The sequence below is a fragment of the Formosimonas limnophila genome (genome assembly GCF_014652675.1).
Taxonomy (GTDB): domain Bacteria; phylum Pseudomonadota; class Gammaproteobacteria; order Burkholderiales; family Burkholderiaceae; genus Hydromonas; species Hydromonas limnophila.
On sequence record NZ_BMZG01000001.1, the window covers coordinates 115,082 to 172,752 of the forward strand.

General features: G+C 48.5%; 51 protein-coding genes and 1 pseudogene (2 of these 52 running past the window's edge). 38 read left to right on the forward strand and 14 right to left on the reverse strand.

Annotation, left to right across the window (positions count from 1 at the left end):
- The 5 genes from IE082_RS00550 to IE082_RS00570 all read left to right on the forward strand — a co-directional run.
- Positions 1–1,363 carry the 3' end of a translocation/assembly module TamB domain-containing protein gene (locus IE082_RS00550; RefSeq protein ID WP_189490261.1) on the forward strand. Its footprint begins 2,897 nt before the window's first position, so only the last 1,363 of its 4,260 coding nucleotides appear in the window; its start codon lies off the left edge, out of view; the stop codon is at positions 1,361–1,363.
- Between the two features lie 377 nt (positions 1,364–1,740).
- Positions 1,741–3,102 (forward strand): DNA repair protein RadA, encoded by a 1,362-nt coding sequence (radA, locus tag IE082_RS00555; protein ID WP_189490263.1) that lies wholly within the window; start codon positions 1,741–1,743, stop codon positions 3,100–3,102.
- Between the two features lie 96 nt (positions 3,103–3,198).
- Positions 3,199–4,068 (forward strand): ATP-binding cassette domain-containing protein, encoded by an 870-nt coding sequence (locus IE082_RS00560; RefSeq protein WP_189490266.1) that lies wholly within the window; start codon positions 3,199–3,201, stop codon positions 4,066–4,068.
- Positions 4,065–4,898 carry a hypothetical protein gene (locus tag IE082_RS00565; RefSeq protein WP_189490268.1) on the forward strand — a complete coding sequence of 278 codons (834 nt, stop codon included), beginning with the start codon at positions 4,065–4,067 and terminating at the stop codon, positions 4,896–4,898. Before IE082_RS00560 ends, IE082_RS00565 begins: the two co-directional genes overlap by 4 nt.
- Positions 4,895–5,614, forward strand: coding sequence for a hypothetical protein (locus tag IE082_RS00570; protein WP_189490270.1), 720 nt, complete (start codon positions 4,895–4,897; stop codon positions 5,612–5,614). Before IE082_RS00565 ends, IE082_RS00570 begins: the two co-directional genes overlap by 4 nt.
- Before the next feature lie 79 nt (positions 5,615–5,693).
- On the opposite strand, the gene proC is transcribed toward IE082_RS00570, so the two are convergent.
- Together proC and IE082_RS00580 are read right to left on the reverse strand one after the other, a co-directional pair.
- The gene (gene proC, locus IE082_RS00575; protein WP_189490271.1) at positions 5,694–6,512 is read right to left on the reverse strand and encodes a pyrroline-5-carboxylate reductase; all 819 of its coding nucleotides are present in this window, start codon (positions 6,510–6,512) and stop codon (positions 5,694–5,696) included.
- Between the two features lie 64 nt (positions 6,513–6,576).
- Positions 6,577–7,320, reverse strand: coding sequence for a YggS family pyridoxal phosphate-dependent enzyme (locus IE082_RS00580; protein ID WP_189490273.1), 744 nt, complete (start codon positions 7,318–7,320; stop codon positions 6,577–6,579).
- 116 nt (positions 7,321–7,436) lie between these two features.
- Between IE082_RS00580 and IE082_RS00585 the strand changes: the two genes are divergently transcribed.
- The 4 genes from IE082_RS00585 (at position 7,437) to IE082_RS00600 (ending at position 12,123) form a co-directional block, all read left to right on the forward strand.
- Positions 7,437–8,471: a type IV pilus twitching motility protein PilT gene (locus tag IE082_RS00585; RefSeq protein WP_189490275.1), complete on the forward strand. Its 1,035-nt coding sequence runs from the start codon at positions 7,437–7,439 to the stop codon at positions 8,469–8,471.
- A 27-nt stretch (positions 8,472–8,498) separates the two neighbouring features.
- Positions 8,499–8,996, forward strand: a complete 498-nt coding sequence (locus tag IE082_RS00590) for a glutathione peroxidase (protein ID WP_189490278.1) — start codon at positions 8,499–8,501, stop codon at positions 8,994–8,996.
- 68 nt (positions 8,997–9,064) lie between these two features.
- Positions 9,065–10,945 carry a potassium transporter Kup gene (locus tag IE082_RS00595; RefSeq protein ID WP_189490280.1) on the forward strand — a complete coding sequence of 627 codons (1,881 nt, stop codon included), beginning with the start codon at positions 9,065–9,067 and terminating at the stop codon, positions 10,943–10,945.
- Between the two features lie 119 nt (positions 10,946–11,064).
- Positions 11,065–12,123, forward strand: coding sequence for a Gfo/Idh/MocA family protein (locus tag IE082_RS00600; protein WP_189490282.1), 1,059 nt, complete (start codon positions 11,065–11,067; stop codon positions 12,121–12,123).
- A gap of 60 nt (positions 12,124–12,183) precedes the next feature.
- On the opposite strand, the gene IE082_RS00605 is transcribed toward IE082_RS00600, so the two are convergent.
- The 4 genes from IE082_RS00605 to IE082_RS00620 all read right to left on the reverse strand — a co-directional run bounded on the left by IE082_RS00605 (position 12,184) and on the right by IE082_RS00620 (position 17,318).
- Positions 12,184–13,443 carry a hexokinase family protein gene (locus IE082_RS00605; RefSeq protein ID WP_189490284.1) on the reverse strand — a complete coding sequence of 420 codons (1,260 nt, stop codon included), beginning with the start codon at positions 13,441–13,443 and terminating at the stop codon, positions 12,184–12,186.
- A gap of 188 nt (positions 13,444–13,631) precedes the next feature.
- A complete protein-coding gene (locus tag IE082_RS00610; protein WP_189490286.1) occupies positions 13,632–15,152 on the reverse strand; it encodes a fumarate hydratase in 1,521 nt (506 codons plus the stop codon).
- A gap of 55 nt (positions 15,153–15,207) precedes the next feature.
- Complete coding sequence (locus IE082_RS00615) at positions 15,208–16,941, reverse strand: glycosyltransferase family protein (RefSeq protein WP_189490288.1); 1,734 nt, start codon at positions 16,939–16,941, stop codon at positions 15,208–15,210.
- Positions 16,942–17,051: 110 nt separating this feature from the next.
- The gene (locus IE082_RS00620; RefSeq protein WP_189490290.1) at positions 17,052–17,318 is read right to left on the reverse strand and encodes a type B 50S ribosomal protein L31; all 267 of its coding nucleotides are present in this window, start codon (positions 17,316–17,318) and stop codon (positions 17,052–17,054) included.
- Between the two features lie 217 nt (positions 17,319–17,535).
- Here IE082_RS00620 and greB point away from each other — a divergent pair, with 217 nt between their 5' ends.
- The 7 genes from greB (at position 17,536) to IE082_RS00655 (ending at position 27,741) form a co-directional block, all read left to right on the forward strand.
- A complete protein-coding gene (gene greB / locus IE082_RS00625) occupies positions 17,536–18,051 on the forward strand; it encodes a transcription elongation factor GreB (RefSeq protein ID WP_189490292.1) in 516 nt (171 codons plus the stop codon).
- 415 nt (positions 18,052–18,466) lie between these two features.
- Positions 18,467–19,564, forward strand: coding sequence for a serine hydrolase (locus IE082_RS00630; RefSeq protein ID WP_189490294.1), 1,098 nt, complete (start codon positions 18,467–18,469; stop codon positions 19,562–19,564).
- Positions 19,565–19,688: 124 nt separating this feature from the next.
- Positions 19,689–23,621: an ATP-dependent RNA helicase HrpA gene (gene hrpA / locus IE082_RS00635; protein WP_189490296.1), complete on the forward strand. Its 3,933-nt coding sequence runs from the start codon at positions 19,689–19,691 to the stop codon at positions 23,619–23,621.
- Positions 23,622–23,645: 24 nt separating this feature from the next.
- Complete coding sequence (locus IE082_RS00640; protein ID WP_189490298.1) at positions 23,646–24,446, forward strand: AzlC family ABC transporter permease; 801 nt, start codon at positions 23,646–23,648, stop codon at positions 24,444–24,446.
- A complete protein-coding gene (locus IE082_RS00645; protein WP_189490300.1) occupies positions 24,443–24,781 on the forward strand; it encodes an AzlD domain-containing protein in 339 nt (112 codons plus the stop codon). The genes IE082_RS00640 and IE082_RS00645 overlap by 4 nt, the downstream gene beginning before the upstream one ends.
- 118 nt (positions 24,782–24,899) lie before the next feature.
- The gene (aptA, locus tag IE082_RS00650) at positions 24,900–26,213 is read left to right on the forward strand and encodes an omega-aminotransferase AptA (RefSeq protein WP_189490302.1); all 1,314 of its coding nucleotides are present in this window, start codon (positions 24,900–24,902) and stop codon (positions 26,211–26,213) included.
- Between the two features lie 31 nt (positions 26,214–26,244).
- Positions 26,245–27,741: a CoA-acylating methylmalonate-semialdehyde dehydrogenase gene (locus IE082_RS00655; RefSeq protein WP_189490304.1), complete on the forward strand. Its 1,497-nt coding sequence runs from the start codon at positions 26,245–26,247 to the stop codon at positions 27,739–27,741.
- A gap of 65 nt (positions 27,742–27,806) precedes the next feature.
- On the opposite strand, the gene upp is transcribed toward IE082_RS00655, so the two are convergent.
- A complete protein-coding gene (upp, locus tag IE082_RS00660) occupies positions 27,807–28,457 on the reverse strand; it encodes a uracil phosphoribosyltransferase (protein WP_189490306.1) in 651 nt (216 codons plus the stop codon).
- A 341-nt stretch (positions 28,458–28,798) separates the two neighbouring features.
- Between upp and IE082_RS00665 the strand changes: the two genes are divergently transcribed.
- The 6 genes and pseudogenes from IE082_RS00665 (at position 28,799) to IE082_RS00690 (ending at position 35,576) form a co-directional block, all read left to right on the forward strand.
- Positions 28,799–30,112 (forward strand): solute carrier family 23 protein, encoded by a 1,314-nt coding sequence (locus IE082_RS00665; RefSeq protein ID WP_189490308.1) that lies wholly within the window; start codon positions 28,799–28,801, stop codon positions 30,110–30,112.
- Positions 30,113–30,403: 291 nt separating this feature from the next.
- On the forward strand, positions 30,404–31,816 hold the full coding sequence (gene glnA, locus IE082_RS00670; RefSeq protein WP_189490310.1) for a type I glutamate--ammonia ligase: 1,413 nt from the start codon (positions 30,404–30,406) through the stop codon (positions 31,814–31,816).
- Positions 31,817–31,995: 179 nt separating this feature from the next.
- On the forward strand, positions 31,996–32,481 hold the full coding sequence (locus IE082_RS00675; protein ID WP_189490312.1) for a DUF4124 domain-containing protein: 486 nt from the start codon (positions 31,996–31,998) through the stop codon (positions 32,479–32,481).
- Positions 32,481–33,575, forward strand: a complete 1,095-nt coding sequence (gene glnL / locus IE082_RS00680) for a nitrogen regulation protein NR(II) (RefSeq protein ID WP_189490314.1) — start codon at positions 32,481–32,483, stop codon at positions 33,573–33,575. The genes IE082_RS00675 and glnL overlap by 1 nt, the downstream gene beginning before the upstream one ends.
- Positions 33,576–33,676: 101 nt before the next feature.
- Positions 33,677–35,170: a nitrogen regulation protein NR(I) gene (ntrC, locus tag IE082_RS00685; RefSeq protein WP_189490316.1), complete on the forward strand. Its 1,494-nt coding sequence runs from the start codon at positions 33,677–33,679 to the stop codon at positions 35,168–35,170.
- 107 nt (positions 35,171–35,277) lie between these two features.
- Positions 35,278–35,576 (forward strand): annotated as a pseudogene (locus IE082_RS00690) (sensor histidine kinase).
- 169 nt (positions 35,577–35,745) lie between these two features.
- On the opposite strand, the gene IE082_RS00695 reads toward IE082_RS00690, so the two are convergent.
- Together IE082_RS00695 and IE082_RS00700 are read right to left on the reverse strand one after the other, a co-directional pair.
- Entirely contained in the window at positions 35,746–37,170 is a 1,425-nt protein-coding gene (locus IE082_RS00695; protein ID WP_373295034.1) for a dihydrolipoyl dehydrogenase, read from the reverse strand.
- A gap of 241 nt (positions 37,171–37,411) precedes the next feature.
- Positions 37,412–38,152: a glutathione peroxidase gene (locus tag IE082_RS00700; RefSeq protein WP_189490321.1), complete on the reverse strand. Its 741-nt coding sequence runs from the start codon at positions 38,150–38,152 to the stop codon at positions 37,412–37,414.
- A gap of 442 nt (positions 38,153–38,594) precedes the next feature.
- Here IE082_RS00700 and IE082_RS00705 point away from each other — a divergent pair, with 442 nt between their 5' ends.
- The 4 genes from IE082_RS00705 (at position 38,595) to IE082_RS00720 (ending at position 43,061) form a co-directional block, all read left to right on the forward strand.
- A complete protein-coding gene (locus IE082_RS00705; protein ID WP_189490323.1) occupies positions 38,595–40,544 on the forward strand; it encodes an amylosucrase in 1,950 nt (649 codons plus the stop codon).
- Positions 40,545–40,661: 117 nt separating this feature from the next.
- On the forward strand, positions 40,662–42,491 hold the full coding sequence (locus tag IE082_RS00710; RefSeq protein WP_189490325.1) for an ABC transporter ATP-binding protein: 1,830 nt from the start codon (positions 40,662–40,664) through the stop codon (positions 42,489–42,491).
- 95 nt (positions 42,492–42,586) lie between these two features.
- Positions 42,587–42,829 (forward strand): transposase, encoded by a 243-nt coding sequence (locus IE082_RS11410; RefSeq protein ID WP_373295035.1) that lies wholly within the window; start codon positions 42,587–42,589, stop codon positions 42,827–42,829.
- Positions 42,780–43,061, forward strand: a complete 282-nt coding sequence (locus IE082_RS00720) for a transposase (RefSeq protein WP_189490329.1) — start codon at positions 42,780–42,782, stop codon at positions 43,059–43,061. The genes IE082_RS11410 and IE082_RS00720 overlap by 50 nt, the downstream gene beginning before the upstream one ends.
- A gap of 16 nt (positions 43,062–43,077) precedes the next feature.
- On the opposite strand, the gene IE082_RS00725 is transcribed toward IE082_RS00720, so the two are convergent.
- A complete protein-coding gene (locus tag IE082_RS00725) occupies positions 43,078–43,689 on the reverse strand; it encodes a GNAT family N-acetyltransferase (protein WP_189490331.1) in 612 nt (203 codons plus the stop codon).
- Positions 43,690–43,743: 54 nt separating this feature from the next.
- Positions 43,744–44,937: a cystathionine beta-lyase gene (gene metC, locus IE082_RS00730; protein WP_189490334.1), complete on the reverse strand. Its 1,194-nt coding sequence runs from the start codon at positions 44,935–44,937 to the stop codon at positions 43,744–43,746.
- Between the two features lie 120 nt (positions 44,938–45,057).
- Between metC and iscR the strand changes: the two genes are divergently transcribed.
- From iscR to fdx, 10 genes are all read left to right on the forward strand, one after another.
- Positions 45,058–45,507, forward strand: coding sequence for a Fe-S cluster assembly transcriptional regulator IscR (gene iscR / locus IE082_RS00735; protein WP_189490336.1), 450 nt, complete (start codon positions 45,058–45,060; stop codon positions 45,505–45,507).
- Positions 45,508–45,588: 81 nt separating this feature from the next.
- On the forward strand, positions 45,589–46,803 hold the full coding sequence (locus tag IE082_RS00740) for an IscS subfamily cysteine desulfurase (RefSeq protein WP_189490338.1): 1,215 nt from the start codon (positions 45,589–45,591) through the stop codon (positions 46,801–46,803).
- A 19-nt stretch (positions 46,804–46,822) separates the two neighbouring features.
- Positions 46,823–47,215, forward strand: a complete 393-nt coding sequence (locus tag IE082_RS00745; protein ID WP_189490340.1) for a hypothetical protein — start codon at positions 46,823–46,825, stop codon at positions 47,213–47,215.
- The gene (gene iscU / locus IE082_RS00750; protein ID WP_189490342.1) at positions 47,199–47,582 is read left to right on the forward strand and encodes a Fe-S cluster assembly scaffold IscU; all 384 of its coding nucleotides are present in this window, start codon (positions 47,199–47,201) and stop codon (positions 47,580–47,582) included. The genes IE082_RS00745 and iscU overlap by 17 nt, the downstream gene beginning before the upstream one ends.
- A gap of 147 nt (positions 47,583–47,729) precedes the next feature.
- On the forward strand, positions 47,730–48,053 hold the full coding sequence (gene iscA, locus IE082_RS00755) for an iron-sulfur cluster assembly protein IscA (RefSeq protein WP_189490343.1): 324 nt from the start codon (positions 47,730–47,732) through the stop codon (positions 48,051–48,053).
- A gap of 5 nt (positions 48,054–48,058) precedes the next feature.
- A complete protein-coding gene (locus IE082_RS00760) occupies positions 48,059–48,499 on the forward strand; it encodes a methyltransferase family protein (protein WP_189490345.1) in 441 nt (146 codons plus the stop codon).
- A gap of 73 nt (positions 48,500–48,572) precedes the next feature.
- Complete coding sequence (gene hscB / locus IE082_RS00765; protein ID WP_189490347.1) at positions 48,573–49,061, forward strand: Fe-S protein assembly co-chaperone HscB; 489 nt, start codon at positions 48,573–48,575, stop codon at positions 49,059–49,061.
- Between the two features lie 11 nt (positions 49,062–49,072).
- Complete coding sequence (locus IE082_RS00770) at positions 49,073–50,062, forward strand: AbiH family protein (RefSeq protein ID WP_189490350.1); 990 nt, start codon at positions 49,073–49,075, stop codon at positions 50,060–50,062.
- A gap of 12 nt (positions 50,063–50,074) precedes the next feature.
- Positions 50,075–51,967, forward strand: a complete 1,893-nt coding sequence (hscA, locus tag IE082_RS00775; RefSeq protein WP_189490351.1) for a Fe-S protein assembly chaperone HscA — start codon at positions 50,075–50,077, stop codon at positions 51,965–51,967.
- A gap of 27 nt (positions 51,968–51,994) precedes the next feature.
- Positions 51,995–52,333: an ISC system 2Fe-2S type ferredoxin gene (gene fdx / locus IE082_RS00780; RefSeq protein WP_189490353.1), complete on the forward strand. Its 339-nt coding sequence runs from the start codon at positions 51,995–51,997 to the stop codon at positions 52,331–52,333.
- 19 nt (positions 52,334–52,352) lie between these two features.
- On the opposite strand, the gene IE082_RS00785 is transcribed toward fdx, so the two are convergent.
- Positions 52,353–52,979 carry a trimeric intracellular cation channel family protein gene (locus IE082_RS00785; RefSeq protein ID WP_189490355.1) on the reverse strand — a complete coding sequence of 209 codons (627 nt, stop codon included), beginning with the start codon at positions 52,977–52,979 and terminating at the stop codon, positions 52,353–52,355.
- A 184-nt stretch (positions 52,980–53,163) separates the two neighbouring features.
- Between IE082_RS00785 and rpsO the strand changes: the two genes are divergently transcribed.
- Together rpsO and pnp are read left to right on the forward strand one after the other, a co-directional pair.
- Positions 53,164–53,433, forward strand: a complete 270-nt coding sequence (gene rpsO, locus IE082_RS00790; RefSeq protein ID WP_189490357.1) for a 30S ribosomal protein S15 — start codon at positions 53,164–53,166, stop codon at positions 53,431–53,433.
- Between the two features lie 190 nt (positions 53,434–53,623).
- Positions 53,624–55,723, forward strand: a complete 2,100-nt coding sequence (gene pnp / locus IE082_RS00795; protein ID WP_189490622.1) for a polyribonucleotide nucleotidyltransferase — start codon at positions 53,624–53,626, stop codon at positions 55,721–55,723.
- A 159-nt stretch (positions 55,724–55,882) separates the two neighbouring features.
- On the opposite strand, the gene IE082_RS00800 is transcribed toward pnp, so the two are convergent.
- Both IE082_RS00800 and lplT read right to left on the reverse strand, forming a co-directional pair.
- Positions 55,883–56,404, reverse strand: coding sequence for an adenine phosphoribosyltransferase (locus IE082_RS00800; protein WP_189490359.1), 522 nt, complete (start codon positions 56,402–56,404; stop codon positions 55,883–55,885).
- Positions 56,405–56,439: 35 nt separating this feature from the next.
- Positions 56,440–57,671 carry the 3' portion of a lysophospholipid transporter LplT gene (gene lplT / locus IE082_RS00805; protein WP_189490361.1) on the reverse strand. The gene runs 43 nt beyond the window's last position, so 1,232 of the gene's 1,275 nt are visible here — the last part of the coding sequence; the start codon falls outside the window, past its right edge; it ends in the stop codon at positions 56,440–56,442.

A 57,671-nucleotide genomic window follows, 5' to 3' on the forward strand; every position in this document is an offset into this window, starting at 1 on the left:
TCGTCTGAAAGATGGCGTGATTCGTCTGAAACTCACCGAGTCACTTGTTGACTTTGAGCAATTTGATTTTAGTGGTGTTGAGGGGAAATTTTCTGTTCGTGGTCAAGTCTCTTATGGGGCCTCAGGTAATAAATTGTCAGCCCGAGTCACCATGGATAAACTGCGCCCGTTCGTGCGTGTTGATCGTCTGCTCACCATTAGTGGTAATGCTGAGCTCGGTTATGATGGTGCTAATCAACTCACGATTACGGGCAGACTTCGCGCAGATAAGGCGTTGATCGACTTGCCGCCGACATTGCCTCCGAGCTTGAGCGACGATGTGTTGGTTTGCCGAACGATCAAATCTGTTGATACCATGGCAATTGATGAGAATGTGACCAAAGTGGTCATAGCCAAACCGATGATGGCTGCAGAGTCAGAGACCAAAACCACGGTTTTTGACACAGACATTGTGGTTGTTCGCACCAAAAAAACAGAACCACAAGCCAGCAAAGATTTGAATAAGACGGTGATGAACTACACACAAACAAGTCCAAAACCAGTCAAGCAAAGTGACAAAGTTTGCAGCAAAGGGATTGGAAAACCTATTGTCAGTGATGATGACAAATTAAACATCATTCCGCAAATTGACGTTACGCTGGATTTGGGTAACGATTTTCGTTTCAAAGGGCAAGGTGCAGACGTCAAGCTCGTTGGTGAAGTGCGCCTAAAAACCGAAGACAGAGATGAAAAAGACACCCAAAGTGCTTTGCGTGCGACAGGCTTGGTGCGTGTTGAAGAAGGTTTTTATCGGTTCTATGGACAACGTTTGACCGTTGAGCGTGGTCAAATTTCTTTTCAAGGCCCCATTGAGGATCCTGGTTTAAATATGCGAGCCATACGAACAGTGGGATCTAATGAAGTGGGGGTTGAGTTGACTGGCACATTAACCAACCCACAGGCTCGACTCGTCTCAACCCCAGAAATGCCCGATGAGGAAAAGCTCTCATGGTTGTTGTTCGGCCGCTCGTCCAGTACGCTAAACACGTCTGATGGCAGCGCTATCGCAGGTGCTGCAGCTATTCTTTTGGGTAGTGATCAGGGGCGAAAAATTACCGAAAAACTGGGTATAGATAGTTTCAACTTCGGTTCTTCTGATAGTGGTTTAGATGGTACGGTGGTCGGTATTGGTAAACGTCTCACTGACAGATTCTCAGTGGCGTACGAGCAAAGCTTAGAGGATGTCGCTGGTGTGGTCAAAGTCACTTGGACACTGTCACGTCACTGGGAAATAGTGCTCCGAGGTGGCTCAATCGATGGTGTTGATATTCAATATAGTAAGCGATTTGATCGAGTTTTTGGCAATGACCCTGGCAAAAAATAATGCCTGAACGTTGAATAATATGCATTAAATTGGGGTTGTTGCGTCGTGAGTAAGGTCAGTTTTTAACGCGCCGCAACAGTCAGTTTTGAGTGACAAATAACACGAAACAACCGAAAATCATTTATTGTCTAAACGTGTTTTCAAATTTTGAGAGTGACTTAAAGACTTAAAAAATAGATTTCTGAATGATGGGTACGATAAAGCGGCTGATGCGATCTAAGCATAGCCGTTTTTTTGTGCATGTGTCCTTTGTTGGGTCATGCTTTGACGTAAAATGGTGCTTGGGTGACACAAAAAATGTCCAATTATTTATGATTGGTACTCTTTGATTTTTATTTTCCCGCATTTTTCTCCTTTTAAAAAGTTAAAGCACCAACATGGCCAAATCCAAGACCCAATACGTCTGTAACGAATGTGGTGGCGTGACCGCTAAATGGGCAGGGCAATGTCCTCACTGTCAAACGTGGAATTCACTGGTAGAAACCGCTGAACAAAAGCCCAGTGCTAATCGCTTCGCCTCGCTCGCACCCGCATCGTCTGTGCAAAGTTTATCTGATATCAATGCGGCGGATGTGCCGCGTTTTTCGAGTGAGGTTGCTGAGTTTGACAGAGTCCTCGGCGGTGGTTTGGTACCAGGTGCGGTGATTTTGATTGGCGGTGATCCCGGGATTGGTAAATCCACATTACTGTTGCAGTCGTTGGCAGCTTTGTCAAAAACACGTTCAGTCTTGTACACCAGTGGTGAGGAGTCAGGGGCACAGATTGCGTTGCGGGCGCAACGGCTCGGTTTGTCCAATGCGGCGATGCAGTTTCAGGCTGAGATTGGGCTTGAAGCGATTATGGCTACCTTGCAGACGCTTAAGCCTGAAGTGGCGGTGATTGACTCGATTCAGACGATTTATTCGGGTGAGCTGACCGCTGCACCTGGCTCGGTGTCTCAGGTGCGTGAATGTGCTGCACAACTGACCCGTGTTGCCAAAGCGACAGGTGTGACCTTGATTATGGTCGGGCATGTGACGAAGGAAGGCAGTTTGGCAGGCCCGCGAGTTTTGGAGCACATTGTGGACACGGTTTTGTACTTTGAGGGGGATACTCAGTCATCGTTTCGCCTGATTCGTGCATTCAAAAATCGTTTTGGCGCGGTCAATGAGCTTGGCGTTTTTGCCATGACTGAAAAAGGTCTCAAGGGTGTGACCAATCCATCGGCCATGTTCCTGTCGCAACACAATGCGGGGGTATCAGGGTCGTGTGTGATGGTGACGCAAGAGGGCACACGGCCTTTGCTGGTCGAGATTCAGGCATTGGTCGATGCGTCTCATGCCCCTGCTGCCCGTCGATTGTCGGTGGGCTTGGAGCAAAATCGTCTGGCGATGCTGCTTGCGGTGTTGCATCGTCATGCGGGTGTGGCTTGCTTTGACCAAGATGTCTTCATCAATGCGGTGGGCGGGGTCAAAATCACAGAACCTGCAGCGGATTTGGCGGTGCTGCTGGCGATTGTCTCGTCCTTGCGCAATAAGCCTTTGCCCGCTGGTTTGGTGGTGTTTGGCGAGATTGGACTGGCTGGTGAAATTCGTCCAGCACCGCGTGGACAAGAGCGGCTCAAGGAAGCCGCGAAACTGGGATTTACGCACGCTTTGATTCCGAAAGCGAATGCACCAAAACAGAAAATCGAAGGCTTGATTGTGATTGCCGTTGAGCGAATAGATGAAGCATTAGACCAAGTCCGAAAAATGGACTAAACGCATTGCTCGTACTTCACAAGCACCACACACAAAATCATTATGATGCCTGCACACATTCGAGCAATGTGTCGCAGGTTCTTAAAAGGAGAGTGCATGATTCAGATTAAAAAATTGTCGTTCGAATATGGGCAAAAAGTCGTGTACGACGACTTCTCACTGTCGATTCAGGATGCTGGGATTTATGGCTTGTTTGGCCGCAATGGCAGTGGCAAGTCAACCCTGCTCAAACTCATCTCTGGTTTGTTGTTTGCCCATGGCGGCACATTGTCGGTTTTGGGTCATGAGCCGAGTCGCCGTGCGCCTGACTTTTTGGCACTAGTGTACATCGTGCCCGAAGAGTTTCATTTGCCCAATATTACCTTGGCACAGTTGGCCGATTCACAGTCACCGTTTTATCCGAATTTTTCGAAAGCGCATTTTGAGGAATATGCAGGGATTTTCGAGATTCCGACCGACAAAGGTTTTGAATCGATGAGTCTGGGGCAGAAGAAAAAAGCGGTGATTTCATTTGCACTGGCGACGCATACCCCGATTTTGCTCATGGATGAGCCGACCAATGGCTTGGATATTTTGGGGCGCGCTCAGTTTAAAATCATTATGGCGCGTGCAGAGCATGCTTCGCGTGTCGTGCTCATTAGTACACATCAAGCGCATGATTTAGAAAGTCTCATGAGTCATGTGCTGTTTGTCGATGGGGGGAGTCTGGCTTTGGCGGCGGATATGATGACCTTGCAGAGTGCCTTGAGCATGGGTGTGACTGATGACATTGGCCAGCTATCTGATGTGATTTATCAAGAGCATTTAGGGCAGCAGGTGGCTTATGTGGCAGCCAATCATAGTGGTCAGGCATTACCGATTCATCTTGAGTTGCTTTATAAAGCACTGAGTTTGCAAAAAGAAGGCGTGCTCAAAGCGTTAAACAACTTTGCTGGTACGACTTCAACAAAGGGAGGAACAGCATGAGTGCAGTTTTTGATACAGCGCGGTTTGGCCGACTGTGGCGTGCGCATTGGGCTGAGCGTTCGAAATCGTATCTGTGGTTTTTTGGCGTCTGCATCATTGTGTATTTGATGATGGCATTAATGGCTTTTGCAACCGTGGGTGAGGATACGTTCAGGCACGAGGGGCAGATGATTTGCTTTTACATGGGGTTATTTGTGACGGGTGCAATCTTTGCGGCGCGGCATTTTGAGGCGTTGTCGCGTCAGGAGTCGGTTTTGTTGATCTTGATGCGGCCTGCTTCGGTGTTTGAAAAAATCTTGCTGGCTTTTGTCATGGCGGTATTGTTTTATCCGCTGATGTACACTGTGATTTATACGATGTGCAATTACCCCATGGTGAAAATCGCACAAGCCATCCGTTTGGCTGATGTGCAAGCCAATCCTAGCGAATACAACGTATATGAGCCAGAGGATTTTGCATTGTTCATACCTTTTTTCTCTTTAGGCGATGCGGCTGCGAAAGATGCGTTTTATATTCGTATTACTCAGGGATTACTGGCTTTGGGCTTTATCAGCGTACAGGCGTTTTGTGTGGGAGGGAGTCTCTTTTTTAAACGCTTACCGATGCTTAAAACGGTATTGGCAGCATTTTTATTGTTTGTTGGCTTTGTATTACTCATTGCGATTACAGGCGCATCACCTGAGCTATTGTTTGGACTTTGGTATGAGCGTCAAGAACGCCAGTTGCTTGACTGGTGGCAAATGGCAGCTGTATTCATGTTTTGGATCGGTACGCCCATTATGTTGTGGGTGACGGCATTTTTTCACCTAAAAGAACGTGAGGTGGCATGATGGCGCACACAGTCAAAAAAGGTTGGGTGGTGTTCGCAGCGACAGTGGCGATGGTTTTTTGTACCATGCTGATTTCGGGGTCGTGGCGGAATCATCAACAATATGCCGCGAATTCAGAAATTGTTAATGAGTCTTTCGACGTTTACGGTGTGCGTGTTGTGGAAATCAATGTTGAAAGTGGATTGAATATCGAGTTTTCAGATGCTGCTGTCGGTAGAGCCACGCTTAAAACAGAAAGAGGTTCAGAGGGTTCAACTTATACAGGGCGAATCAACAACGGCGTTTTGCAAATCAACGGTTCAGGTTATGCTTTCGATAATGTTTTGACTTTACCAAGCTCGGTGAAAGAGATTCGCATTGCTACGACCAAAGACGGGCAGCCAGACTTGAGAGTACACTCAGTTGATGGGATGAGTGTGCCTGAGCTCACTATTAAGGCTAATCAGCCTGCCAATTTATCATTAACCAACATGAATATTAAGTATTTACTGATCAATTTACCGTACACCACAGAAGAGAATGCCGCTCAGCAACTGGCACTTCACAATACAAAAATTGGCGATTTTGAGGTGAGTATGAACTTTGGTGATTTGGTTCGTTCTGGTGATACCCGCTTCGAAAAAGCGCAGTTCAAATTGGGAGATTCGGTGAATCTATCAGGTTGGTCTGCTCGACTGGTACAAAAAATGGTGATTTCATCGTTTAAGTCACCCTAAATCGCCAAATAACTATTCATAAGTCAGACAAAACACGCGGTTTAACAACCGCGTGTTTTGTCTTGAGTCCCTTCAATATTTATTTAGCCAGTTCAACAGCTAACTCTTTCGCACGTTCACAAGCTGCTTGTGTGCCGTGGTGAAGTGCTTTATCCATGCCATCGCTTGAGAATGCATTAAGTGCAGCGGCGGTTGTGCCGCCTTTTGATGTGACCTTTTCACGCAGAGTGGTTAAGCTGTCTTCGCTGGTATTGGCCAAAGCCACAGCGCCTGCAAAGGTTTGTTTGACCAACAAATCCGCCGTCGCTGAATCAAAGCCAAGCTCGACCGCAGCGGCGGCTAAATGCTCCATCATGTAAAACACATAAGCAGGGCCGCTGCCTGAGATAGCGGTGATACTGTCTATTTGTGACTCAGTATCGAGCCAGACGGTGCTGCCGATGGTTTTAAATATGTTGTCCAGAGCGATTTGCTCATCAGTGCTAAACACACTGGTGGGTGCGAAAATACCAGTCACGCCTTGACTAACCATGGCAGGCGTGTTTGGCATGGTGCGGGCGATTTTGCTGTGATTGCCCGACCATGAAGACAGGGTGGCGGTGGTGAGACCTGCGGCGATGCTCACGAGCATTTGTTTGGTGTGCAGTAGTGGCGTGAGGTCTGTGAGCGCGTCCCGCATGTTTTGTGGTTTGACGGCGAGCACCCAAATGTCAACGTTTTGTACTGTGCTGACTGACTCGTGGCAGCTGATGTGAAATTGCTCTGTGAGTTTGTCTCGTGTGTTTGCGTTATGCTCAACAACGCTGAGAAGGGAAGGGTTAAAGCCTTGTTTAATCATGCCGCCGATGATGGCGTTGGCCATGTTGCCGCCGCCTAAAAATGCGATATGTGGATTCATGGGAGCCTCCTTTTGAGTGATTGGAAATACGGAAGAATGAGCCAGTTGTTGGTTCTGTCTTCCTTTAAGTGCGTTCGCCAAATAATGCGCTGCCAATACGCACCATGGTCGAACCTGCGGCAATGGCATGCTGATAGTCGGCAGACATGCCCATGGACAGCGTGTCAAAGTGGGCTTGTGTATTGTTTGGTAATGTGGATTTGATTTGGTTAAACAGTGTGTGCATCGCGAGAAATGGTGCTTGCTGCTCCTGCTCGCTGGCTGATTCAGCTAAGGGGGCTGGAATTGCCATTAAGCCACGTAGACGCAAATGAGGCATTTGGCTGACTGCGAGAGCGAGCATTAGAGCTTCTGACGGCGTACAGCCTCTTTTGCTTGGTTCGTGGCTGATGTTCACTTGTAGGCAAATATTCAAAGCAGGCTGATTTTCTGGGCGTTGCTCGGATAAACGCTGCGCGATTTTAAGACGGTCAACACTGTGTACCCAGTCAAAGTGCTCGGCAATCAGACGGGTTTTGTTGCTCTGAATCGGACCGATAAAATGCCAGTGTGCTGAGTGATTGGGTAAAAGTTGTTGCAAAGCAACAATTTTATCCACGCCTTCTTGTACGTAGTTTTCCCCAAAATCACGCATTCCTGCTTCAAAAGCCGCCTGAATCACAGGCACAGCATGCGTTTTGGTCGCCGCCATCAGGCAAACACTGGCAGGCACTCGATGGTGAGCCTGACACGCCGATGAAATCTGGCTTTTTACTTGCTCTAATCGCTCAATATAAGTGGTAACAAGGCAGGGGTTGGCGTTTGACATAATCAAAATATAAGAGAATAATGGACGGATTGTGACAATACAGGGCAGTGCAGAGTGTTTGCATTTCGCTAAAAGCAGTGATGCCAAGCATAACACGGACTGACCTTACAAGACTCATGGACTTAACCGCTATTTTACATGCTGCGCAGCAGCAATTTGCCAGTGATGTGCACATGGATGCCGCATCATCGTCGGTCTATGTGCGTAGCGCAGGGCGACTGGTGCTGCTCAACGGTTTTCAGTCATCGCCTCAGGCTTTACACGACTGGCTGTGGCAACGCTTGAACGAAGCGCAACGCATCGTCCTTGGGATGCAGCGACAGCTGGATTTCTCTTATTTCGACGTTAATCTGGCTTTACGTACCCGCATCACTGCTTATTTTAGCTTGCATGGATTGTCTTTGGCGATTCGCTTACTGCCCTCGCAAGTACCCACCTTAGCTGAGTTGGGAGCACCTGCATTTTTGAGTCAATTATCTCCGTTCTCGCATGGTTTGGTGCTGATTACAGGTCCGACAGGTAGCGGCAAATCAACCACATTGGCCAGCACGTTGGCGCACATGAATCATAACTACGCTGCCCATGTCGTGACACTGGAAGACCCGATCGAGTTCGTGCACGAACAGGGTAAAAGCTTGTTTCATCAATCTCAAAAATCGCAACATTTCGATCACTATGCCGATGCTTTGAATGACTGTTTGCGTCATGACCCTGATGTGATTGTGGTGGGGGAGTTGCGTGATTTGGCGAGTATTGAGATGGCTTTGAGGGCAGCGGAAACGGGTCATTTGGTTTTGGCAACGCTGCACAGTGCGAGTGCGACAAATGCAACGACACGTTTGATTGATGTGTTTGATGAGTCCAATAAATCCTTTATTCGGCATGTACTGGCTTCTGTACTCATTGGTGTGGTGGCGCAAAGATTGGTGGCGAGTGCGCCCAACGCTTCAGAGCAGGGGCGCGTGGCCATTTTTGAGACGCTGATTGCCAACCCCGCCGTGCGCAACCTCATTAAAGAAAATAAAGAAACACAGTTATCCAATTTGATGCAAACTCAAGCGCAGCAGGGCATGTTTACCTTTGCCCAACATTACCAAAAGCTTTTGGATGCAGGGCGGGTGATTGAGCCGATGCCCAATTGGCTGTCATAACTGCAACGGAATAACCCAAGGATAAGTATGCCTAAAATCACTGACTTTACGGTCAAAAACCTGATTGATGAGCCTGAATCGCTGTCGCAATACGAGGGACGTGTGGTATTGTTTGTCAACACAGCCAGTGCATGTCGATTCACACCTCAGTATGCGCAATTGCAAAAACTTTACGAGCAGTACGCTGAGCGCGGCTTAAGCGTTTTGGCCTTTCCATGCAATCAGTTTGGGCGTCAAGAGAGCGGAAGTTCGGATGAAATCGGTGCGTTCTGTGACAAAAATTTCCAGGTGACCTTTCCTGTGATGGGGAAGGTGAGTGTCAACGGGAAACAAGCCGATCCTGTGTGGCAATGGCTAAAATCCCAAGCACCTGGCGTGCTTGGCACACAAAGCATTAAATGGAATTTCACTAAATTTTTGATTGGCAGAGATGGCCGTACAGTCAAGCGCTATGCACCATTGACAGAGCCTGTCAAAATGGTAGCAGACATCAAACAGTTACTGGTGCAGTCAATACAGTCATAAGCTATCCGCACGAAAAGCATGATTTACTTCTCGTGCGCTTCACGTATTTATAAGGATAAAGGTGATTCATGAGTCAAATTAACGATCCGCACAAACAAGCCTTGCATGCTTTGGCTCTCGGTGCGTTGGGTATTGTCTTTGGTGACATCGGTACGAGTCCTCTGTACGCCATGAAAGAGAGTCTGGGCGGGCATTACGGCCTAACCACTGATGCAGCCACCATCATGGGGGTCTTGTCATTGATGTTTTGGTCGGCGATTTTGGTGGTGTCCATCAAATACGTCACCTTCATCATGAAGGCTGATAACAAAGGTGAGGGTGGGATTCTCGCGCTGATGGCTTTGACGTTGCGTGGCAAGGAAGGTAATGCAAAGTATCGCTGGGTGTTGGTTCTGGGGATTTTAGGGGCATCCATGTTTTATGGTGACTCGGTGATTACGCCCGCTATTTCGATATTGTCTGCAGTCGAGGGGCTTGAGGTTGTCGCGCCCTCGCTGCATGAATACATTTTGCCGATTGCTTTGATTATCATCACGGGGTTATTTTTGATTCAAAAGCATGGCACAGGAGCAATTGGTGTGCTATTTGGGCCCGTTTGTGCGTTGTGGTTTTTGAGTTTGGGGGCTTTAGGGGTTTATCATATTATTCAAAACCCTGCGATCTTGGCTGCATTGAGTCCGCACCACGCGGTGAGTTTTTTTATGGATTATCAGGTAAAAGCCTTGATGGTCATGGGTTCAGTATTTCTTGTGGTCACTGGTGGCGAGGCGCTTTATGCTGACATGGGGCATTTTGGGCGTAAGCCGATTATCTTGGCGTGGTACGCTTTGGTGTTTCCCGCTTTGATGCTCAACTACTTTGGGCAGGGTGCGTTTATTTTGTCTGATGTCGCGGGGGCAAAAAATCCCTTTTTTATGATGGTGCCAAGCAGGGGTGTTTTACCGATGGTGATTTTGGCGACTTTGGCAACGATTATTGCTTCGCAGGCGGTTATTTCGGGAGCTTTTTCGCTTACCAGTGCGGCAATGAAGCTGGGGTATTGCCCACGATTAAAGATTGTTCATACCAATGAAAAAGAAAAAGGGCAGATTTATGTGCCATTTGTTAATTGGTTTTTGTGGGCATTGGTGGTGTTTGCGGTGTTGTACTTTAAAACATCGAGCAATCTGGCTGCGGCGTATGGCATTGCAGTGACCACGACGATGTTGATTGATGATGTTTTGCTTTTGGTGGTGATGTTGACTGTGTGGCGCTGGTCAAAACCTGTGGCTTGGCTGTTGTTTGCTGCTTTTGTCGTGGTTGATGGCATGTTCTTTGGTGCGAATGTGATTAAGTTCACCCATGGTGGTTGGTTCCCAGCGGTGTTGGGGGCGGCGATATTCATTGTGTTGATGACGTGGAAACGAGGCAAAGATTTGGTTCACGACCGCACGGAAGGCGTGAACTTACCGCTTGTTCCCTTCATGCAAAGCCTGCTTGAGCATCCACCAACACGGGTGGAAGGCACAGCAATGTTCATGCATGCTGATTTGAGTAATGTACCCAATTCTTTATTGCATAACCTGAAACACAACCGAGTATTGCATGAACGAATCGTGTTTTTGGGTATTCACACTGAGGATGTGCCTTATATTGCTGATGAGGCGAAAATCCACATTGATGAAATTGCAGATAATGTCTATGTGGTCAATGGTCACTATGGCTTTAAAGACGAGCCGATTATGGCCGAAATTATGGGTTTGTGCGCCCACCAAAACCTCAATCTGGAGATGATGGACACCTCGTTTTTCTTAAACCGCGAAACCGTGATTCCAAGCAAACTCAAAGGCATGGCCATTTGGCGTGAACGGATGTTTGCGCTCATGATGCGCAATTCGGTACGTGCAACGGATTACTTCCAAATCCCACCCAATCGGGTGGTGGAAATGGGGACACAGGTGGAGATTTAAGAAAGCTTGTTGGTCTGACATAAAAACCAGTGCGAATGGGCACTGGTTTTTTTATAGGTGATGTACGGGTATGAGTTGAGCGGTATGATTTTGTTATTGATAAAATTGAAGGAGTGGCAATGAAGGCGATTGTGGTGGGTTATGGTTTGTCGGGTAAGGTGTTTCATGTGCCTTTGCTCAAAGCGGCGAGTATTGAGGTGGCTGCGGTTGTGACGCGAGATGAGGAGCGCCGTGCTCAGGTGCGTGCGGATTGTCCTCAAGCTTTGCTATGTGATGATTTGAGTGCGGCGTTGAGTGCTGAACCTGATGCGGTGCTGGTGGTTGTGGCGAGTACCACCGCGAGTCATACGCCGTTAGCGATTGAGGCTTTGCAGGCTGGGCGGCATGTGGTGGTGGATAAGCCTGTGGCGTTGACGGCAGATGAGTTTCGACAGGTCGTTGATTTGGCTCAGGCATCTGGGCGGTGGGTGATTCCGTTTCAAAATCGGCGTTGGGATGCGGATTTTTTGACTTTGCGTGGGTTGTTGTCACAAAATGCTCTGGGCGAGGTGGTGCGTTATGAGGCGCGTTTTGACCGCTATAATCCTGTGGTCAAAGACCGCTGGCGCGAGCACAATGTCGCTGGAGCGGGGATGCTTTATGACTTGGGGCCGCATTTGATTGACCAAGCTTTGCAGTTGTTTGGTCGACCTGATTGGGTGTTTTGCACCTTGCTGCAACAGCGAGCAGGTGCGCAGATTGATGATGGATTCGAGCTGGTTTTGGGTAAAAACGACTCAAGTTATCCTTATGTGACTTTGGGCGCTTCGGTGTTCAGCAGCCTCGGCGATGCAGCCAGCGGGGCACCACGGTTTAAGGTATTTGGCCGACAAGGCACTTGGCTTAAGAGCGGCTTTGACCCTCAGGAAGTCCCACTTCGTGCGGGTGAGATTCCAATACAGATCGATTGGCAAACCGAATCAGAGTCGGCGCGTGGTCGTCTGCTCGACGGAGTGTTGCAGTCAGAAACACGAACTCAAGCTGGGGTGGGGCAATGGCCGTATTTTTATGTGCAAGTGGCTCGTGCTATATCTGGCAACGGCGAACCACCTGTGCTCGCCAGTGAAGCGGTGGTGACTTGCGAGGTGATTGATGCGGCGTTAGCGAGTCATCAACGTGGCATCAAGGTGCGCCTTTGACCAATGCCAGATAACAAAAAAACGCCCAATAACCATTGGGTGTTTTTTGGTGATGAAAACTCACATGCTCAATGCTGCCGTGGCTGCACCGATGAAGTTGGCATCAACGCCAGTGTCGTTTTGCATGATGCGCACGGTTACGTTGTCGGGAATCAATCGCGTGAGTGTTTCTTCGACACGTTGAGGGTAGCCGTTGGTCAACCAAAATAACGAACCTTCGGGCAAAATGCCGACAATTTGGGCTTTGTCTGTGGGTAGATCTTGTGCCTTGATGACGCCTGCGAGCGCGGCGGCGACGAGATCTGCGGAGCGATTAATGAGAGCAATGGCGACATGAGACATTGGGCCTTGATAGCGGCGTAACTGCGTCACGTGACCTGCATGGGTGTTTTCGTTGTCTTCTGGATCAAAATCCAAGCCGTCAGGCAATGCCATGCAGGCTTCGCGGCCCACGATCCGACCGTAGATTTTGGCCAAATAGCGGCCACTGACGGCTTTTTCTAAACGCTGGCGACCCGGCGAGTCGTTGGGGTTGTCTGCATCAAGCTCGTCGTCATAGTGTGATAGGCAAGCTGGGTGAAAGTTACCAAGCTCTAAATTCACGGCCATCAATTCATCTTGTCCCCACCGAGCGGCGATGTCGGGGGCGAGTTTGGTGATTTGAGTGGTGCGAAAAAATCCCGCTGCATTCATGCCCGTTCCTGCAATCAAACCCAAATATTGATCACAATCAGGCGACATCCATGCACCCGCAATCAGTGCTGTGACTGTGTCGTTTAAAACGGGGGTTTTCAGGGCTGTATGGCCTTGCGCTGTGATGGCTTGCGTGAGCAGGGCACGCGCAGATTGGCCTATCACGTCGTCAACGTTGATGTTTTTTGTCCAGTTGATGAGTGATGCATCACCGTCTGGTTTGTTTTCGCTGGGGTATGAGAAGCAGTAGCCCAAGTTGAATTCAGGTGGTGGTGAGAGCTTGTTTAATAAGCTCGCTTGTCGGTTAAAAAACTCATCAGCGGAAACATTGCCGGGAATCTGTGCATCAAACATCAGGGTTTTGTCAGCCAACGGGCCATTGATGAATTCGACGGTGTCGGCTGTCATCTTGATGTGTCCCGCGCGCACGTTTGTCCCGCCTGCATCCAAAATGAACGCTTCGCCAGATAAATTCTGTTTGGGCAATTTTAAATACGCAGGTAAAGACTTGATTTGTTGGCCTGCTTGACTCAAGCCTTTGTGAATGTTTGCAGCGAGTTCGTCACGTGCTTGTGTGAGTTGCTCATTGGTCAGCGTCAGCGCGGCGATGGCGTCGTCAAAGTTCATCGGATGTCCCCTCTAATCAGAGTTTTAGTTGTTTAAAAATACTTTTGAAAATTTACCCGCTTTTGCTTGATAGTTCAAGTTCTAATGAGAGCATGGTGCGTTTTATGGTTTTCGTTGCGCGATGGTTTCGGGTAAAGACAATTTTGAAAAAGCCGTGTTGTCATGAACACGGCTTTTTTGATTGGTGATTAAGCTTCAGATGTCTTGAGCTGCTCGATTTTGACTTTCCACTCTTTGGGGCCTGTCTCGTGCACGGATACCCCGTTTGAGTCAACGGCGACCGTGACGGGCATGTCCACGACATCAAACTCATAAATCGCTTCCATTCCCAGATCCGCAAAGCCGACGACCTTGGCTGCTTTAATGGCTTTTGAAACGAGATAAGCAGCACCGCCGACTGCCATGAGGTAGGCAGCTTTGTGCTTTTTGATGGCGTCAATACCCGCTGGGCCACGCTCAGATTTACCAATCATGACGGTCAAGCCCGTTTGAGCTAGCATCATTTCGGTGAATTTGTCCATGCGCGTCGCGGTAGTAGGGCCTGCTGGTCCAACGATTTCATCACGAACAGGGTCAACAGGGCCAACGTAGTAGATGGCACGATTGGTGAAATCCACGGGTAGAGCTTCGCCTTTGGCGAGCATGTCGGCGATGCGCTTGTGTGCCGCGTCGCGGCCAGTCAGCATTTTGCCATTGAGTAATAGTGTTTGACCGGGTTTCCAACTCGCAACTTGCTCTGGCGTGAGTGTGTTTAGGTCAACTCGTTGGCTTTTTTCGGTGTCTGGCGTCCAGTTGACGTTTGGCCATGTGTCGAGTGACGGTGGTGTGAGTACTGCAGGGCCGCTGCCATTGAGGGTGAAATGCGCGTGACGTGTGGCGGCACAGTTGGGCACCATACCGACAGGTAAAGATGCTGCATGAGTTGGATAATCTAAAATTTTCACATCCAAGACGGTGGTCAATCCACCCAATCCTTGTGCGCCAATGCCGAGTGCATTGACCTTTTCATAAAGCTCAATGCGTAATTCTTCGATGCGATTGGATGGGCCGCGCTCCAACAAATCAGACATATCAATTGGCGCCATGATCGATTCTTTGGCCAACAACATTGCTTTCTCAGGCGTGCCGCCAATACCCAAACCCAATATGCCCGGAGGACACCAACCCGCACCCATGGTGGGGACAGTTTTGAGCACCCAGTCCACGATGGAGTCGGACGGATTGAGCATCACCATTTTTGATTTGTTTTCTGAACCACCACCTTTGGCTGCGACGACGACATCCACTTCATCGCCAGCAACAAGTTCGATGTGGACGACAGCGGGTGTGTTGTCTTTGGTGTTGCGGCGTTTGCCTGCTGGATCTTCGAGAACTGAGGCACGCAAGACATTGTCAGGGTGTAAATAAGCACGGCGCACGCCTTCATTGACCATTTCTTGAACGGTCATTTTGCTGTCAAAACGCACATTCATACCGATTTTGAGAAATACAACGCAGATGCCTGTGTCTTGACAAATCGGGCGGCGACCTTCAGCGCTCATGCGGCTGTTGGTCAGGATCTGGGCAATTGCGTCCTTGGCCGCGGGAGCAGCTTCGCGCTCATAGGCTTTGGCCAAGGCTTTGATGTAGTCTTCTGGATGGTAGTACGAAATGTACTGAAATCCATCGGCGATGGAACTGATGAAGTCTTCTTGGGCGATGAGGGTCATGATGGTGTGCTCCGAGGTTTTGAAAAGAATTTTTTGAAAACAAAGTGGATGAACGTTAATTTTGACGAAGTAGTATTAGGGGGTTTTTGCGTTCGACAGGGCGCTCGCCAGACCAAACCTGAGACCATCGTCGACCATCAAGCTCAAAATTAGCCTGTTTGATGTCAATGTTCTTTGCGGCAAGGGCATTGGCTGTGCTCAAAATATATGGACAACGAACCTCTTTGAAAGCCTCTCGCATAGACACAAAAGGCACGTTGGCATAATAACGCATCGCCCCTCTGGTGTTCAATGACAAGTCATTGCCGTGGACACAAGTGGTTTGGACAGGCAGTTGTGCAGCCAGTGATTGGCCAGTGCTTTCGTAGCTGCGTGTTTCGTCAAGCCAAGGCATGGCAAGTGTAGCGAGCAATACCCACACCACGACCAAACCACTCGATGATAGAGCGACTGATTTCCAAATCGCGCGTGGTTGAAAATACAAACGCCAACGTAAGATGGTTAACCAAGCAATAGTCATCACAATGGCAATCAAAAATGGCCACCATTTGAATGCCATTTCAAAGTTTGGTGCCAGTTTATAAATGTTTTCAGAAAGTTGGGAAGGCGCACCAATCCACGCGGTCATCCAAAATAACCAAATGGTTAGAATCAGTGCAGAAAATGTCAGTAATGAAAACCAGTCAATGATGTTGGCTCGTCCACGATTGAGTGTGGCCAGACCAAAAGGAGCCAAAACCAAGAGTCCTGGTGTGAAAAACAACATGGATTCTTCGAATCTTTGTCCTGCGATGAGAAGGTGTAGGGCAGGGACGAGCAACAGTAGAATGCCCAGTGCCATCATGGGGCTTTGCCAGCGCATTTTCCATTGCCACAGACACCAAAGTGCCAAAGGCCAAATGGGCCAAGTGAATATAAAAATATTACGTCCAAAGAATGCCATGTCCTTTGACGAGAGCGGGGCGAAGTGTTGTTGGTCAAGCCATAATTGAAAAAACTCTCCGTCTTGTGCTGCACCAAGATACCAAGCAATCGGAAAGCCTAAACCAAATAGTAATACAACCGGCGACGTCTGCAGGCTCGTGTCGCGCCAATGAACAAAAAACAATACGCCCAGCGTCGCCACCACAAAAAACACAAACAAAGATAAAGGCAAAGTTAAGCCCAGAGCAGCTAATCCTGCCGCCCATGTCCAACGGCTGGTCAGTGGTCGAGTTAAGCTGGCCACTGCACCGTTGAGCCAAAGTAAAATAGCCATCAAAACGGTAGCGCCCTCACTGATATCATGGGTGTGCGCTGCGATACCGTAGGTCGCGATCATCAATAAAACAGCTGAGTCGGCTAACATGCGCGCATAGTCTTTTGCCATCGGTTCGCCGCCAAATGCCAAACGTTGTGGCTGGACCTCGTCACGGTTGCCCAGTCGATAGACCGCACTCCAAAGTAACGTCATACTGAAAAAATCTTGGCAGGCGATGGCAATCTGAGCAGAATGGAATGGACTAAAAATACCACTAAAAATCTTGATAAAAATCGCCCCAATCCAATAAGGCAAAGGACCGACGTCGGTGACAAGCATCCCTGCAACATTGGGCATTAACCAATCTGATAGCGCACCATCAGCCATGGTCAGCATGACCCCAAAACTACCCGCCTCTTGACGCCACAAGCCGCGCCAAGTTAAACCTGGAATGATATAAAGCAAAGCCATGAGCAACATAAAACGACGCGGCAAGAGGGCAGCATCCTGCTGATTCAGGCGCAATGGTGTAGGGATGTTAGGTGGCATGTGGTATTGAAAATTGACAAGCTAAAAGCAAAAAGGCAGCGTCAAGCTGCCTTTTTGTATGAGATTTATGGATGCACATAATGCTGCCCAATCTCATGGGTACGAAACGATTACTCAGCAGCTTTGGTAGCTGGCGTGCGCGAGCCGTATTTGCTGCGGAATTTCTCGACGCGACCAGCGGTGTCGATGATTTTTTGTGTGCCTGTGTAAAAAGGGTGAGATTCAGAAGAAGTCTCTAACTTAACCAGCGGATAAGTTTTGCCCTCAAACTCAATGGTTTCACGTGTGTTAACAGTTGAGCGTGTGACGAATTTAAAGTCGTTAGACATGTCGTGGAAAACCACTTCACGGTAATCAGGGTGAATGCCTTGTTTCATAATGTATCCTTACGGGTTAAGTGGCAGCCAATTGAGCCGCTGAAAAATTATCAGCCATTAACCCAATCACACGCCTAAAATAAAAAGCCGCTCATTATCACATAAGTTGTGACATCCGACAAGCGTCCTGTGGATTTTTCGTCAAAGAAGTCAATTGGCTGTCTTGTTTTAGAAACAGCGGTAGAATCTGCACTTTTAGTTATGGTAATCATCTCCAATGTCTGAATCAAAAATCGCAGCACCAGTCAAAAACTATATGACGCCTGCAGGTTTTGCACGGCTTCGTGCTGAGTTGACAAATCTGGTTGAAATAGAGCGTCCAGAAGTCACTCAAGTGGTTTCATGGGCAGCCAAAAATGGCGACCGTTCAGAAAACGGCGACTATTTGTATGGTAAGAAACGTTTGCGAGAAATTGATCGTCGCATTCGTTTTTTGATTAAGTCACTTGAGAATGCTGCAGTGATTGATCCTGCAGCACAAAAGCACGGCGAGCAAATCTTCTTTGGCGCGACGGTGACCTATTGGCGTGAAGCGGATGAATGCGAGCACCAAGTGGTGATTGTTGGAAAAGATGAGGTGGATACGGCGCGTGGCTGGGTGAGCTGGCACAGCCCTATTGCCAGAGCCATGCTGAAATCGCGTGTCGGCGATGAAGTTCGCGTTCGCCTGCCAGATGGCGTGGATGTGATTGAGATTTTGGATGTTCAGTATGTCGCTCTACAGAAGCTGTGACTTCAGGTGTTGGTTAACCGAATCTTGCCGAGCTTGTTTTTATATTTTCTTGTGACCAACGAGATTGACAAAAACTAATAATTTGTTGCTTTATGGTGCTCGCGCAATGTTTTTGTAGGAATTACCTTTATAAACAGAGTAAAACTGTTTGATTTTTAAAGGATTTTGTCGTAACATTCGTTCCAATCAAAGGTGGTTTTTAGGAATGCTCAACATTATTATTGTCATTCTATCTTCCTTGTTTTTTGCATAAAAAACAAACTTTTAAATTCTGTGGAACAATTTTTGGTTTATGAGCTGTATTTCGTTTAGCGATTGAAACGCAATGAGTGAACATAAAAATAGTATTTCCCACTAGTAGTTGTCCCAATAGCATATTCAATTGGGTCATCAGACTTAAATCATGGAGTACAACATGAAATACCTAAATAATAAACTGGCCATTACTTCTGTGGTGTCAGTTCTTGCGTTGACTTTGGCTTTGCCTGCAACAGCCAAAACCAATAACAAGCCGTCAGCGAAAACACCTGCAGCTGCAGCGAAAAAAGCAGTGGTTAAAACGTCAAATAAAGCCGCAGCAGTTAAACCGAAAGAAACAAAAAAAATTGCGGCTAGTAAAACAGCCAAGCCCGTTGCTTCTGCCAAACAAGTGAATGTGGCTAAGGCCAAACCTGCACCTGTTGTACGCCGCGTTTCTTATGGGCGCCAGTACGGCTTAGATCAAGCATATGATCCATTGAGCTTGCGTGCGAGTGTTGCGCTGGTGGTTGATCAAAATAGCTGGACAACCGTGTATGACAAAAACTCACATTCACAGTTACCGATTGCGTCTATTACCAAACTCATGACCGCGATGGTTACGCTGGATGCAGGTTTGGATATGAGCGAAACCATTACCATTAATGAAGAAGATGCGATGCATTATCGTTCATCACGCCTGGCGACGGGGACGACTTTGACGCGTCGAGATGTGCTCTTGTTGGCATTGATGTCTTCGGATAATCGTGCAGCTTACGCGTTGGGTCGTACTTATCCAGGTGGGCTATATGCCTTTATTCAAGCAATGAACGCCAAGGCGTCTATGCTTGGTATGAGTGGTGCTCGATTTGTTGACCCAAGCGGCTTGTCTGCCTCTAATCAAGCATCTGCTATGGATCTGGCGAAGATGGTTAATGCAGCCTCTCAGTACAAAGTGATTCGTCAGCTTTCTACCGCTGAGTCAGCTACTGTTTATACGCCATCTGGCCGCCAATTGGTTTATCATAACAGCAATCGCCTAATTTCTCGCAACATGGGCTGGAACATTGGACTCCAAAAAACAGGTACATTGACTGCAGCAGGTAAGTGTGTAGTGATTCAAGCCTTTATTAATGGCGCGCCAAAAATTATTGTGTTGCTTGATTCTGCCAATGCAAACTCGCGTGTCACTGATGCTCAAGCGATTAAAGACTGGCTCGAAGCAGGTGGTGCAGGCACCATTTCAAGTGTGCGTCGCACGGCTGAAAATAGCTGATGCATGATGACTTAAAGAAAAAGCCTTCCTTGTGAAGGCTTTTTCTTTCTGCAGTATTGGCTCAAAGAGTGAACCACTAAAAAGAAATATCTGTTAGGGCAACACGTCCAACAAACATTAACTCATGAATACAAAAGAATCTCAGAAACAGCACGATACGTCACATTCTTCTAAACAGCGCGGTGAGCATCGCCTTAAGGCGCGAGCTCGTCCAGCATCGGATGGCCGAATTAAAGGCACTAAAATAAATCGAGCTGTTGATTCTGTTGTGGCGGAAAAGTTTAAAGCCAGTATTGAGTTTCCAGAGGCTTTGCCTGTCAGTGCGGAGCGCACCAAAATCTGCGAACTGATTCAAAATCACCAAGTCATCATCGTTTGTGGTGAGACGGGCTCGGGCAAAACCACGCAGTTACCAAAAATGTGCTTGTCATTGGGGCGTGGCATTGGCGCGGGAGGGCTTGGCTTAATTGGTCACACGCAGCCACGACGGCTGGCTGCGACGAGCACGGCCAAACGAATTGCTGAAGAGCTCAATACACCACTGGGCGAGGTGGTGGGTTATAAAATTCGTTTTCAGGACAGGTTGCATGATGGGGCGTCTGTTAAGTTAATGACCGATGGGATTTTGCTGGCCGAGACGCAGACCGATAAACTGCTGAGTCAGTACGACACCATCATCATTGACGAGGCGCACGAGCGCAGTTTAAACATCGATTTTTTGATGGGCTACATCAAAGAAATTTTGCCTAAGCGGCCTGATTTAAAGCTCATTATCACTTCCGCGACGATTGATGCGGAGAGGTTCTCCAAACATTTTGCCAATGAGCAAGGTGACGCACCGATTATTAACGTCAGTGGTCGCACGTATCCAGTCGAAGTGCGCTATCGACCGATTCAGGCGAATGAAAATGACAAAGACCGTGATTTATATGACGGCATTGTTGATGCGGTTGATGAGTTGGCGCGTGAAGGTTCAGGCGATGTACTGGTGTTTTTGCCAGGGGAGCGCGAGATTCGCGAGGCGGCTGAGAGCTTGCGAAAGCACCATCCGCCACACGTCGAAATTTTACCGTTGTTTGCTCGACTGACCGCAGCAGAGCAGGAGCGAATTTTTAAACCATCAAATGCTCGACGCATTGTCCTTGCGACGAATGTGGCAGAGACCTCACTGACAGTGCCTGGGATTCGCTACGTGGTAGATTCAGGTTTGGCGCGGGTGAAACGTTACTCGTACCGTCAAAAAGTTGAGCAACTACAAATAGAATCCATCTCAAAAGCGGCGGCGAATCAACGTTCAGGGCGTTGCGGGCGTGTCGCAGCGGGGGTGTGTATTCGCTTGTATGATGAGGCAGAGTTCATTGCGCGGCCTGATTTTACAGACCCTGAGATTTTGCGCTCATCACTCGCCAGTGTGATTTTGCGCATGAAGGCGTTGGGATTGACATCGATTGAAGAGTTCCCCTTTGTCCAAGCACCGCTTAATCGGGCGATTGTCGATGGTTATCATTTGTTACAAGAACTCGGTGCGATTGATGACAAATACCGTTTGACGTCGATTGGTAATAACATTGCCAAACTACCCATTGATCCGAAAGTTGCCCGCATGATGCTCGCTGCGCGTGATGAAGGCGCTTTGCGCGAAATGCTCATTATTGCCAGCGCGCTGTCGGTAAAAGATGTGCGCGATCGCCCTGTCGATGTGCGTCCTCAGGCTGACGCTGCACATGCCAAATTCAACGACCCACGCTCTGAGTTTCTCACCTACCTAAAAATTTGGACGTGGTTTGAAAATGCAGTTGAGCACAAAAAGTCGAATCGCCAGCTTCAGGACAAATGCCGAGAAAATTTCCTCTCGCCGCTGAGACTTCGTGAGTGGCGCGACGTTCACACGCAGTTATCAAGCATGGTTAAGGAAATGGGGTGGCGCATCAATGAAGTGGAGCCGACGCATGAGCAACTCCATTGTGCGCTGCTCGCAGGATTGCTCGGTAACATCGGTTACAAAAATGACAAGGTGGATATAGCGGACAAGAATAAAACTGGGCAACGCCAACAATACTATCTCGGCGCACGCGGCATTCAGTTTTATCTCTGGCCAGGTTCGAGCGTGTCGAAGAAAAATGCACAGTGGGTCATGGCTGCCGAATTGGTGGAGACCTCACGCTTGTTCGCTCGGACGTTGGCAAAAATCGAACCACAGTGGTTAGAGAAGCTCGGTGCACATTTGCTCAAAAAATCGTACTCAGAACCACGATGGCGAAAACGCGCAGGACAGGTTCAAGCCGACGAGCGCGCGACATTGTATGGTCTCGTGGTGTACAGCCAACGACCTGTGAATTACTCGCGCATTGATGCTGTGCATGCACGCGAGATATTCATTCGCGAAGGGGTGGCGACGCATGATTTAGAAGGGCGCTTTCCGTTCATCACGCACAATCGCCAACTCATCGCGCAGATTGAAAACATTGAGCATAAATCACGTCGGCAGGATGTGCTGGTTGATGATGAGTTAATCGTCGCATTTTACGATTCGGTGATTCCTGCGGATATCTGTAACACACGCGCTTTACAAAAATGGCACGACGAAGTCACTCGTGCGAACCCCAAAATTCTGTACCTTTCACGCGATGAACTCATGCGCCACGAGGCGGCTGGGGTGACCACGGATGTATTTCCGAAAGTCATGAATGTGTCGGGTGTGGACTGCGCATTGACGTATCACTTTGAGCCGAACTCGCCGCGCGATGGCGTGACGCTGACGGTTCCGATTGCATTGCTCAATCAGGTTTCTGCGCATCAGTGCGATTGGTTGGTGGCGGGTATGGTTAAACCGAAAGCGCAAGCGTTGCTCAAATCATTGCCTCAGAAATTGCGTCGTCACTGTGTACCTTTGCCTGATTATGTCGATGAGTTCATTGAGTGGGCGAATGCTGAGAAAAAATCATCAGATAAGTTTGTGATTGATGCGTTGATTGAGTTCTATCGTTTGAAAACGCAGCAACTCATCAAAGCCACAGACTTTAAAACAGAGACGTTGCCCGCGCATTCGTTCATGAATTTTAAACTTGTCGATGAGTATGGTCGACAGCTTGAGATGAGTCGAAATCTGTCTTTGTTGCGCACGCATTTTGGTGGACAAGCACGCGCATCTTTTCAAGAAGCTGTGCCGAAAACCGATGTGCGTGAAACGGCGGTACCTGCTATTACAACTTGGGATTTTGGTGTGTTGCCTGAGCTGATGGAGTTGCAAAAAGGCGATAAAAAATTATATGGTTACCCTGCTTTACAAGCGCATGGTACGCACTGTGAGCTATCTGTGTGGGATGAGGAGTCGGTTGCACAGACGGTGCATGTCCAAGGTGTGCTGTGTTTGGCGCGTTTACAGCTTGCGGACACGATGAAGCATTTGGAGAAAAATATTCCTGATGCGATCAATATGGGGATGCTGTACACGGGATTAACCGCTGACAGTTTAGATGCTTTAAAGTCAGACATCGTGCAAGTGGCATTGCAACGTGCGTGTGGTTTGTCGGATGCGTCGCAAACACCGCGCGATGCGGAGAGCTTTAATCAAATGGTGGTTCAGGCGAAAACCCGCGTTGGGTTGATTGTTCAAGAGGTCTCGCGTCTGGTGCTGAATATTTTGACTGAGTGGCAAGCTGCGAGCAAAAAGCTCATGGGCGTTAAGCCGCATGTCAATACGTATCAAGACATTCAGTCGCAAGTCGAAAAACTCACACCGAAACGATTTTTGTTAAACACACCCTATACGCAATTGGCACATTATCCGCGTTACTTTAAAGCGATTGTATTACGTATGGATAAGCTGAAAAATGATGCCACGCGCGACACTCAAATCATGCGGGATATGTTGCCTTTGATTCAAAACTGGCAGCGTGCGGTGAATGAGCGACAGGGTGCTTTGGATGATGCACTGGTACAGTTTCGCTGGTTATTGGAGGAGTTGCGTGTGGGGTTGTTTGCGCAGGAGCTTCGCACGCCGATGCCTGTGTCGGTCAAACGGCTTTATAAAGTGTGGGAAAGTATGCAGCGGTGAGATTGATATTTAAAGGGGAGATGAATGAATAAATTGTGTCGTTTGTTTGGTGTAAAGCTAGATGGTCATGCTCAGAAGCTTGAGTTTGACGCAGCCATACGTGATGGGCTTCAAACCATTAGCAGCACTGTGCCTGCGATGATGATTTGGGCTGTGGTGACTGCGGCTGCGATGATGGGGGCTGGGATGCCGCCGTTGTATGTGTTGCTGATTAACCTCGTGGTTTATGCGGCGTCTGCTCAGCTGGCGGTGTTGGCGATGTTGATTGCGGGCGCACCGATGGTGATGATTTGGCTGACGGCATGTGTGGTGAATTTGCGGTTTGTGATTTTTAGTGCGTCGTTGAAACCCTATTTTCAGCACTTGCCGTTCAAACATCGTTGGTTATATGGTTTTTTGAATGGTGATATTAATTCGATGTTGTTCAATCATCGTTATCGCAATGAGGTGCCCACACAGGCGTCTGTACAACAAACAGGGTTTTTCTTGGGCATGGCGTTGACCAATTATTTGGTGTGGCAGGTTGGTACGGTGGCCGGTGTGTTGTTGGCCAGTTTGATTCCAGCCGAGTGGGGGTTGAAATTGGCGGCGGCTCTGACATTGCTGGTGTTGGTGATTAAGATTGTTGACCATTGGGCTGCGGTGGTAGGATGCTTGGTGACGGCTTTGGTGGCGTTGTTTTTTCAGTTTTTGCCGTTTAATCTGTGGATTTTCTTGGCGATTATTGTGGGAGTGGCCGCGGCACTGCTAGTGGAAACCGTTTGGCCGAATGGTTACTTGAATCAAAGCGCCAGATTGAGAGCGGTGCAGAGGGAGGTCTCATGACTGGAGCAGCACATTTTTGGATGCTGGCCGCAGTGGCTGGACTTGCGGTAACGACAGTGGTGACTCGGGGATTCTTTTTATTCACGCCGTCGAGCTTTGTTTTGCCACGCTTGGTGCAACGTGCGCTGAAATACGCACCGACCGCGGCGATTGTGGCGGTGATTACCCCTGATATTTTGATGCAGGGCGGCCAAGTAGATTTGAGTTGGCACAACAAAGCGTTGATTGCCACCTTGGTGGCCAGTGTTGTGTTTGTCTGGCGGCAAAGTTTGTTGTTGATGATTGCGGTTGGGATGTTGGTTTATACCGTATTGAGGCTGGGATTCGGGTGGTGATTTTGACGAAGTGGTACGCTGCTGGCGCAAAAAGTGTATCTGTGAACAGACCAATTTAGTGGCTATAGTGATTGAGAGTTGGCTTTATCACCCATTATCTAATTTTTCGGAGCATTTCATGAGTACTAACTTGGACAATCTGTGGATGCCATTCACAGCCAATAAGCAGTTTAAGGCTGCACCACGCCTGCTGGTTTCTGCCAAAGGCATGTATTACACCAGCCATGACAACCGCCAGATTCTCGATGGCACAGCAGGTTTGTGGTGTGTGAATGCGGGGCATGGTCGTGAGCAGATTGTCAATGCGATTACTGAGATGGCCAATATACTGGATTATGCACCGATGTTTCAGATGGGGCACCCCAAAGTATTTGAAGCGGCGACGAAATTGGCAGAAATCACGCCTGAGGGCATGAATAAAGTGTTTTTCACCAATTCTGGTTCTGAGGCGGTGGATTCGGCCTTAAAAATGGTGTTGACCTATCATCGTGCGAATGGCCAAGCGCAGCGCACAAAATTCATCGGCCGCGAGCGTGGTTATCATGGTGTGGGTTTTGGCGGCATTTCGGTCGGTGGTATTGGCGGTAATCGTAAGCACTTTTCGGCGAACCTCATGGTGGGTGTTGACCATTTGCCGCACACGTTGAGCATTGAGCACGCCGCTTTTAGCCGTGGCGAGCCTGAGTGGGGCGCGCATTTGGCGGATAACTTAGAAAATATTTTGGCATTGCATGATCCATCGACGATTGCTGCGGTCATTGTGGAGCCTTTGGCTGGTTCAACGGGGGTGCTGATTCCACCGAAAGGTTACCTCAAACGTTTACGCGAATTGTGTGATAAACACGGTCTGTTGTTGATTTTTGACGAAGTGATTACGGGTTTTGGTCGTTTGGGCACGCCATTTGCTGCGCAATATTTTGATGTCATACCTGATGTCATGACGTTGGCAAAAGGTTTGAACAACGCGGCGGTACCAATGGGAGCGGTGGTCTGCCGTGATGAAATTTATGAAACGGTAGTGAATGCGGCGCCTGAGAGCGCGATTGAGTTTTTTCATGGTTATACCTACACAGGTCATCCATTGGCAGCGGCTGCGGCTTGCGCGACACTGGACGTATACCGCGACGAAAAACTATTTGAGCGTGCAGCCAGTCTGTCGCAGCACTTTGAAAATGAAATCCACAAACTTCGCAGTGCGCCACATGTCAAAGACATCCGTAACCTTGGATTGGTCGGCGGCGTGGAGCTGAGTTCGCGAGATGGTGCAGTGGGTGCTCGTGCGTATGAGACTTTCCTCAAGTGTTATGAGGCGGGTGTGCTCGTGCGATACACAGGGGACATCTTGGCTTTCTCGCCACCACTCATTGTCTCCGAAGATGAAATTACGCGCATTTTCGCCACGGTCGGTGAAGCATTAAAAGCCGTTGCCTAACAACATCATTAATAGAGACAAAGGAAATGGAATGAATACGATTTTTAACTGGGTCAATAACGCGCCTGCTTCCAGTGATTCAACCCGCCGCAATGAAGTCACGAATCCAGCCACAGGCGCTGTCATCAGAGAAGTAGTTTTGTCTTCTGCTGACGATGTGAATCAAGCCGTTGCTGCGGCACAGGCCGCATTCCCAACATGGCGTGATACACCGCCCTTGCGTCGCGCGCGCATCATGATGAAGTTTCGTGAATTGCTCGAAATCAATCGCGATAAGCTCGCCGCATTGATTACTGAAGAGCATGGCAAAACCTTTGACGATGCGCAAGGCTCGGTGACGCGTGGCATCGAGGTGGTTGAGTTTGCACAAGGCATCGCGCACATGCTCAAAGGCGAGATTGCTGAAAATGTCGGTACGGGTGTGGATTCGCACTCGTTGCATCAGCCGCTCGGGGTTTGTGCTGGCATTACACCGTTTAACTTTCCTGCCATGGTACCGTTGTGGATGTTTCCGATGGCGATTGCGTGCGGTAATACCTTTGTACTCAAACCTTCTGAAAAAGTACCGTCTTGCTCAATGTTACTCGCTCAGTTGGCCAAAGAGGCAGGCTTGCCTGACGGCGTTTTGAATATTGTCAATGGTGATAAAGAGGTGGTGGATGCGCTGCTCACGCATGATGATGTGAAAGCCGTGTCGTTTGTTGGCTCAACACCGATTGCTAAATATATTTATCAAACAGCCGCAGAACACGGTAAACGTGTGCAGGCTTTAGGCGGTGCAAAAAATCACGGTGTGGTCATGCCTGATTGTGATTTGGAGTTCACCGTTAATGCGCTCATGGGCGCAGCGTATGGCTCAGCAGGTGAGCGTTGTATGGCAATTTCAGTGGCGGTTGCCGTCGGTGATGTCGCTGATGTGTTAGTTGCGAAGTTGGCAGAAAAAGCGGCTGCACTCAAAATCAACAATGGCATGGTCACAGGTACCGAAATGGGTCCAGTCATCTCCGCGGCTCACCGAGACAAAGTGATTGGTTACATTAATGCGGGTCAAAACGAAGGTGCGACGCTCGTCGTCGATGGTCGTGGTGTATCGGTTGATGGTCATGAGAACGGCTTTTTCGTCGGTGGCACGTTGTTTGATCACGTCACGCCTGAGATGACGATTTATAAAGAGGAAATTTTCGGCCCTGTTCTGTGCGTGGTTCGTGTGGCGACATTGGAGGATGCGATTGCACTGATTAACCGCAACATGTACGCCAACGGTACAGCTGTTTTCACCAGTAATGGCGCGGTGGCGCGACGTTTTGAAAACGCGATTGAGGTCGGTATGGTGGGTGTGAATGTGCCTATCCCAGTACCTATTTCGTTCTTCTCTTTTGGTGGCTGGCGCAATTCGCTGTTTGGTGACCAACACATCTATGGGCCCGAGGCGATTCGCTTTTATACCCGTAGCAAAGTCATCACGCGTCGTTGGCCTGAATCAGGCATGGCTCATGCCAACTCATTCGTGATGCCGACGTTGGGCTGATTGATAAAAAACCGCTTGTGTTGATACAAGCGGTTTTTTATGGGTGTTAACCATCGTTGTGTCTTTTAGCCTTTTGTGCCAAAAATACGATCACCCGCATCGCCTAAGCCTGGGACGATGTAAGCGTGTTCATTGAGCATTTCATCGAGTGAGGCGACGTATACTTTAATCTCTGGATGAGCTGCGTGAAAAACTTTGATGCCTTCTGGTGCAGCGACGAGCGCGAGGAAACGGATGTTTTCTGGTGTGACACCTCGCTTGATGAGGACGTCAACGGCATGGATGGCGGAATAACCTGTTGCAAGCATGGGGTCGCAGAGGATGAATAATCGCCCTTCAGTTTCGGGCAATCGCACGTAGTACTCTACAGGGCGATTATCCACTGCACGGTAGAGACCAATGTGGCCTTGGCGTGCGGAGGGGAGAAGATCAAGTAGTCCGTCTGCCATGCCGAGACCCGCGCGAAGGACGGGAACAATGGCGACTTTTTTGCCTGCGATGACGGGTGCGGCGAGGTCACACAGTGGTGTTTTGATGTCTTTCGTTGTCATGGGGAGGTCGCGGGTGAGTTCATAACCCATGAGCAGCGTGAGTTCGCGAAGCAGTGCACGGAATGTGCGGGTCGACGTTTGCTCGTCACGCATGTGTGAGAGTTTGTGGGCAACGAGCGGGTGATTGACGACGTACAGATTTGGGTGATTGGGGTGTGGGGTCATGGTGTGGCGATAGGTGGGTTGATGATGGTGGAATTTTAGCAGGGTGTTTGCGAAAGTTCACAGAAAGTTGTGTGATATCTTGCCAATTTTATCTCTAAAATTTTTGAAGTGGTTCTGTAGTAATGAGTTATAGCGCAATGATCCCAGTAAGGGATGTGCTAATTTTATGTGGTCATGAGTTTGGTTTTTTTGTTGTTTTGCGTATTTCTTTGGTGGTGGATAAAGGGAAATTCACTTTTTAGACATTTTTTGAAGGCGGCGATAAGTGCCTACGGTATAATTTTCGGGTTTCGCTGACAAGTGAGTTTGTGAATTAATTTGTATTAAGACAGGAGAATGAAATGGCGGGAGACTTTTTTCCAACATGGACTGAAAAACATCATGGCGTGATTGCCCCTGATGAGCGTTTGCCTATGGGACAGACCGCTATGATGGGGGTTCAGCATGTCATTGCCATGTTTGGTGCGACGATTTTGGGGCCCTTGTTGATGGGGTTTGACCCAAATGTGGCGATTCTAATGTCTGGTATTGGCACTTTATTGTTTTTTGTGGTGACTGCTGGTCGCGTGCCGAGCTATCTTGGCTCGAGCTTTGCATTTATTGGACCTGTGGCGGCTGCGACAGCATACACGGCAGCGTTCACGCCGAATCCCAATGTGTCGGTGGCTCTGGGTGGGATTGTGGTGTGTGGCGTGGTTTATTTTTTGATGGGGGTGCTGGTGCACTTCATGGGCACATCGTGGATAGAAAAACTCATGCCACCTGTGGTCACGGGGGCTGTGGTGGCGGTAATCGGCTTAAATCTCGCCGGTGTAGCGGTGATGGGGGCTAAGGCGTCAAGCGCAGATGCGTGGTACATGATGATGACGGTGGTGTGTATTGCAGCGACAGCGGTGTTTGGTGCGGGGATGATTCGACGATTGCTGATTTTGGTGGGGTTGCTGCTGGCGACACTTTTGTACGTGTTGTTTGTCAACGTGCTTGGTTGGGGTGTTGGTGGTGAGCATGGGGCTAAGGCTTTCGATTTCTCAAAGGTCTCTGATGCGCCATGGTGGGGTGTGCCGACACTGACATCGCCTGTATTTGACACACAGGCGATTTGGCTGATTGCACCGATTGCGGTGATTCTCATTGCAGAGAATCTTGGTCATCTACGCGCAATCAGCGGAATGATGGGCAAGGATATGAATCCGTACATGGGGCGTGCTTTTATGGGTGACGGCTTGGCGACGGCTTTGTCTGGGTTCTTTGGTGGTACTGGTGTGACAACCTACGCAGAGAACATCGGCGTGATGGCGGTGACCAAAATTTACTCAACATTGGCTTTCGTTTTTGCAGGTGTATTTGCGATTTTGTTGGGGTTCTCGCCTAAAGTGGGTGCTTTGATTGCTTCGATTCCTGCGCCTGTTTTGGGTGGTGTTTCGATTGTGGTGTTTGGATTGATTGCGGTGGCTGGGGCGAAAATCTGGGTGGACAATAAGGTTGATTTCTCTAAGAATCATAATCTGATTGTCGCGGCTGTGACTTTGATTGTTGGGGCGGGCAATATGTCGTTGCACATTGGTTCGTTTGAATTGGGGGGGATTGGTGTGGCGACATTTGGTGCCATTATTTTGTATGCGTTTTTGCGCTTGGGTGCTAATCGTATTGATTGATTACTTTCATCTGCACGAAAACTGTGCAAATCATACTGAAGAACTATTCGATTGTTAAAAAACCACCCGAATGGGTGGTTTTTTATACAAGGAATGCACCAAAACGAAGAAATTGCACCAAAATAATGCAATAATGAGGTGGTTGCACCAAAATAAACCAAAAGCCAAAAACCCGCTTCGCCTAAGATAGACACCAGTTGAAACGCGCGCACTATGCACCACAAAGCGAGCGAAATGTAGACACATAGCCTAACAGGGCACGTTCATCTTCTAACACGAGGAGTTTTAAAAATGAGTGAGATTGCAAAAGTCATGCAGTTGGTCAAAGACCAAGATGTGAAATTCATTGATTTTCGTTTTACAGACACCAAAGGCAAAGAGCAGCACGTTTCTGTGCCTGTATCAGCTTTTGATGAGGACAAATTCGAGTCCGGCCATGCATTTGATGGCTCGTCGATTGCGGGTTGGAAAGGCATTGAGGCATCTGATATGTTGTTGATTCCAGACCCAGCAACAGCCAACATTGACCCGTTTACCGCAGAAACCACATTGAACTTGACTTGTGATGTCATAGAGCCAGAAGATGGCAAAGGCTATGACCGCGATCCACGCTCGATTGCGAAACGCGCTGAAGCGTACCTCAAATCAACGGGTTTGGGCGACACAGCGTACTTTGGTCCAGAACCAGAGTTCTTCATTTTTGACTCAATCCGTTACAAAATCGACATGCAAGGCTCATTCGTGCGCATCGGTTCAGAAGAAGCGGGCTGGTCATCATCAGTGAAAACCGAAGGCGGCAATCTCGGTCATCGTCCTGGCATCAAAGGTGGCTATTTCCCAGTCGCACCAACTGATACATTCATGGATATGCGTTCTGAAATGTGCTTGTTGCTGGAGCAACTTGGTGTGCCTGTTGAAGTACATCACCATGAAGTCGCTGGTGAAGGCCAAAACGAAATCGGTACAAAATTCTCAACGCTGGTTCAGCGCGCTGATTGGACTCAAATTCTCAAATACGTGGTTTGGAACGTGGCACATGCTTATGGCAAAACCGCAACATTCATGCCAAAACCAGTTGTCGGTGACAACGGTTCGGGTATGCACATCCACCAATCGATTTGGAAAGATGGTCAAAACTTATTCGCAGGTGACGGTTACGCAGGTTTGTCTGAAACCGCTTTGTACTACGTGGGCGGTATCATCAAGCACGCGCGTGCATTGAATGCAATTACCAACCCATCGACCAACTCGTACAAACGCCTCGTGCCACACTACGAAGCACCTGTGAAGTTGGCGTATTCTGCGAAAAACCGCTCAGCGTCGATTCGCATTCCATTTGTCTCAAATCCAAAAGGTCGCCGCATCGAAGCACGCTTCCCAGACCCAATGGCCAATCCATACTTGGCATTCGCAGCGATGTTGATGGCAGGCTTGGACGGTATTCAAAACAAAATCCACCCTGGTGACCCAGCGACGAAAAATCTTTATGACTTGCCACCAGAAGAAGATGCATTGGTACCAACCGTGTGCAGCTCGTTAGAGGAAGCATTGGAAGCGTTGGATGCGGATCGTGAGTTTTTGACGCGCGGAGGTGTGTTTACTGACTCGATGCTCGACGCGTACATCGCGTTGAAAATGGAAGATGTCAAGTTGACTCAGATGACAGCCACCCCGCTGGAATTTCAGTTGTACTATAGCCTGTAATCAGTTGATTCGTGTGCGCGGCGGTGATGGTGAACTCCGATAGTTGATAATGACCATGCCGCGCATACGTTAAAAGCTTCTTTTCTCGTGTGAGAAGTTAATGCGCTGGTACGGTGACCGTATCAGCGCTTTTTTTGATGAGTTTCATGCTAAAAATGATGCTAAAAAAAGCCACACAAATGTTTTTCATAACCACGATGTTCAGCGCGAATATCGTGACGGCGCACGCCCAAACCACAGAAACAAGCATCTATATTTGCACGCAAGCAGATGGCAGTATCAAACTACAAAACCTCAATGCGGGCAAAAACTGCACGACAAAAACTGTGCGCATCACCGAACCCGTGCGATTACCGCGCGTCGTTACAAACCCTGGTGATCCTCAACCTGCGGCCAATGCCATCATCATCGGCTCTCGTGTGAGCCAGCAAATACAAGGGCAGCGAGACACAGGTCGTGAAGCGATTCTGCGCAATGAGCTATTTCTGGCTCAAGCCTTACTGGCGAAGCTACAAAACGAATTTCAAAATGGCACACCAGAGCGTCGTGGTGACGAGCGAAACTATCAAAAGTACCTTGACCGCACTGAGCAACTCAAACAACAAATCAGCCTCACGCAAGCAAATATCTCTGCGTTGAGCCGTGAGCTGTCGCGGATGCCTTAATGCCACACACATTCCCCAACATCGCTGTGGATAGCCTGCAAGTAGCCGTGGTCATACTTGACCGAGGCGCACGCGTTTGTTCGCTCAATGCAGCGGCGCAAGCCATGTGGGGCAGCGCGCTGAATCATGCGCTTGGTGCGACGTTGGATCACTGGTTTGTCAATGATGAGACACTGATTACATTGCAAACCCACATGGCGCAGGGTAAAAACGAAGTGTGCCGCGGTGTGCTTAAACTGCTTCGCTCGAATGAGTCAGGCAGTGTGCTTGTGCATGTGGTGTTGTCACCTGTCTCACCCTCAGATGAGAACCCACGTGCTGAACCATTGTCCTATTGTCTCGAATGTCATCAACTCGGCTCATACGAGCACGTTAATCAAGACAACCAGTGGCGATCACAGGTTCAAAATCACCAAGACCTCATGCGTCAGCTTGCTCATGAAGTGAAAAATCCGCTCGGCGGCATTCGAGGTGCAGCACAATTACTTCAGGACGAATTGCGCGAAGTCGCGCCTGAGCTGACTGAATACACCGAAATGATGCTCACCCAAGTGGATCGCTTAAAAAACTTGGTTGATCAATTTTTAGTACCGTATCGAAAAGGCAATGCGCAAATGGCCGCGCTCAATGTCCATGAAGTCTGTGAAGCGGTTTATCGCATCGCCAAAATTGAGTTCCCGCAAATCGATTGGGTTCGCGACTATGACGTCAGCGTTCCGGATGTGGTGGGCGTGTCAAATTACTTACAGCAGCTTCTGCTCAACCTTGTCCAAAATGCAGCCCAAGCAGTACAGCACAACGAGACCGCCATGCCCCATGTCATCATTAAGACCCGCGTGGCTCGAAACACCATGGTGGGACACACCATGCACCATTTGATGGTTGAGCTATCGGTGATTGATAACGGCGCAGGCGTGCCGCCTGAGATTTACGATACTTTGTTTTTGCCGATGGTCACTCAGCGTGAGGGCGGCACAGGCCTTGGGCTTTCCGTTGCGATGCAAATTGCTCAGCAGCATGGCGGCACGATTGAAGTGGATAGCCGAGTGGGACACACGCAGATGAAGCTGCTTTTACCCGTGGCGAAAGCCTGATGTGAGCGAATCTATGGCAATGCAAGTACAAAATAGCGGCTGAAGTTTTAAAAAAATCGTGTGGAACAATCAACCCACAATCGATACAAAGGAGAAAAACCATGTACGGCTTAAACGACAAACCCACTGTCTGGGTGGTGGACGATGACAAAAGCATTCGCTGGGTACTCGACAAAGCCTTGCAAAAATCTCGCCTGCCTTACCGCATGTTTGCCGATGGTCAAGAAGCCCTTGACGCACTTGAAGCATGGCAGCGACAACCGTCGAAATCCCGTCAACCGGGTGATTATCCCGCGTTATTGCTGTCAGACATTCGTATGCCGAACGTCTCAGGCATCTCGTTGCTACAAGGGTTCAAAGAAATCGCGCCCGACGTTCCCGTCGTCATGATGACGGCGCACGCTGACCTTGATAATGCGGTTTCGACATTTCAGATGGGTGCTGCTGAGTACATTGCCAAACCTTTTGATACCGACGAGCTAATGGCGTTGCTCAAGCGATTTTTGCAGCCGGCCAGTAGTCAGAGTCCTGTGACGGTGGAAGGGGGGACACAAGCTGAGCATACCTTTGGTCTGTTTGGTCAAAGCCCAGCGATTTTGCAAGTTCTGCGAACCATCGGACGCCTGTCTGCGACGCAAATCAATGTATTGCTCACGGGTGAAACTGGCTCAGGCAAAGAGCTCGTCGCTCGCGCCCTACACAACACTAGTGCACGCTCGGCCAAACCATTCATCGCCATCAGCACCGCCGCGATACCCGCACATTTACTGGAGTCTGAATTATTTGGTCATGAAAAAGGGGCTTTCTCAGGTGCGAGCACAACCCGCACAGGGCGGTTTGAAGAAGCCGCAGGCGGGACGTTGTTTCTCGACGAAATCGGTGATATGCCGCTTGATTTGCAAGCACGCTTGCTGCGTGTATTGTCGGAAGGCGTCTTTTATCGCGTCGGTGGAAATGCGCTTGTTAAGGCCGACGTTCGTGTCATCGCCGCCAGTCATCAGGACTTAGCCCAACGGGTTGCTCAAGGTCAATTCAGAGCAGACTTATACCACAGACTCAATGTCGTTGGTATTCACTTGCCGCCACTGCGTGAACGCTCCGAGGACATTCCACTGCTCATGCATCACTTCCTCGCCAAGGCCGCTCGAGACCTCGGTCAGCCGCAAGCGAAAACCCTCACGTCGTCTGCGATGGCGATTTGCCAAAAAGCGCACTGGCTCGGCAACGTTCGTCAGCTCGATAATGTTTGTCGCTGGCTCACCGTTATGACCCCCACGCCTGAAATCAATGAAGCAGACTTACCCACTGATGTGCGCGAGATACTAGCCATGGCGATTTACTCTGCAGACGAGCGTGATGTCCAAAATCAAGGCAATCAACCAGTGACAAACATCACTTACTGGCAAGACGCCTTGCGGCTTGCAGTCGATAAGGCTCTGATGGATGGTCAGCCTGCTGTGATGATTAAACTTCAGGATCAGTTCGAGCAAGTAGTCATTGCCCAAGCGCTCAAGTACACCCACAATCACCGACAAAAAGCGGCACAGCTGCTCGGAATCGGTCGAAACACTATCACGCGCAAAGTCAAAGACTAATTGCGGTGGCGTAGAACAAAAAAATCAAAGTTGAATTAAACGATGTTGATGATGTGCTGCATGAGGCGCTTTGGATTCAGGCTGATAGTAAGTTGATTCAACGAGCTGTGATAAATTTAATCACCAACGCTATCAGATATAGCCCAGATGATACTCAGATTCGGGTGACGGTATCGGCCAGTACAGGTTATGTGGCGTTGGCATGAGTTCACAAAAATTAGCAGCACTGTGCCAAGAGTCACAAATGCGCATGATTGATTCAGAGAAACATACCGATGCCGCAGGCAGCCTTGGTATCGGATTGAATATGGTGAAAACTGTGATGCAGCGACATAAAGGCGAATTGCGCATTGAAAGCGAGCTTGGCAAGGGCAGTACTTTTACACTGATATTGCCTGTACCTTAGTTCAGTCAAAGGGGCTGATGAATCAAGCCCCTTCATTATGATCGTGAATCATGTTTGACATGATTCACGTCGGCACAATCCATTTATCATCACTTGCCATCCTCTAAATGCGATTTAGATCTTTCGCAAAACCATGATAAAACCATTGCGGTAGCACAATATCTTGCATTTAGCCGATAGCTGTTTGACTATCGAGGTGGGCGGCCAAATCACGCAGTGCTGTGCGCAGTCCTTCTTCAATCACGGGGTGATAGAACGGCATGGCGAGCATTTGATCGACCGTCAGTCCCATTTGATGAGCCCATGCCAATAAGTGCGCGATGTGCTCGTTTCGTGGACCAATCATTTCTGCACCCAAAAACTTTCTCGTCTGGATGTCTGCATAGACGCGCAGTACACCGTGGTTGACGAGCATGACGCGTGATCGGCCTTGATTGTGAAAAGACACTTGGCCTGCCGAAGATGTGCTCAAATCAAGTTCTCGAAAGTGTGTGCCAACACTGGCGATGTTTGGATCTGAAAACACAATGGCAATCGGCGTGCGACGGTCGCCCAATTCGATAGGTGCGTTGAGTGCGATGCGTGCGGCATTTGCTCCTGCAATCGCGCCTTCATCAGCCGCTTCGTGCAAGAGGGGTAGCTCTGCATTGGCATCACCGGCGATGAATATGTGTGTGTCACCTATTTGCATGGTGTGTGGGTTAAAAGCAGGAATGCCTTTGTCATTTAGAGCGACAGCGGTGTTAGGCAGATTTAGTTTATCTAAGTTCACGCGGCGACCTGCGGTTGAGATGAGGTATTCAAAAACTTTGCTGTGTGAGATGTCGTTGTTGTCCACGTAATGAATCAGTACGCCGTCGGCGACACGCTCAACGCTGGTGATGCGCCCATCACTGATGTAATTCATCTCGTTTTGAAAAAACTTGAGTGCTTCATCACGTACGACAGGGTCAGACAAGTGAGCGATGTGGTGGCGACGACCCATGAGTGTGACATCCACTCCAAGTCGAGATAATGCTTGACCGAGTTCTAACCCGATGACGCCTGCGCCGACGACGAATGCACTTTTTGGTAAATCAGTCCAGCTAAAGACGTCGTCATTGACCACTAGTCTGTCACCAGCGGCTGCGAGTTCCACGGGTTTGATGGGGGTTGAGCCTGTGGCGATGACAATGGACTTGGCGTGGATGATTGCGCTCCTACCATTTTCTAAAGCGACCTCTAACGTGTGTGCGTCTTTGAATGTGGCGTAGCCATGCAATTTGTCATTGGCGTCAATGCTCTCAACACCCTCAAGCACAAAGCCGACGAAGCGGTCACGTTCAGAACGTACACGATTCATGACGCGGACACCATCAACGGTGGCAGCAGGGACATCAATACCAAATGCCTTTAACTTATCCTGAGCGTGTATGGCTTCGGCTGCGGCAATCAGCAGCTTCGACGGCATACAACCCACGCGGGCACAAGTCGTGCCATAAGGGCCGCCTTCGACAATGAGGGCAGATACACCTTGCTTGCGTGCGGCACGGTATGCTGCTAAGCCTGCGGTGCCTGCGCCGATGACGGCGACGTCGATGGTGATGTCCAGAATTTTGGGAGTACTCATATTAAAATCCAATTCGTGGTTGAGATTGTTTGACGATGGCGTGTTTAGATTGGTACGTGGAGCTGCGATTGGTTTTGATTGAAGGTTGGTACTCGAACAGTCGCGGATTACGCCTAATTTCACAATCAATTGATTAATAATGAAGCTAACTAAAATAATGATGCGGTAAAAATTGGCGGGCATGAATGCCCGCCTTACAGATGCCGATTCTTAACTCAGGGTTAAATTAGGCACGTGCTTTAATCCAGCTCAAAATATCGTCAGAGCCACCAACCAGTGCGCCATCAACAAACATCTGCGGTGATGTGGCGCGACCAGCCACGGCAGATAACAAACGTTGGCGCACGCTATCAGCCAAAGGCATTTCAAAGTACGACACATTCGCCGCGTTTAATGCTTCTTTTGCGGTAGTACAAAATGGGCAGCCTGGCTTGGTGAAAAGGGCCACTTGTTCAGGTTTCGCAGCAGCTGGTGCGATGTGGTTGAGCATGGTGTCAGCGTCTGATACGAGGAACGGGTCGCCTTCGACGTCTGGTTCGATGAACATTTTGTCAACGATGCCATCTTTGACGTACATCGAGTAGCGCCATGAACGCTTGCCAAAACCAATTGCTTCTTTACCAACCAACATGCCCATACCTTCAGTGAACTCGCCGTTGCCATCAGCAATCAAACGCACATTGTGCACGCCTTGATCCGCGCCCCATGCTTCCATTACGAAGCCATCGTTGACCGATATGCACAAAATGCTGTCTACGCCTGCGGCTTTAAACGCGGGTGCGAGTTCTTCGTAGCGCGGTAAATGGGTCGATGAACAAGTCGGTGTGAATGCGCCAGGCAAAGAAAATACCACAACGTTTTTACCTTTGAATAATTCGTCGGTGTTGGTTTTGACCCATTGATTGTTTTCACGCAGCATGAAGGATACTTGCGGTACGGCTTTGGTTTCGTGATTGGCTAATGTCATGTGTTTCTCCATTTGATTAAAAATGACTCATTCGGTGTGTTTGAGCATGTGGGCATAATACAGGTGGAACGACTGCACGTCTAATGAAGGTTTTAAATGATTACGATAGCTATAAGCTAATTAAATAGATTTTTAATTTAATTTAACAATGATTTTGCATCCACTATGCGTGCTTAAATTGAAGAGGGTTGGATATTCTTCACCTGAATGGCTGTTTCGCAGCGTTCCGCATTTTCATAAATGCGCTCAAACAGATTTATGGTGTTGATCTGGCGACTGTTTTCTATCTATGCTTATGATTTTATGGGAGTAACTTTTATTTAATGGGGTTGTATTTGGTGCTAAGCAGCCAAAACTTGCGGTGGCGAGCCGTGCTAAAATGCCATTTAGCGCTCGTCATTTCATCATCCACAAAACAATAAACCATTATTCTGAGGGGTTCATGCTCACCAACGACCAACAAATCAATTTAATGCTCACGCAAGTGCGCACGCATTTGGCGCAAAACACACAGCCGATTGGGTTTTTTGGACATGGGATTGATTTTTTGGCACAAGCCGAGGCTTGGCGCTCGTTTGATGAGCGGCTGTTGCACCATTTTCCTGCGCTGATTCGCGAGCTGAATCAGGTTTATGGTGAACGCTCAGATTTTCTTGAGTTTGTGCAATCGTTGGTTTTAGCAGCATATGTTAGCTGGCAGCAACGCTCGCCATTATTAAAGGCTCAGGATGCCACCCGTGAAACGACGCCTGATTGGTTTGCCTCTGAGCAAATGGTCGGCGGGGTGTGTTATGTTGATTTGTTCGCGGGTAATTTGCAAGGCGTTGTGGCGCAGATTCCGTATTTTAAAGAATTGGGCTTAACCTATTTGCACTTGATGCCACTATTTAAATGTCCAGAGGGGCAAAGTGATGGTGGTTATGCGGTGAGCAGCTATCGGGAGGTCAATCCTCAATTGGGCGCTATTGAAGATTTGGCTGCTGTCGCGGCGGCTTTGAAGGCAGCAGGTATTACATTGGTGGTGGATTTTATCTTCAACCATACGTCGAATGAGCACTTTTGGGCGCGCGAGGCTTTGGTAGGTAATCCGTTGTATCAAGACTTTTATTACATTTATCCCAATCGCACCGTGCCAGATGCCTTTGATGCGACGGTGAGGGAGATTTTCCCTGACCAGCATGCGGGCGCATTTTCGCAGCTCGATGATGGGCGTTGGGTATGGACGACGTTTAATAGCTTTCAGTGGGATTTAAATTATAGCAACCCCGCAACTTTTACCGCGATGGCGCAAGAAATGCTGTTTATTGCCAATCTCGGTGTGGATATTTTGCGCATGGATGCTGTGGCATTTATCTGGAAAAAACTGGGTACAGATTGTGAAAACTTACCTGAAGCCCATGCGTTGATTCGCGCGTTTAATACAGTCGCTCGCATCGCTGCGCCGAGCCTACTCTTTAAGTCTGAGGCCATTGTTCATCCTGATAAGGTTGTTGAATACATCTCATCAGATGAATGTCAGCTCTCGTATAACCCACTGCAAATGGCATTGTTGTGGAACTCTTTGGCGACCAGAGAAGTGAATTTGCTCGAGCAAGCGTTAGAGCGACGTCATAATCTGCCCGCCCACACCGCTTGGGTTAATTACGTGCGTTGCCACGACGACATTGGCTGGACATTTGCTGATGAGGATGCCGCAGAGTTTGGGATTAACGGGTTTTCGCATCGGCAATTTTTAAACCAGTTTTATGTGAATCGCTTTGAAGGCAGTTTTGCGCGAGGCGTGCCGTTCCAAGACAATCCACAAACAGGTGATTGTCGCATCAGTGGAATGTGTGCCTCCTTGGTCGGACTGGAGCAGCAAGACGCTTATGCGGTGGACAGAATTGCCTTGCTGTACAGTGTGGCTCTGAGCTCGGGCGGCTTACCTTTGATTTACTTGGGTGATGAAGTGGGCACACTCAATGACTATGATTATGTGAATGATGCACACAAGGCGTCTGATAGTCGCTGGGTTCATCGACCACGTGTTGATGTGTCTCGATATGCACAACGTTACGAAGCAGGTACAGATGCGGCGATGGTGTTTGGGCGTTTGCGACGCATGATACAGGTGCGTCAGGGGACTCCTGCACTCGGTGGTACGCAACTGACTGTTTTTCATACACACAACCCTCATGTGCTCGCGTACTGGCGCGGTGTAGAAGATGGCGAGCGAGTACTGGTACTTTGTAACTTCAGTGAGTTTGCACAATCAGTGGCAGCCGAGACGTTGATTGCGTTGCCGTCACTGCTGGTTGATTTGTTGTCGGGGCAGTCGGTATTGGTGGGTTCTGGAGTGACGTTGTCCGCTTATCAAGTGCTTTGGCTGAGTGTGCCACCTCAGTTAAGTTGATTTTTTTGCGTTGAGTTTTTGTCGAGGCGGGCGTGCGCCCGCCTTATGATTTTAAAGAGGGTGGTTGATTGTCACTCTGGTTTTTTGATTTTATTTTGAAAGTTTTGAGGCTGTTGTATGTTATTTAAATGGTTTGAGCGTCGTATTGATCCATATCCACCTGAAGAGCCGACGCCACCGCGCGCGGGTTTGCTGCCTTTTCTGTGGTCATGTGTGGATGGTTTGCGGGTGTATATCTTGGCATTGATGGTGTTGACAGCACTGATTGGTGGGTTTGAGGCGCTTTTATTTAGCATGATGGGCAAAGTGGTTGATTGGTTGGCCACGACTGCCCCTGCGCAGCTGTGGGTTGAGCGTGGCGATGCCTTGATGTGGATGGTGGCGCTGATTGTTGGCAGCCCGATTGTGGTGGCGCTGCACTCTATGATTAAGTTACAAACATTGCAAGGCGCGTTCCCGATGCGACTGCGATGGAACTTTCATCGTTTGATGTTGGCGCAGAGTATGGGGTTTTATCAGGATGAGTTTGCGGGACGTGTGTCGGCGAAGGTCATGCAGACTGCACTGGCGGTGCGCGATACGGTCATGTTGTTTGCAGACATTATGGTGTTTTTGGTGATTTATTTTGCGACGTCGGCGTTGATTTTAGGAGAGCTTGGTCTGTGGCTTATGGTTCCATTGCTCTGTTGGGTGGTGCTGTATGCGTGTGCGGTGAAGTTTTTTGTACCACGTTTGGCACGTACGGCTCGCGCACAGGCTGATGCACGTTCGTTGATGATGGGGCGTATTACGGATGCTTACTCAAATATTGCCACTGTGAAGCTATTTTCGCATGCCTCCCGTGAGTCGGGTTATGCAAAAAATGCGATGCAAGAGTTCATGGTAACGGTATTCAAACAAATGCGTTTGGGTTCGAGTTTTGAAATTGTGAATCATATTTTGAGCATGATGCTGATTCTCGGCACGGCGGGGGTGGCACTTTGGCTTTGGCAAACAGGTCAAGTGGGTGTTGGCGCGGTCGCAGCGGCCACCGCTATGGCACTGCGCTTGAATGGCATGGCGCAGTGGATTATGTGGGAACTGTCGCAGTTATTCGAGCACATAGGTACGGTGCAAGACGGCATGAATACATTGTCCAGACCGCACACTGTGCTGGATGTGCCAAATGCTCCTGCGCTCAACGTGGGGCGGGGTGAGGTGGTGTTTGACGACGTGACCTTTAATTATGACAGTGACAGAAAATTGGTTGAGAATCTGTCACTGCGTATCAGGGCGGGTGAAAAAATCGGTTTGGTTGGTCGCTCAGGTGCGGGCAAAAGTACGATTGTGAATCTACTTTTGCGCTTTTATGATGTGCCATCGGGTCGGATTTTGATTGATGGACAAAACATTGCGCAGGTGTCTCAAGACTCCCTACGCGCTCAAATCGGTATGGTGACGCAGGACACTTCGCTGCTGCATCGTTCGGTACGGGATAATATACTGTATGGTCGCCCATCCGCCTCCGATGAAGAGATGATTGAAGCATCTCGCCGTGCGCAAGCGTTTGAATTCATAGGTGGTTTGAGTGATTTGGCTGGTAGGGAAGGCTTTGAAGCCCACGTCGGTGAGCGAGGAGTCAAACTCTCAGGTGGTCAACGCCAACGCATCGCCATCGCTCGAGTTATGCTCAAAGACGCACCGATACTTCTGCTTGATGAGGCCACCAGTGCACTTGATTCTGAGGTAGAAGCTGCGATTCAAGAAAGTCTATATCAGCTTATGGAGGGAAAAACCGTAATTGCGATTGCTCACCGTCTCTCCACTATCGCTGCGATGGACCGCTTGATTGTCTTAGAAAAAGGGCGAATTGTGGAGGAGGGGACTCATGTAGAGCTGTTGAAGCAAGATGGATTGTACGCACGGTTATGGGCGCATCAAAGCGGTGGATTTTTGGGCGAAGAATAAAGCTATTGCTTGTGTTGCAAGCTTTCTGTAGAAGTCGTCACGGCGATCCACTTGAGAGACTCAATGGAGTGATGGGTTGGCAAATGTTTGCGCCAATGATTTCGCGAATCACCCCTGTCGAGCCTAAAAGCAATGCAGGTCGGCCCCGCACCGAGAGCGTATTGTTATTTAAGATTCTCATACTCAAGAAACTCTACGCATTATCAGACGACGCAGTTGAGTACCAAATTCGCGACCGCTTAAGTTTCATGCGGTTTCTCGGTTTAAAGTTATCCAGCAAAATACCTGATGCCAAAACCATCACAAGCCTTACCAGACTTACTGCGCAGCGCAGATGAAGGCGGCGCGGCTGTATACGCTGACAGTGCTTATAAACCTGACGAAATCGACGGCATCTTATTTGCAAAAGGCTTGAACAACAAGATTCACGAGCGTGCTTACCGCCACAAACCACTGACTGACGCGCAAATTGCCGATAATACGTTTAAGTCACGCAAACGCTCGCGGGCGGAGCATGTGTTTGGTAGTATCAAAGCTTTGGCCAGTCGCGGAGTGCTGGGGGATTTTTAAAGGTTCCCTTAAGTTTTTAAGTGCGTTGTGGAGGCTGACTGATCTTAAAATCTAAATGGGTTTTAATGGTTGGCCATTCCGCGGCAATAATTGAGTACAGGGCCGTATCGCGCAGCGTGCCATTTGGCATAAGTGAATGCGCGCGCAGCATACCGTCAAGCTGTGCGCCGAGGCGTTCAATTGCGTTTCGGCTTTGGGTGTTTAATCGATGTGTGCGAAACTCTACAGCGATACACTGCCAAACTTCGAAGGCATGAGCGAGCATCATGCGTTTGACAATAGTGTTAAGACCTGTGCGCTGTGAGGATTGAGCATACCAAGTGGAGCCGATTTCGACGCGATTATAAGTGGCTGTGTTTTCGATGTGCATGAACGAGGTCATGCCAATGACCCGCTCGCCTGATTCGGTTTTTTGGATGATGGTGTAGGGGACCATGCTGCCTTTTTCATATAGATCAAGTCGTCGATTGATTTCTGTAGCCATATTATCGGCGGTTGGAATGAATGTATACCAAAGCTTGTTTAATTCACCATCCATGCAGGCGGTTTTTAACCCATCTAAATGTGCCATTGACGTGAGCTCTAAACGAGCTTTTTCGTGATCTAAGGTAACTGCGGTGAGTGACATGTTGCCTCCATTTTTGATAGGGATTCGTCGGAAAGAGGATTTGTTGTGTTTGTTTTATTTCATGCTCAAGCTTTTTAAACCGTCACTCAAGTCGCAGAGTAAATCATCTATGTCTTCCAATCCGATTTGGTAGCGTATCATGGGTAATGTGTGTGTTGCATGATCACGTGTTGGTTTGAGATGGCCGAAAGTGGGCAAGGCCAGTGACTCAAAGCCGCCCCAACTAAATCCGATACCAAACATCTTGTATGATTCGACCATTTGAGTTAGCGCTTCCTCGGAGTATTTTTCATGAAACAACACACCAAACAACCCGCTGCTGCCCCTGAAGTCCCGCTGCCATAATTCGTGCTGGGGGTGTGAGGATAGAGCAGGGTGTAGTACTTGAGCGACTTCGGATTGCTGACTAAACCACTGAGCGATTTTTAAGGCGGATGCTTCGTGGGCTTTCATACGCACAGACAGTGTGCGTAACCCACGTAGCGCGAGTGAAATGTCGCCACTGCCTGAAAACTGACCAGTCTGGTGCATGGCATTGCGAACGGATGGATGGCTGTGCTCGTTGCAAACTACCGCACCCATCATCAAGTCTGAGTGTCCACCGATGTATTTGGTCAAAGCGTGAACGATGATGTCCACACCGTGCTCAAATGGTTTAAAGAAGAGTGGTGTTGCCCAAGTATTGTCCATCATGGTTGTGACGCCTTTGGCTTTGGCAGCAGCGCAGATTGCGGCGGTGTCTTGAATTTCAAAGCTCAGAGAGCCTGGCGATTCTAAATAGACCAAAGCAGTGTTCGTTTGAATCCAGTCTTGAATATCAAGACCCAGACGAACAGGATAGTAGGTGGTTTGCACCCCCATGCGCACCAAAAACTCATCACAAAACTTGCGTACGGGGCCGTAAACAGTATCCACCATTAATAAATGCTGCCCAGAGCTGAGTTGTGACAACAAGGCAGTGGATATGGCTGCCAAACCAGAGGGTGCGAGAAAAGCAGAGTAACCGCCTTCTAATTCACAAAGTGCATCAGTCAGCGCAAACGATGTTGGCGTGCCAAGGCGGCCATAAGTGTAGGCTTCGCGACCCGAACCATACGACTTTTGCGCTTCGCGTAGAGCGGTCATGTTGTCAAATAGTATTGTTGAGGCTTGATAAATGGGTGGGTTGGCTGTATGGGTATGCGCGCCTGCGCGTGCGGTGCGTCCTGATGTGACGCATGTGGTGGGGATGCTTTTTTGGGCTGACATAAAGTATGGGGTTTGAATACCCGAGTAAATTAATCGGGTTTATGTTACAATGCAAACAATGAGAAATAAATCAATGCAGCCATTGTATCGAATATCACCGACATCAAATAAGGAATTCCCATGAGGCTCACCACGAAAGGACGATTTGCGGTCACAGCGCTACTCGATGTGGCTTTGCGCTCAACGGATGGCCCCGTTAATTTGGCGGCTGTGTCCGAGCGTCAGCAGATTTCGTTGTCGTATTTAGAACAATTGTTTGGCAAATTGCGTCGCCATGGCTTGGTTGATAGTGTGCGTGGACCCGGTGGTGGTTATGTGCTTGCTCGTCAACCTGACACCATCACGGTTGCTAATATTATTATTGCGGTCGATGAGCCGCTGGATGCACGCTCGTGCGAAGGTCGTGAAGACTGCCAAGGTGGTCAAAGATGCATGACACACGATTTGTGGCAGAACTTGAACCAGAAAATGTTTGATTATTTAGAGTCTGTTAGTCTCCATGATTTGGTTAATGATTTCCAAGCCAGTCAGCCGAACGAAGCAGGCGAGCAAATGATTCGTATCCAGTAGTGCGCTGATATTGCCTATATCTGTTGTTAATTATTGTTAAAACCTTGTAAAAATTTAAATAAAGTTTTTGGAGTGAACACCATGAGCCACAAAATGCCGATTTATATGGATTATTCAGCCACCACGCCGATTGACCCGCGTGTTGCTGAAAAAATGATTCCCTTTATCACCGAACAATTTGGCAATCCCGCTTCACGCAGCCATCCTTATGGCTGGGAAGCCGAGCAAGCGGTTGAGACCGCGCGCGGTCATGTCGCAGCATTGGTTAACGCCGATCCACGTGAGATTGTCTTTACTTCAGGTGCGACTGAGTCCGACAATCTGGCGATTAAAGGCGTTGCGCAGTTTTACCAAGACAAAGGCAAACACATCATCACCGTTAAAACCGAGCACAAAGCTGTGCTTGATACCTGCCGCGAGTTGGAGCGTCAGGGTTTTGCAGTGACTTACCTTGATGTGCTCGAAAATGGTTTGCTCGATTTAAACGCACTCGCCGCTGCTATGCGTCCTGATACGATTTTGGTCTCGGTCATGCATGTCAACAACGAAATCGGTGTGATTCAGGACATCGCTGCCATCGGCGAAATGTGCCGCGAGCGTGGGATTATCTTCCACGTTGATGCAGCTCAATCGACGGGCAAAGTGGCGATTGATTTGAGCACGCTCAAAGTTGATTTGATGAGCTTTTCCGCGCACAAAACTTACGGCCCGAAAGGCATCGGTGCACTGTACGTGCGCCGCAAACCGCGCATTCGCTTAGAAGCACAAATGCACGGTGGTGGTCATGAGCGTGGTATGCGCTCAGGTACTTTGGCAACCCATCAAATCGTCGGGATGGGTGAAGCGTTTCGCATTGCGCACGAAGACATGGCGACCGAAAATCAACGAATCCGTGCGTTGCGTGATAGATTGTGGCAAGGTTTTTCAACCATGGAAGAAGTGCACATCAATGGCGACATGACCCAGCGCGTACCGCACAACCTCAACGTTAGCTTCAACTTTGTTGAGGGCGAGTCCTTGATTATGGCGATTAAAGATGTTGCGGTATCGTCTGGTTCCGCCTGTACTTCGGCGTCGCTTGAGCCATCGTATGTGTTGCGTGCTTTGGGTCGCTCGGATGAGCTCGCTCACTCCTCGATTCGCTTCACTGTCGGTCGTTTCACTACCGAAGCTGAGGTTGATGAAGTGATTGCCTTGTTGCAAAGCAAAATCGCCAAGCTGCGCGAACTCTCACCTCTGTGGGAAATGTTCAAAGAAGGTATTGATTTGAATACCGTGCAATGGGCTGCGCACTAAAACCAACGAAGGAATTGCCATGAGCCTCAAAACCAGCCTGATATTGGTGCTCACTGTGTTGAGTGGAGTGAGCTTGGCGGCGCAAGCCTCAACGGGCGTGAGTTGCTTGATTCATGGCAAATTGATTGAAAAAATGACTGTAACAGGTGAATTGAAACACCAATACACCGTGGTCATTGAACAATCGGCGAACGACTCGGCAAGTCGCAATGATTTTAAAGATTGCCAAACGCGTTTTAAACGAGGGCAAAAGTTGGTGTTCTCATCCGTTGAGAATATCGACTTAAAGCAAACTCCGCGTGTTTGGTTGCACTACACCTATGGTGATGACAGAGGTGGCGCCCGTTGGGAAGGCTATCAATTCATCAATCGCAATATTTACAAGGAGCGTCAAAATGGCTTACTCAGATAAACTCATGGACCATTACGAAAACCCACGCAATGTCGGTGCTTTTGACAAAGGTGACGACAGTGTTGGCACAGGCATGGTCGGCGCACCCGCGTGTGGTGACGTGATGAAATTGCAAATCAAGGTCAACGACGCGGGTATCATCGAAGATGCGAAGTTCAAAACCTACGGCTGCGGCTCAGCGATTGCTTCATCATCGCTCGTCACCGAGTGGGTCAAGGGCAAAACCGTTGATCAAGCACTCGAGATTAAAAACTCACAAATCGCCGAAGAGCTTGCCTTGCCTCCAGTCAAAATTCACTGCTCGATTCTCGCAGAAGACGCGATTAAAGCAGCAGTGGCGGATTACAAAGCCAAGCACAACGGTTGATACGAAAAAAGTAGAAACCTACTTTTTTCGTGTTTTAGATTTGAAATTTTGTTAGGGTTATCCTGACAAAAGTTGATGAAACCCAAGATGAAAAAGCAACAACCAGCACAACAAAAAAGCGCAATTCACTTTTTTGAGGAGTAAAAAATGGCAGTCTCAATGACCGCTGCGGCGGCACAACACGTACAAAACTTCTTGACCAAACGCGGTAAAGGCGTCGGTCTGCGTCTCGGCGTGCGCACCACAGGGTGCTCGGGTATGGCTTACAAACTTGAATACGCCGACAACGTGGCCGAAGACGACAATGTGTTTGAAGCGCACGGCGTGAAGTTACTCATTGACCCCAAAAGTTTGGCCTATCTCGATGGCACGGAGCTGGACTACACGCGCGAAGGTTTGAACGAAGGTTTTAAATTCAACAACCCCAACGTCAAAGATGAGTGTGGTTGTGGTGAGTCGTTTCACGTTTGATACAAATGAATATTTACCCACTGCCGCTGATGTTGGGGTTGATGGTTGCTCAATATATATTGGGCGGCTTCCCGTCGCTGACGCACGCGATTGCTCATCCGATTGGTTTGGTTGCTTTGGCAGTCGGTGGTTTTGGGTTGATATTGATGCTGATTTCGTTCATTGGGTTGAAACGACGAAACACCACCGTTGATCCAACGCGCTCGCCCGACGTTTTGGTGACGACTGGTTTATATCGCATATCGCGTAATCCCATGTATTTGGGCATGTTGTTGATGTTGTTTTTGATACCGTTGATGGCGATGAGGCCACGTCCTTTGCTGTTCACCTTGGTGTTTTTCTTAATCATGAACTTCTATGTTATCCCGCGTGAAGAGCGGCGCATCGAAAAAATCTTTGGTAGCGCATTTACTCAATACAAAAAGCGAGTGCGTCGCTGGCTATGATTGTTTTTTTATCAAATTAATTATTTATCCAACTCAATTGCTTTAATAATAAGGCCATCGTCGGCCGCGATACATGAAACAAAATTATTTTGAACTGTTCCAACTCCCCATCGGCTTCGCCATTAACGAAGCCGATTTGGCTTTGCGTCATCGTGCAATCATTGATAAAGTTCACCCCGACCGATTTGCCGCAAAAAGCCCGATGGAGCAGCGCCTCGCGTTACAATGGTCCACTTTTGCTAACGAAGCGTTTGATACCCTGCGCGACCCGATTGCTCGTGCGAAATATCTACTGCAATTGTACGCGCCTGAGTTGACGGGTGAATCCGTGCGCGTGACGTTGCCGCAAAATTTTTTAATGCAGCAAATGGAATGGCGTGAAGCTTTAGAAGATGGTAATCTCGATGCCGTGCGCGACGAAGTGTATGCTGCGCAAGTCACTGCGTTGGCTGATTTAAGTACCGCGTGCGCCGCGCAAGATTGGAACGCAGCACAAATACACATTGCGCAAAGTCAGTTTATCGATAATTTTTTGAAGCAGTTGCCATATACAGATCAATAAAGAGAAAAACGATGGAAACGATGGAAAGAATTTTAATCATTGGAAATGGCTTTGACTTAGATTTAGGTTTAAAGACTTCGTATCAAGACTTCCTAAAATCAGCAGTTTTTACAACATTGATAAAAGAACAAAATGGCTTGGCTCGTTATTTATATATAAAAAATACAATTCAAAACTGGGTGGACGTTGAGCATGAGTTAAAAAATTATGCCAATGATTTATACAATAAACCTGAAGCGCTTCTTAGCTTTTTAAATTTCGATCCTTCTGCTTCTAACAGGATACCCTCATTTAAAACCAATCTAAAAAAGGAGTTTGTTGCGTTAAAAGAAGCATTATGCACGCATTTAAATGACGAGCAAATGAAAGAAAAGATAATCGATTCAAATGCTTCTAGAATATTAAAATATGGGACTTTATTTAATGACCAAGGCAAATACCACGACTTTAATTGGTCAATAGAAAAAAAAGGATTTGACTCAATTTATTCGTTTAATTATACCAATAGCCTTGAAAATTACACAGGTCGAACGGATGGAGGGCACGCTGTAGAACCATTTTTTATTCACGGTTCTTTGAATCAAAATAACATAGTTTTTGGCGTTGAGGATGATTCAGTACCAGAGGAGTGTAATTTTTTACTTAAATCAGACCATGCAGCATTTGGGGGTGCTCCAGATTTATTGCTCAGTATTTCAGAAGAATCTAAGGAGTTCCATTTTTTCGGCTGCTCACAGGGAGATACCGACAACGCGCATTTTGAAAACTTTTTTTCTGCGTTAGCCAAAACACCAAATGCCATGAACAAATCAACAATCAAACACCATTTACTCTTTTATGTCTATGGACAATCAGGCTATCAAACCATAAGAAATCGAATTTTGCATTTAACCATTGGTCAGCTTGCTCGCTTTAAACTTAATCAAAAAGTGACTTTTTATGACATAAAAAAGAACGTAATGATAGACCAAAACTACTTGAACCAACTTTCAACAGATTGATGCAAAGCAAACATGGCACTTCTCCAAATCTCCGAGCCCGGTGAATCCACCGCCCCCCATCAACACCGCTTGTCCGTCGGCATTGATTTAGGCACGACGAATTCGCTGGTTGCTACCGTGCGTCACGGTTTTCCGTCTGTGCTGGCCGATGAGTCGGGGGCGACGTTGTTGCCGTCTGTGGTGCATTATGCCGACGCGCAGATTGATGTCGGTTTGAGCGCGAAACAAGCGTCAAGCACAGACCCGAAAAACACCATTGCTTCTGTCAAGCGACTGATGGGGCGCGGTTATCAAGATGCATTGCAGTTGCCCGATGCGGGTTATACCTTGGTTGATACGCCAGGTATGGTCAGTGTACAGACCGTGCAGGGCGTTAAAAGCCCCGTTGAGGTGTCGGCTGAAATACTCAAAGCCTTGTATCAGCGCGCATTACAAAGTTTGAACGACGATATTGTGGGCGCGGTGATTACCGTGCCTGCGTATTTTGACGACGCGCAGCGGCAAGCGACCAAGGCGGCGGCGGAGTTGGCGGGGTTGAATGTGCTGCGCTTGCTCAATGAGCCGACGGCGGCGGCGATTGCTTATGGCTTAGATCTTGCTGATGGGGCGGATGCGAAAGAGGGCACATTTGCGGTTTATGATTTGGGTGGCGGGACGTTTGATGTGTCGATTCTGAGGTTAACGAAGGGCGTGTTTGAAGTGCTCGCGACGCATGGTGATACCGCGCTCGGTGGCGATGATTTTGATCATCGGGTGTACTGCTGGATTTTAAAAGAAGCTGATTTAATCGGATTGCACGCCAACTTGTCGGCGCAAGACATTCGCTTGTTACAAGCCAAAAGCCGCGCGGCGAAGGAACATCTGACTGCTAACGGCGTGGCGAGCATTCGCGCGAGTTTGTCTGACGGTCATCAGGTCAATTTGATGCTGTCGCAAGCGCAGTTCTTTGAAATGACAAAGACACTGGTTGATAAAACGGTGCGCGTGCTCGATGAAGCCTTGAACCAAGCGAATGTCAAAAGTCATGAGCTGCAAGGCGTGGTGATGGTTGGCGGTGCGACGCGTATGCTCAATATTCAACGCGCTGTGACCTCACATGTGGCGTGTCCTGTGCTCAATGATTTAAACCCAGACGAAGTGGTCGCGCTTGGCGCGGCGATGCAGGCGAATGTCCTTGCGGGCAATCGCGCCGATGACGATTGGCTTTTGCTCGACGTGATTCCACTCTCGCTCGGCGTGGAAACGATGGGTGGCTTGACGGAAAAAATCATCCCACGCAACAGCACGCTGCCGATTGCGCGTGCGCAAGAGTTCACCACATTCAAAGATGGTCAAACGGCGATAGCATTGCATGTCGTTCAAGGTGAGCGTGAGTTGGTGTCTGAGTGTCGCTCGCTGGCGAAATTTGAGCTGCGTGGTATTCCGCCGATGGTCGCTGGTGCGGCACGCGTGCGCGTGACTTATCAGGTTGACGCCGATGGTTTACTGACAGTGTCTGCTCGCGAAATGAATTCAGGTGTGTCTACTGAAATCACGGTCAAACCATCGTTCGGCTTGTCTGATGACGAAATTGCTGACATGCTCAAAGCAGGTAACGCCAACGCTGTCGCTGACATGCAGGCACGCGCGTGGCGTGAAGCGGTTGTTGATGCCGAACGCATCGTTCTCGCGGTCAATGGTGCGATTGCGGAGGATGGTGAGCTGCTGTCTGATGCTGAGCGTATGGGCTTATTGAATCATATTGAGGTTGTGCAAGAACTCATGAGCAGCCACGATGTGGCGCAAGTCGACGCCGTGCGCGCTGCTTCTGACGCTTTAGCAAAATCCTCCGAAGACTTTGCTGCGCGTCGCATGGATAAAGCCATTGCGACTGCTCTGTCAGGTCAATCCATCGATAACTTATAAAATTATTTTTTCAAAAGAATCAATATCATGCCCATTATCAAAGTCCTACCACACGAACACCTTTGCCCCAATGGTGCCGAGTTTGAAGCCAAATCAGGTGTCTCTGTCTGTGATAATTTATTAGAACACGACGTGGACATCGAGCATGCCTGCGAAAAAGTCGCTGCTTGCACGACTTGCCACGTGATTGTTCGCCAAGGCTACAGGTCGCTCAATGACATTGAGGATCAGGAAGAGGATTTGCTCGACATGGCATGGGGTTTGACCTCGCTGTCGCGTCTGTCCTGCCAAGCGATTGTTGCGGATGAGGACTTAACGATTGAACTGCCGAAATACACGAAAAATCATGCCAGTGAAGGGCACTGATGGTAAAGAAAAGCGCGGGTTAAAACCCTTTCGGGACTTCCAAACGGAGTTTCACGCTAACCAATCGAAATACCACAATGAGGCTACTTGATATCAATAAGCTAACAATGTCATTGGCATTAAAGTGCAGTAAGGCAATATAAATCCAAGCGCCAATAAAAGCACATGAAGCATAAGGGCGGCTATCGGTCAGCAGCAATGGCGTGTCACCGCACAAAATATCGCGAATCACACCACCAAATGCTGCGCCAATCACCCCAAGCATCGCAGCGACGAAGTAGGGCATGTGAGCGTCAAGTGCAATTGCTGTGCTGGTAATGGTGAATAAACCCAAGCCAAGCGCATCTGCAACAATCATGCCCTTGCGTGAGAGTACGCGGTGCATGAAGTCTAATGTTTTACCTGCTAACAGTGAGCAGACAAAAATCGCAATCACATAATTTTGATGTTCCACCCAGTAAAATGGTCGTCGGTCGAGCAAAATATCACGCAATGTCCCGCCGCCAAAAGCGGTGACAAATCCAATAATGAACACGCCAACTGAGTCAAATTTTCGTTGTTGAGCACGGATGAAACCAGAAATACAAAAGGCGATGATGCCAATGGCTTCAATGAATGGGATGAGTTTGATGACAGTGGGGAACATTAGTGACTTTATGGCTTATTTAGATTAGTTCGCCATTTTACTGTGTTTGCTTGAATTGGCTTGAGGGATTTTGCGATTAGGCACTTTTGTGCTACAATGCTGGCTGCTCATAAATCATGAGCATCACGGCGCGGCGGCAATCAGGCTGTCTCGTTCGCAAGTGTTTAATTTTTAAGGAAATATTATGTCTGTTACTACAGAAAACAAAGCAGCTATCGTCGGCGAATACCAACGTGCTCAAGGCGATACAGGTTCTCCAGAAGTGCAAGTGGCTTTATTGACTGCACGCATCAACGACTTGACTAATCACTTTAAAGCCAATGCAAAAGATCACCACTCACGTCGTGGTTTGCTCAAAATGGTTAGCCGCCGTCGTAAATTACTCGATTACCTCAAACGCACCAATGCTGATACGTACCGTTCACTCATCGAACGTTTGAGCCTGCGTAAATAAGTTTGACCGAATCAAAAATGCCTGTGTTGAATTAACGCAGGCATTTTGTTTTTAAAAATCCAACCAAAATTTATTTTACCAACCCGCAATGAGTTATTCGGTGATGTGTTATTCCAAGAGTTTTTATGATTTAAACACTGTTGGAATAGCATAACCGACTCGTTGCACACATTAAGGAAATATCATGACAATGTTCAATAAAGTCACCAAAACCTTCCAATACGGTCAACACACCGTGACCATGGAAACAGGCCAAATTGCACGTCAAGCCACAGGCGCGGTTTTGCTTAACATGGATGATACGGTCGTTTTAGCCACCGTTGTGGCCAAAGAGCAAGTGAAAGACGGGCAAGATTTTTTCCCATTAACAGTTGATTACATCGAAAAAACCTATGCAGCAGGTCGCATCCCAGGTGGTTTTTTCCGTCGTGAAGGCCGTCCTTCTGAAAAAGAAATTTTGGTGTGCCGTCTCATCGACCGTCCAATGCGCCCATTGTTCCCAGAAGGTTTTTACAATGAAGTGCAAGTCGTCGTACAAGTGATGTCATCCAATCCTGAAGTTGATCCAGATATCCCTTCATTGTTAGCAGCCTCTGCAGCTTTAGCGATTTCAGGCATTCCATTCGCAGGACCAGTCGGCGCGGCACGTGTGGGTTATATTGACGGTCAATATGTCTTGAACCCAACTTTGAGCCAATTGGCAAATTCGCGCATGGACTTAGTTGTTGCAGGTACTGAGTCAGCCGTGTTGATGGTGGAGTCTGAAGCACAACAATTGCCAGAAGAAGTCATGCTTGCAGGTATCGTTTACGGCCACGAGCAAATGCAAGTGGCGATTGACGCAATCTATGACTTGGTACGCGACGGTGGTAAGCCTGAATGGAACTGGCAAGCGCCTGCGAAAAACGAACCGCTGATCGCTCAAATCAATGAGTTGGCCGAAGCTGACATGCGCGCTGCGTATCAAATTCGCGAAAAGCAAGCCCGTACAACCGCATTGCGCGCGGTGTCTGACAAAGTTAAAGCCGCTTTGCCCGATGTTGAAGCTGTTGAAATTAACGACTTGTTGTTTGCTGTTGAATCGAATGTGGTTCGTTCACAAATTTTGAGTGGTCAACCACGTATCGATGGTCGTGACACACGCACTGTGCGCCCGATTGAAATCAGCCTTGGTTTATTGCCACGCACGCACGGCTCAGCATTATTCACCCGTGGTGAAACGCAAGCCTTGGTGGTTGCTACTTTGGGCACCAAAACCGATGAACAAATGATTGACGGACTTGAAGGCTCAAGCCGCGATCGCTTCATGTTGCATTACAACATGCCACCGTCAGCAACGGGCGAAACGGGTCGAGTTGGCTCACCAAAGCGCCGTGAAATCGGTCATGGTCGTTTAGCGAAACGCGCTTTGGCAGCATGCTTGCCAAGCCACGAAGATTTTCCATACACCATTCGCGTGGTCTCTGAAATCACCGAATCAAACGGTTCATCGTCAATGGCGTCAGTTTGTGGTGGTTGTTTGTCTTTGATGGACGCAGGCGTACCGATGAAAGCGCACGTGGCAGGTATCGCTATGGGTTTGATCAAAGACGGCGGCAAATTCGCAGTGTTGTCCGACATTTTGGGCGACGAAGATCACTTGGGTGACATGGACTTTAAAGTGGCAGGTACCGCCATTGGCGTGACTGCATTGCAAATGGACATGAAAATCCAAGGCATCACCAAAGAAATTATGCAAGTTGCCCTCGCCCAAGCACGCGAAGGCCGTATACACATTTTGGGTCACATGGAAGCGGCGATTAGCGGCGGCCGTGCTGAGATGTCTTCGTATGCACCGCGCTTGTACACGATGAAAATCAATGCCGACAAAATTCGTGACGTCATCGGTAAAGGCGGCGCAACCATTCGTCAACTCACCGAAGAAACAGGTACCACAATTGACATCCAAGAAGACGGCACCATCACCATCGCCTCTAATGACGCTGAAAAAGCTGCTGAAGCGCAACGTCGCATCAGTGAGTTGACCGCAGAAATTGAAGTGGGTAAAACGTATGATGGTACTGTACTGAAAATTTTGGACTTCGGTGCGATTGTTCAATGCTTTCCTGGTAAAGATGGTTTGTTGCATATCTCTCAAATCGCTCACGAGCGTGTCAATGCTGTATCTGATTACCTCAAAGAGGGGCAGCAAGTCCGTGTGAAAGCAACTGAGACAGATGACCGAGGTCGTGTGAAATTGTCAATGAAAGCCTTGATTGAGCGTCCAGTAGCGCCCGCTCAAGAAGGCTAATTACCTTAAAAACATCTGTTTTTAATTAAGCCTCGCAGGATACGCGGGGCTTTTTGTTTTGTGCAAACAACAGAGAATGGTTATAAATAATCACATGTTTTCATAATTAAAAAAATGAACAAATGCGTTTTCATATTGACATTGAGATAAGTACCTTAGTTAAGCGGGTACTGTAATCATTGAATAACAATCAAACCCAGCCAGTTTCTCGCGTCCACCGAGTCCATCGAGTTCGAGTAAAAAGCCAAATCCCACTGTTTCACCGCCCAACTGTGACACGAGTTGCGTTACAGCATGAGCGGTGCCGCCCGTGGCCAGTAAGTCATCAACAATGAGAACGCGCTCGCCCGCTTGGATGGCGTCTGCGTGAATTTCTAAGCGGTCTGTACCGTACTCTAATGCGTAGTTAACACCAATCGTGACTGAAGGCAGCTTATTTGGTTTTCGAACAGGGACAAAGCCTGCGCCAAGTGCATAAGCGAGCGTAGGAGCAAAGATAAAACCACGCGCTTCTGTGCCAATCACCTTGTCGATTTTCTGGTCTTTAAACTGCGCGATAAAGGTATCCATAATGGTTTTAAGGCCGATGGGGTCTTCAAGTGCTGTGGTGATGTCGTAGAACAATATTCCCTCTTTGGGGTAATTTGGTACTTGTCTAATGAGCGATAAGATGTCTGTCATTTTTGTGTCCTGTGTGCAGTCAAAATCAAAATAGGTCAAATGTGTTCGTGATGAGCGATTTCTTCAATGAGTTTATCGGCATCATGGTGTTTTTTATTGTACAAATACCAGCGGTAAAACATCATCATAAGCACAGTGATGAATACGATGAACAACACGATTGCTGTATGCAATGGCACATGGAAGTATTTAAGTCCAGCGTAGATAGACAGCATCAACAAAATACTTAAGTTTTCATTGAAGTTTTGTACGGCAATAGAGTGACCTGCGCTGAGCAGGACGTAACCACGATGCTGAAGCATCGCATTCATCGGCACGAGGAAAAATCCGCCAAGTGCACCAATCATCACCATGAGCGGGAATGCAATGTACACCGAGCGAATCCACAGCAGTGAAATCAGTGACACACCAAGTAACATGCCAAGTGGAATCACCGACGTGGCGCGGCGCATGGCGATAAATCGTGCGGCCAGTATGGCACCGATGGTACTGCCGATGCCGACGAATGCTTGCATGACGAATGAGTCATTTTTTGTCTGTCCCAGGTCTTGCTGAGCCCAGTCGAGGATGATGAACTGCATGACTGCCGCCACACCCCACAGCAATGTAGTAATCGCGAGAGAAATTTGGCCAAGTTTGTCGCGCCACAGTGTCATATTGCAGTGCCAAAAGTCTTTGATGAGTGCACCGACGCGGTGTGCTTGCTTTTCGTATCGGACGCCTGTGTCGGGAATCAATCGATTTAAAATGGCCGCAAGCGCATAAATCAGACAAATGATGAAAATAGCGGTGGTCGCTGGTGTGAAGCTGGTGAAGGGGAACAGGCTGTGAAACCAAACTTGCACATTACTCTTGGCGAGTAATGCACCAGTGGCTGTGCCAAATATGATGGACAGCACCGTGGCTGCTTCAATCCACCCATTGGCCACCACGAGTTTTTCGGCTGGCAACAGTTCAGTGATGATGCCGTATTTGGCAGGTGAGTAAGCAGCGGCACCCAACCCGACAACGGCATAAGCCATGAGCGGATGCACACCAAAGAGCATGATGGACGCACCAATGATTTTGATGGAATTGGTGATGAACATGACTTGCCCTTTGGGGCGAGAGTCAGCAAAGGCACCGACAAACGGAGCGAGCAACACGTAAGATATGGTGAAAAAAGCCTTGAGCATTGGCTCTAAACTGGAGTCGGCCAGCATTTCAGCCAGTAAAATCACAGAAGCGGCCAATAGTGCATTATCAGCCAGAGAAGAGAAAAATTGTG

Excerpts from the sequence above, each read along its gene's own strand:
- IE082_RS00800 (WP_189490359.1), bottom strand. The coding sequence starts at position 56,404 with ATGACAGACATCTTATCGCTCATTAGACAAGTACCAAATTACCCCAAA.
- IE082_RS00570 (WP_189490270.1), top strand. The coding sequence starts at position 4,895 with ATGATGGCGCACACAGTCAAAAAAGGTTGGGTGGTGTTCGCAGCGACA.
- iscR (WP_189490336.1), top strand. The coding sequence starts at position 45,058 with ATGAGGCTCACCACGAAAGGACGATTTGCGGTCACAGCGCTACTCGAT.
- radA (WP_189490263.1), top strand. The coding sequence starts at position 1,741 with ATGGCCAAATCCAAGACCCAATACGTCTGTAACGAATGTGGTGGCGTG.
- iscA (WP_189490343.1), top strand. The coding sequence starts at position 47,730 with ATGGCAGTCTCAATGACCGCTGCGGCGGCACAACACGTACAAAACTTC.
- greB (WP_189490292.1), top strand. The coding sequence starts at position 17,536 with ATGTCTGAATCAAAAATCGCAGCACCAGTCAAAAACTATATGACGCCT.
- hscA (WP_189490351.1), top strand. The coding sequence starts at position 50,075 with ATGGCACTTCTCCAAATCTCCGAGCCCGGTGAATCCACCGCCCCCCAT.
- IE082_RS11410 (WP_373295035.1), top strand. The coding sequence starts at position 42,587 with ATGATTTCGCGAATCACCCCTGTCGAGCCTAAAAGCAATGCAGGTCGG.
- IE082_RS00740 (WP_189490338.1), top strand. The coding sequence starts at position 45,589 with ATGAGCCACAAAATGCCGATTTATATGGATTATTCAGCCACCACGCCG.
- IE082_RS00655 (WP_189490304.1), top strand. The coding sequence starts at position 26,245 with ATGAATACGATTTTTAACTGGGTCAATAACGCGCCTGCTTCCAGTGAT.
- IE082_RS00705 (WP_189490323.1), top strand. The coding sequence starts at position 38,595 with ATGCTCACCAACGACCAACAAATCAATTTAATGCTCACGCAAGTGCGC.
- IE082_RS00720 (WP_189490329.1), top strand. The coding sequence starts at position 42,780 with ATGCCAAAACCATCACAAGCCTTACCAGACTTACTGCGCAGCGCAGAT.
- IE082_RS00590 (WP_189490278.1), top strand. The coding sequence starts at position 8,499 with ATGCCTAAAATCACTGACTTTACGGTCAAAAACCTGATTGATGAGCCT.
- pnp (WP_189490622.1), top strand. The coding sequence starts at position 53,624 with ATGTTCAATAAAGTCACCAAAACCTTCCAATACGGTCAACACACCGTG.
- IE082_RS00770 (WP_189490350.1), top strand. The coding sequence starts at position 49,073 with ATGGAAACGATGGAAAGAATTTTAATCATTGGAAATGGCTTTGACTTA.
- IE082_RS00560 (WP_189490266.1), top strand. The coding sequence starts at position 3,199 with ATGATTCAGATTAAAAAATTGTCGTTCGAATATGGGCAAAAAGTCGTG.
- IE082_RS00760 (WP_189490345.1), top strand. The coding sequence starts at position 48,059 with ATGAATATTTACCCACTGCCGCTGATGTTGGGGTTGATGGTTGCTCAA.
- glnL (WP_189490314.1), top strand. The coding sequence starts at position 32,481 with ATGCCACACACATTCCCCAACATCGCTGTGGATAGCCTGCAAGTAGCC.
- IE082_RS00665 (WP_189490308.1), top strand. The coding sequence starts at position 28,799 with ATGGCGGGAGACTTTTTTCCAACATGGACTGAAAAACATCATGGCGTG.
- glnA (WP_189490310.1), top strand. The coding sequence starts at position 30,404 with ATGAGTGAGATTGCAAAAGTCATGCAGTTGGTCAAAGACCAAGATGTG.
- IE082_RS00710 (WP_189490325.1), top strand. The coding sequence starts at position 40,662 with ATGTTATTTAAATGGTTTGAGCGTCGTATTGATCCATATCCACCTGAA.
- metC (WP_189490334.1), bottom strand. The coding sequence starts at position 44,937 with ATGTCAGCCCAAAAAAGCATCCCCACCACATGCGTCACATCAGGACGC.
- hscB (WP_189490347.1), top strand. The coding sequence starts at position 48,573 with ATGAAACAAAATTATTTTGAACTGTTCCAACTCCCCATCGGCTTCGCC.
- IE082_RS00785 (WP_189490355.1), bottom strand. The coding sequence starts at position 52,979 with ATGTTCCCCACTGTCATCAAACTCATCCCATTCATTGAAGCCATTGGC.
- IE082_RS00620 (WP_189490290.1), bottom strand. The coding sequence starts at position 17,318 with ATGAAACAAGGCATTCACCCTGATTACCGTGAAGTGGTTTTCCACGAC.
- IE082_RS00605 (WP_189490284.1), bottom strand. The coding sequence starts at position 13,443 with ATGAACTTTGACGACGCCATCGCCGCGCTGACGCTGACCAATGAGCAA.
- upp (WP_189490306.1), bottom strand. The coding sequence starts at position 28,457 with ATGACCCCACACCCCAATCACCCAAATCTGTACGTCGTCAATCACCCG.
- proC (WP_189490271.1), bottom strand. The coding sequence starts at position 6,512 with ATGAATCCACATATCGCATTTTTAGGCGGCGGCAACATGGCCAACGCC.
- IE082_RS00565 (WP_189490268.1), top strand. The coding sequence starts at position 4,065 with ATGAGTGCAGTTTTTGATACAGCGCGGTTTGGCCGACTGTGGCGTGCG.
- aptA (WP_189490302.1), top strand. The coding sequence starts at position 24,900 with ATGAGTACTAACTTGGACAATCTGTGGATGCCATTCACAGCCAATAAG.
- IE082_RS00615 (WP_189490288.1), bottom strand. The coding sequence starts at position 16,941 with ATGCCACCTAACATCCCTACACCATTGCGCCTGAATCAGCAGGATGCT.
- IE082_RS00580 (WP_189490273.1), bottom strand. The coding sequence starts at position 7,320 with ATGTCAAACGCCAACCCCTGCCTTGTTACCACTTATATTGAGCGATTA.
- IE082_RS00610 (WP_189490286.1), bottom strand. The coding sequence starts at position 15,152 with ATGACCCTCATCGCCCAAGAAGACTTCATCAGTTCCATCGCCGATGGA.
- IE082_RS00595 (WP_189490280.1), top strand. The coding sequence starts at position 9,065 with ATGAGTCAAATTAACGATCCGCACAAACAAGCCTTGCATGCTTTGGCT.
- IE082_RS00645 (WP_189490300.1), top strand. The coding sequence starts at position 24,443 with ATGACTGGAGCAGCACATTTTTGGATGCTGGCCGCAGTGGCTGGACTT.
- rpsO (WP_189490357.1), top strand. The coding sequence starts at position 53,164 with ATGTCTGTTACTACAGAAAACAAAGCAGCTATCGTCGGCGAATACCAA.
- IE082_RS00700 (WP_189490321.1), bottom strand. The coding sequence starts at position 38,152 with ATGACATTAGCCAATCACGAAACCAAAGCCGTACCGCAAGTATCCTTC.
- IE082_RS00585 (WP_189490275.1), top strand. The coding sequence starts at position 7,437 with ATGGACTTAACCGCTATTTTACATGCTGCGCAGCAGCAATTTGCCAGT.
- IE082_RS00725 (WP_189490331.1), bottom strand. The coding sequence starts at position 43,689 with ATGTCACTCACCGCAGTTACCTTAGATCACGAAAAAGCTCGTTTAGAG.
- fdx (WP_189490353.1), top strand. The coding sequence starts at position 51,995 with ATGCCCATTATCAAAGTCCTACCACACGAACACCTTTGCCCCAATGGT.
- iscU (WP_189490342.1), top strand. The coding sequence starts at position 47,199 with ATGGCTTACTCAGATAAACTCATGGACCATTACGAAAACCCACGCAAT.
- IE082_RS00630 (WP_189490294.1), top strand. The coding sequence starts at position 18,467 with ATGAAATACCTAAATAATAAACTGGCCATTACTTCTGTGGTGTCAGTT.
- hrpA (WP_189490296.1), top strand. The coding sequence starts at position 19,689 with ATGAATACAAAAGAATCTCAGAAACAGCACGATACGTCACATTCTTCT.
- IE082_RS00640 (WP_189490298.1), top strand. The coding sequence starts at position 23,646 with ATGAATAAATTGTGTCGTTTGTTTGGTGTAAAGCTAGATGGTCATGCT.
- ntrC (WP_189490316.1), top strand. The coding sequence starts at position 33,677 with ATGTACGGCTTAAACGACAAACCCACTGTCTGGGTGGTGGACGATGAC.
- IE082_RS00745 (WP_189490340.1), top strand. The coding sequence starts at position 46,823 with ATGAGCCTCAAAACCAGCCTGATATTGGTGCTCACTGTGTTGAGTGGA.
- IE082_RS00600 (WP_189490282.1), top strand. The coding sequence starts at position 11,065 with ATGAAGGCGATTGTGGTGGGTTATGGTTTGTCGGGTAAGGTGTTTCAT.
- IE082_RS00675 (WP_189490312.1), top strand. The coding sequence starts at position 31,996 with ATGTTTTTCATAACCACGATGTTCAGCGCGAATATCGTGACGGCGCAC.